This is a genomic window from Mesorhizobium sp. WSM4816 (genome assembly GCF_055811535.1).
This window is the reverse complement of record NZ_JBVVQR010000012.1, coordinates 111,779-159,935: the sequence shown is the minus strand read 5'-3', so window position 1 is coordinate 159,935 and position 48,157 is coordinate 111,779. Positions and strand designations below refer to the sequence as shown.

At 62.9% G+C, this 48,157-nt stretch carries 42 protein-coding genes and 4 pseudogenes (1 of these 46 only partly in view); 27 read left to right on the top strand and 19 right to left on the bottom strand.

The genetic code is table 11. The annotated features are described in order from the left end of the window. Positions 1 to 251 precede the first annotated feature (251 nt). From AC0L3H_RS15835 to AC0L3H_RS15815, 5 genes are all read right to left on the bottom strand, one after another. Positions 252 to 1,058, bottom strand: a complete 807-nt coding sequence (locus AC0L3H_RS15835) for an ABC transporter permease (protein ID WP_473586081.1) — start codon at positions 1,056 to 1,058, stop codon at positions 252 to 254. Continuing rightward, positions 1,058 to 1,891 carry an ABC transporter permease gene (locus tag AC0L3H_RS15830; protein WP_023799168.1) on the bottom strand — a complete coding sequence of 278 codons (834 nt, stop codon included), beginning with the start codon at positions 1,889 to 1,891 and terminating at the stop codon, positions 1,058 to 1,060. The genes AC0L3H_RS15835 and AC0L3H_RS15830 overlap by 1 nt, the downstream gene beginning before the upstream one ends. 24 nt (positions 1,892 to 1,915) lie before the next feature. Continuing rightward, a complete protein-coding gene (locus AC0L3H_RS15825; RefSeq protein ID WP_287238778.1) occupies positions 1,916 to 3,028 on the bottom strand; it encodes an ABC transporter substrate-binding protein in 1,113 nt (370 codons plus the stop codon). A gap of 92 nt (positions 3,029 to 3,120) precedes the next feature. Continuing rightward, entirely contained in the window at positions 3,121 to 4,215 is a 1,095-nt protein-coding gene (locus AC0L3H_RS15820) for an ABC transporter ATP-binding protein (protein WP_473586080.1), read from the bottom strand. 324 nt (positions 4,216 to 4,539) lie between these two features. Then, a complete protein-coding gene (locus tag AC0L3H_RS15815) occupies positions 4,540 to 5,436 on the bottom strand; it encodes a LysR substrate-binding domain-containing protein (RefSeq protein ID WP_473586079.1) in 897 nt (298 codons plus the stop codon). A gap of 76 nt (positions 5,437 to 5,512) precedes the next feature. On the opposite strand from AC0L3H_RS15815, the gene AC0L3H_RS15810 reads away from it, so the two are divergent. Both AC0L3H_RS15810 and AC0L3H_RS15805 read left to right on the top strand, forming a co-directional pair. Then, the gene (locus AC0L3H_RS15810; RefSeq protein WP_473586090.1) at positions 5,513 to 7,108 is read left to right on the top strand and encodes a zinc-binding metallopeptidase family protein; all 1,596 of its coding nucleotides are present in this window, start codon (positions 5,513 to 5,515) and stop codon (positions 7,106 to 7,108) included. Positions 7,109 to 7,131: 23 nt separating this feature from the next. Then, the gene (locus tag AC0L3H_RS15805) at positions 7,132 to 8,064 is read left to right on the top strand and encodes a dimethylarginine dimethylaminohydrolase family protein (protein ID WP_473586078.1); all 933 of its coding nucleotides are present in this window, start codon (positions 7,132 to 7,134) and stop codon (positions 8,062 to 8,064) included. A 78-nt stretch (positions 8,065 to 8,142) separates the two neighbouring features. On the opposite strand, the gene AC0L3H_RS15800 is transcribed toward AC0L3H_RS15805, so the two are convergent. Then, positions 8,143 to 9,150 carry an ornithine cyclodeaminase family protein gene (locus AC0L3H_RS15800; RefSeq protein ID WP_473586077.1) on the bottom strand — a complete coding sequence of 336 codons (1,008 nt, stop codon included), beginning with the start codon at positions 9,148 to 9,150 and terminating at the stop codon, positions 8,143 to 8,145. 161 nt (positions 9,151 to 9,311) lie between these two features. On the opposite strand from AC0L3H_RS15800, the gene AC0L3H_RS15795 reads away from it, so the two are divergent. After that, positions 9,312 to 9,773, top strand: coding sequence for an Lrp/AsnC family transcriptional regulator (locus AC0L3H_RS15795; RefSeq protein ID WP_473586076.1), 462 nt, complete (start codon positions 9,312 to 9,314; stop codon positions 9,771 to 9,773). A gap of 8 nt (positions 9,774 to 9,781) precedes the next feature. Here the strand turns inward: AC0L3H_RS15795 and AC0L3H_RS15790 are convergent. Then, a pseudogene (locus AC0L3H_RS15790) lies at positions 9,782 to 10,529 on the bottom strand (SDR family NAD(P)-dependent oxidoreductase). Between the two features lie 97 nt (positions 10,530 to 10,626). Between AC0L3H_RS15790 and AC0L3H_RS15785 the strand changes: the two are divergent. Both AC0L3H_RS15785 and AC0L3H_RS15780 read left to right on the top strand, forming a co-directional pair. After that, a pseudogene (locus tag AC0L3H_RS15785) lies at positions 10,627 to 11,112 on the top strand (LysR family transcriptional regulator); the annotation flags it as partial. Between the two features lie 70 nt (positions 11,113 to 11,182). After that, positions 11,183 to 11,518 (top strand): LysR substrate-binding domain-containing protein, encoded by a 336-nt coding sequence (locus AC0L3H_RS15780; RefSeq protein ID WP_473586075.1) that lies wholly within the window; start codon positions 11,183 to 11,185, stop codon positions 11,516 to 11,518. Between the two features lie 71 nt (positions 11,519 to 11,589). Here AC0L3H_RS15780 and AC0L3H_RS15775 read toward each other — a convergent pair whose 3' ends face one another. Then, a complete protein-coding gene (locus AC0L3H_RS15775; protein WP_473586089.1) occupies positions 11,590 to 12,021 on the bottom strand; it encodes a VOC family protein in 432 nt (143 codons plus the stop codon). Between the two features lie 202 nt (positions 12,022 to 12,223). Here AC0L3H_RS15775 and AC0L3H_RS15770 point away from each other — a divergent pair, with 202 nt between their 5' ends. The 16 genes from AC0L3H_RS15770 (at position 12,224) to AC0L3H_RS15695 (ending at position 32,236) form a co-directional block, all read left to right on the top strand. Further along, positions 12,224 to 13,426: an MFS transporter gene (locus AC0L3H_RS15770; RefSeq protein WP_473586074.1), complete on the top strand. Its 1,203-nt coding sequence runs from the start codon at positions 12,224 to 12,226 to the stop codon at positions 13,424 to 13,426. Between the two features lie 368 nt (positions 13,427 to 13,794). Further along, positions 13,795 to 14,769, top strand: coding sequence for a UDP-glucuronic acid decarboxylase family protein (locus AC0L3H_RS15765; protein ID WP_473586073.1), 975 nt, complete (start codon positions 13,795 to 13,797; stop codon positions 14,767 to 14,769). After that, complete coding sequence (gene galE / locus AC0L3H_RS15760) at positions 14,766 to 15,740, top strand: UDP-glucose 4-epimerase GalE (RefSeq protein ID WP_473586072.1); 975 nt, start codon at positions 14,766 to 14,768, stop codon at positions 15,738 to 15,740. The genes AC0L3H_RS15765 and galE overlap by 4 nt, the downstream gene beginning before the upstream one ends. Positions 15,741 to 16,371: 631 nt before the next feature. Further along, positions 16,372 to 17,223, top strand: a complete 852-nt coding sequence (locus tag AC0L3H_RS15755; protein WP_473586071.1) for a class I SAM-dependent methyltransferase — start codon at positions 16,372 to 16,374, stop codon at positions 17,221 to 17,223. 48 nt (positions 17,224 to 17,271) lie between these two features. Continuing rightward, complete coding sequence (locus tag AC0L3H_RS15750) at positions 17,272 to 18,504, top strand: radical SAM/SPASM domain-containing protein (protein WP_473586070.1); 1,233 nt, start codon at positions 17,272 to 17,274, stop codon at positions 18,502 to 18,504. Further along, the gene (locus AC0L3H_RS15745) at positions 18,482 to 20,383 is read left to right on the top strand and encodes an ABC transporter ATP-binding protein (protein ID WP_473586069.1); all 1,902 of its coding nucleotides are present in this window, start codon (positions 18,482 to 18,484) and stop codon (positions 20,381 to 20,383) included. The genes AC0L3H_RS15750 and AC0L3H_RS15745 overlap by 23 nt, the downstream gene beginning before the upstream one ends. Further along, positions 20,380 to 21,240 carry a Stf0 family sulfotransferase gene (locus AC0L3H_RS15740; RefSeq protein WP_473586068.1) on the top strand — a complete coding sequence of 287 codons (861 nt, stop codon included), beginning with the start codon at positions 20,380 to 20,382 and terminating at the stop codon, positions 21,238 to 21,240. Before AC0L3H_RS15745 ends, AC0L3H_RS15740 begins: the two co-directional genes overlap by 4 nt. 19 nt (positions 21,241 to 21,259) lie before the next feature. Further along, positions 21,260 to 22,147 carry a DUF6473 family protein gene (locus AC0L3H_RS15735; RefSeq protein WP_473586067.1) on the top strand — a complete coding sequence of 296 codons (888 nt, stop codon included), beginning with the start codon at positions 21,260 to 21,262 and terminating at the stop codon, positions 22,145 to 22,147. Then, complete coding sequence (locus AC0L3H_RS15730; protein ID WP_473586066.1) at positions 22,144 to 24,312, top strand: glycosyltransferase; 2,169 nt, start codon at positions 22,144 to 22,146, stop codon at positions 24,310 to 24,312. The genes AC0L3H_RS15735 and AC0L3H_RS15730 overlap by 4 nt, the downstream gene beginning before the upstream one ends. Positions 24,313 to 24,329: 17 nt before the next feature. Further along, entirely contained in the window at positions 24,330 to 25,286 is a 957-nt protein-coding gene (locus tag AC0L3H_RS15725; protein WP_473586065.1) for a glycosyltransferase family 2 protein, read from the top strand. Next, positions 25,273 to 26,349: a glycosyltransferase family 4 protein gene (locus AC0L3H_RS15720; RefSeq protein WP_473586064.1), complete on the top strand. Its 1,077-nt coding sequence runs from the start codon at positions 25,273 to 25,275 to the stop codon at positions 26,347 to 26,349. The genes AC0L3H_RS15725 and AC0L3H_RS15720 overlap by 14 nt, the downstream gene beginning before the upstream one ends. A 10-nt stretch (positions 26,350 to 26,359) precedes the next feature. Continuing rightward, positions 26,360 to 26,551: a PglZ domain-containing protein gene (locus AC0L3H_RS15715; protein WP_473586063.1), complete on the top strand. Its 192-nt coding sequence runs from the start codon at positions 26,360 to 26,362 to the stop codon at positions 26,549 to 26,551. Positions 26,552 to 27,086: 535 nt separating this feature from the next. Then, positions 27,087 to 28,283, top strand: a complete 1,197-nt coding sequence (locus AC0L3H_RS15710) for an acyltransferase family protein (protein ID WP_473586062.1) — start codon at positions 27,087 to 27,089, stop codon at positions 28,281 to 28,283. A 2-nt stretch (positions 28,284 to 28,285) separates the two neighbouring features. Next, entirely contained in the window at positions 28,286 to 29,389 is a 1,104-nt protein-coding gene (locus tag AC0L3H_RS15705) for a glycosyltransferase family 2 protein (protein WP_473586061.1), read from the top strand. A 46-nt stretch (positions 29,390 to 29,435) separates the two neighbouring features. Next, positions 29,436 to 30,452: a glycosyltransferase family 2 protein gene (locus tag AC0L3H_RS15700; protein WP_473586060.1), complete on the top strand. Its 1,017-nt coding sequence runs from the start codon at positions 29,436 to 29,438 to the stop codon at positions 30,450 to 30,452. Then, positions 30,452 to 32,236, top strand: coding sequence for an ABC transporter ATP-binding protein (locus tag AC0L3H_RS15695; protein ID WP_473586059.1), 1,785 nt, complete (start codon positions 30,452 to 30,454; stop codon positions 32,234 to 32,236). The genes AC0L3H_RS15700 and AC0L3H_RS15695 overlap by 1 nt, the downstream gene beginning before the upstream one ends. A gap of 114 nt (positions 32,237 to 32,350) precedes the next feature. On the opposite strand, the gene ftsH is transcribed toward AC0L3H_RS15695, so the two are convergent. Next, positions 32,351 to 34,264, bottom strand: coding sequence for an ATP-dependent zinc metalloprotease FtsH (gene ftsH, locus AC0L3H_RS15690; protein ID WP_473586058.1), 1,914 nt, complete (start codon positions 34,262 to 34,264; stop codon positions 32,351 to 32,353). A gap of 173 nt (positions 34,265 to 34,437) precedes the next feature. Then, a pseudogene (locus tag AC0L3H_RS15685) lies at positions 34,438 to 35,210 on the bottom strand (Crp/Fnr family transcriptional regulator). Between the two features lie 265 nt (positions 35,211 to 35,475). On the opposite strand from AC0L3H_RS15685, the gene AC0L3H_RS15680 reads away from it, so the two are divergent. The 4 genes and pseudogenes from AC0L3H_RS15680 to AC0L3H_RS15665 all read left to right on the top strand — a co-directional run bounded on the left by AC0L3H_RS15680 (position 35,476) and on the right by AC0L3H_RS15665 (position 38,363). Next, positions 35,476 to 35,787, top strand: a complete 312-nt coding sequence (locus AC0L3H_RS15680; RefSeq protein ID WP_473586057.1) for a circadian clock KaiB family protein — start codon at positions 35,476 to 35,478, stop codon at positions 35,785 to 35,787. A 131-nt stretch (positions 35,788 to 35,918) separates the two neighbouring features. Further along, positions 35,919 to 37,268: a circadian clock protein KaiC gene (kaiC, locus tag AC0L3H_RS15675; protein ID WP_473586056.1), complete on the top strand. Its 1,350-nt coding sequence runs from the start codon at positions 35,919 to 35,921 to the stop codon at positions 37,266 to 37,268. A 12-nt stretch (positions 37,269 to 37,280) separates the two neighbouring features. Next, positions 37,281 to 37,475, top strand: a pseudogene (locus AC0L3H_RS15670) (PAS domain-containing protein); the annotation flags it as partial. A 99-nt stretch (positions 37,476 to 37,574) separates the two neighbouring features. Then, complete coding sequence (locus tag AC0L3H_RS15665; protein WP_473586088.1) at positions 37,575 to 38,363, top strand: two-component system sensor histidine kinase NtrB; 789 nt, start codon at positions 37,575 to 37,577, stop codon at positions 38,361 to 38,363. Between the two features lie 122 nt (positions 38,364 to 38,485). Here AC0L3H_RS15665 and AC0L3H_RS15660 read toward each other — a convergent pair whose 3' ends face one another. From AC0L3H_RS15660 to AC0L3H_RS15620, 9 genes are all read right to left on the bottom strand, one after another. Then, positions 38,486 to 38,851, bottom strand: a complete 366-nt coding sequence (locus AC0L3H_RS15660) for an SPW repeat protein (protein ID WP_473586055.1) — start codon at positions 38,849 to 38,851, stop codon at positions 38,486 to 38,488. A 114-nt stretch (positions 38,852 to 38,965) separates the two neighbouring features. Continuing rightward, entirely contained in the window at positions 38,966 to 39,718 is a 753-nt protein-coding gene (locus AC0L3H_RS15655; RefSeq protein ID WP_473586054.1) for an NADH dehydrogenase ubiquinone Fe-S protein 4, read from the bottom strand. A gap of 67 nt (positions 39,719 to 39,785) precedes the next feature. Beyond that, on the bottom strand, positions 39,786 to 40,286 hold the full coding sequence (locus tag AC0L3H_RS15650; RefSeq protein WP_473586053.1) for an Hsp20/alpha crystallin family protein: 501 nt from the start codon (positions 40,284 to 40,286) through the stop codon (positions 39,786 to 39,788). Between the two features lie 82 nt (positions 40,287 to 40,368). Further along, entirely contained in the window at positions 40,369 to 40,839 is a 471-nt protein-coding gene (locus AC0L3H_RS15645) for an Hsp20 family protein (RefSeq protein ID WP_473586052.1), read from the bottom strand. Positions 40,840 to 41,003: 164 nt separating this feature from the next. Continuing rightward, the gene (locus AC0L3H_RS15640) at positions 41,004 to 41,351 is read right to left on the bottom strand and encodes a hypothetical protein (RefSeq protein ID WP_473586051.1); all 348 of its coding nucleotides are present in this window, start codon (positions 41,349 to 41,351) and stop codon (positions 41,004 to 41,006) included. Positions 41,352 to 41,628: 277 nt separating this feature from the next. Further along, complete coding sequence (locus tag AC0L3H_RS15635) at positions 41,629 to 42,453, bottom strand: ABC transporter permease (protein ID WP_473492792.1); 825 nt, start codon at positions 42,451 to 42,453, stop codon at positions 41,629 to 41,631. A gap of 2 nt (positions 42,454 to 42,455) precedes the next feature. Then, positions 42,456 to 43,736 carry an ABC transporter permease gene (locus AC0L3H_RS15630; RefSeq protein ID WP_473492794.1) on the bottom strand — a complete coding sequence of 427 codons (1,281 nt, stop codon included), beginning with the start codon at positions 43,734 to 43,736 and terminating at the stop codon, positions 42,456 to 42,458. A gap of 5 nt (positions 43,737 to 43,741) precedes the next feature. Then, positions 43,742 to 44,791, bottom strand: coding sequence for an ABC transporter substrate-binding protein (locus AC0L3H_RS15625; RefSeq protein ID WP_473586050.1), 1,050 nt, complete (start codon positions 44,789 to 44,791; stop codon positions 43,742 to 43,744). Between the two features lie 5 nt (positions 44,792 to 44,796). Beyond that, on the bottom strand, positions 44,797 to 45,978 hold the full coding sequence (locus AC0L3H_RS15620; RefSeq protein ID WP_473586049.1) for an ABC transporter ATP-binding protein: 1,182 nt from the start codon (positions 45,976 to 45,978) through the stop codon (positions 44,797 to 44,799). Positions 45,979 to 46,289: 311 nt separating this feature from the next. On the opposite strand from AC0L3H_RS15620, the gene AC0L3H_RS15615 reads away from it, so the two are divergent. Both AC0L3H_RS15615 and AC0L3H_RS15610 read left to right on the top strand, forming a co-directional pair. Next, entirely contained in the window at positions 46,290 to 47,678 is a 1,389-nt protein-coding gene (locus AC0L3H_RS15615; protein WP_473586048.1) for an aminotransferase-like domain-containing protein, read from the top strand. A gap of 42 nt (positions 47,679 to 47,720) precedes the next feature. Continuing rightward, positions 47,721 to 48,157 carry the beginning of an NAD(P)/FAD-dependent oxidoreductase gene (locus tag AC0L3H_RS15610; protein ID WP_473586047.1) on the top strand. The gene runs 838 nt beyond the window's last position, so 437 of the gene's 1,275 nt are visible here — the first part of the coding sequence; the start codon lies at positions 47,721 to 47,723; its stop codon lies beyond the right edge, outside the window.

The window sequence follows — 48,157 nt, the reverse complement described above, 5'->3', positions numbered from 1 at the left end:
CAATGTCGCCTGATTGCGTTTCAAAAAACGCCCCATGCGCCATCTGCGCCAAACTTCGGCCCCCGTGCAAAGCCCTCACTTGGGGGGAGATTGGCCGTCATCTCCGCTTTCGCCAATCACTACCGCCGAAGGAGGGAGCCGTCGCCGGAGCTGCCGATCTCCCCCCAAGTGGGGGAGATGGCCGGCAGGCCAGAGGGGGCGCTGTCCCGCCAACTATCGAGGAGCGGGATATGCGCTCCGCTTCGGTCGCCCTACTGCCCCACGCGCAGCCTGACCACGGCACTGCGCGCCGCCAGCACCAGCACCGTGATGATGATCAGGATCACCGAGAGGGCGGCGATCGCCGGGTCGATGTTGTCGCGCAGGCCCATCCACATCAGCCTGGGTAGCGTGATGGCGTTGACCGAGGTGATGAACAGGGTGACGCCGATCTCTTCCCAGGACAGCACGAAGGACAGCAGGGCGGCAGTGACGATGCCGAATTTGATGTTGGGCATGATGATGCGGGTGGCGCGCTCCCACACGGTGGCGCCGAGGCCGCGCGCGGCAAGGTCGATGCGCCGGTCGAGCTGGCTGAGCGACACCAGGATCAGCACCGTTGCGAAGGGCACCGTCATCACCGCATGCGCCATGGCGACACCGAGCCAGGTGTCGTAGCCGAAGAACGAAGAGACGCCGGAGATCGAGGTCAGCAGGAAGTAGAGCGTGATCGCCGAGACCACCGGCGGCACCACCATCGGCAGCAGTACGAAGCCGACCAGCGCGGCGGTGAAGCGCGGCTGGAACATCCACACACCGAGGCTGAAGCACAGCGCCAGCACGGTGGAAAAGGCGCTGCTGACGACGCCGATCCTGATCGAGAGCAGGATCGAATTGATCCAGCGCGGATCCTCGATCAGCGCCCGGTAGTGGCGCAGCGACAATTCGCCGGACGGCATCGCCAGCATGCGGGTCGGCGTCAGCGACACCGGGATGACGGCGAGCAGCGGCAACAGCAGGAACAGCGCCACCAGTGCAGCGAGGATCAGCGAGACGGGGCCGGGGCGGTAGGTCGGCATCAGATCAGCTGCTTCGGTCTGACATAGCGGAACAGCAGCGCCATCAGAGTACCGACGAACAGCACCAGCACGACGCTGATCGCCGCCCCCAGCCCCCAATCCGGGCTCTGGAAGATGCGCAGATAGATCAGCTCGGCGACCATCACGCTGCGGCCGCCGCCAAGGATCGCCGGCGTCACGAAGAAGCCCAGCGAAAAGACGAAGACGATGAGCGCCGAGCCGATGATGCCGGAGCGGGTCATCGGCACGAACACCGACCAGAAGGTGCGCATGCGGCTGGAGCCGAGCCCGCGCGCCGCCAGCAGCACGCGGTCGTCGAGGCTGCGCATCGAAGACGCCAGCGGAAACACGGCGAAGGGAATGAGGAAATGCGTCATGCCCACGATGACCCCGAATTCGTTGCGCACCAGCGTCAGCGGTTCCGAGATGAAGCCGATCGCCTGCAGCCAGGTGTTGAACAGGCCGCGATTGGAAAGCAGCGCCACCCAGCCGAAGGCGCGCGTCAGCACCGAGATCCAGAACGGCACCAGGATGCAGAACTCGGCGATCACCCGCTGCGCCGGCGTGCCGCGCACCCACACCACGGTGATGGCGTAGGCGGCAGCAACCGAAACGATCGTGACGATCGCAGCGATGCGCAGCGTGCGGACAAACACCGACTGCACCAGCGGGTCGCTAAGCAGTGTGCCATATTGCCCGAGCCCCGGCTCGGGCAGGGTGAAGCTCCAATTGACGACGCCGAAGAATGGCCAGGCATAGGCGGCGCCAAGGAACAGCAGAAGCGGCGCCATCAGCAGCGCCGCGCCCATCCTGTCGGAGAGATATGCTTTCATCTCGGCCCCGGTTATCCCGGTCTATCAGGCGGAGATGATCTTCGTGTATTCGTCGAGTGCGGCCCCGTAGTTCTTGGCGTACCACTCCATGTCGAGCGGGATCTGCTTCTTCATGTTTTCGGGGTCGACCGGGTTGATGCGCTTCTTGTCGGCGGGGATCAGCGCGTCGGTGGCCGGATTGGCCGGGCCCTGGCCGAGCTTGTCGAACATGATCAGCTGCTTCTCCGGATCCTGGGCGCTGGCAATGAACTTCATCGCCGCGTCCTTGCCGCCGGGATTGCCCTTGAGCACGGCGAGCGCGCCGGGCGAGATCAGGCCCTGGTCCCAGATGAATTTGATCTTGCCGCCGGAATCCTGCTCGATCAGCGAGGCTCGCGTCGACCAGACGATGGCCATCGAGGCCTCGCCGTCGAGCAGCACGCTCTGGCTTTCGGCGCCGCCACCCCAATAGGCAACGACATTCTCCTTGAAGGCGGCGATCTTGTCATGCGCGCGCTTGAGATCGAGCGGGTAGAGCGAGGCCGGCGCGATGCCGTCGGCGAGCAGTGCCGCTTCCCAACTCGACACGCCCCATTTGTAGAGCGAGCGCTTGCCGGGGAATTTCGTCACGTCGAAGAAGTCGGCCATACCGGTCGGTGCCTGGCTGCCGAATTTCTCGGAATCATAGGCGATGACATAGGAGAAGAAATAGGTCGAGGCGGCGTGCTCCCAGCCGAAGCCAGGCCGCATCTTGTTCTTGTCGACGATCGAATAGTCGATCGGCTCGAGCATGCCCTGCGCGCCGAGCGTGATCGCCGAGAACGGGTCGACGTCGACCAGGTCCCAGGTCGGGGCGCCGCTCTTGAACTGTGCGGCGATCGCACCCTCGGTCGGACCGGAGCCGTCCATCTTGACGGTGATGCCGGTCTCCTTGGTGAACGCCTGGCCATAGGCCGCGTCATAGGCGGTGATGGCGTCGCCGCCCCAGTTGACCAGCACCAGTTCCTTGGCTTGCGCGAAGGCGCCGGTCGAGCGCAGCAGCATCGGCGTGCCGGCCAGCACGAGCGCAGCCAGCTGCGTGAACTGCCGGCGCGAGATCTCGCCGCGCACCGCCCTGGCGGACAGTGTCTCGATGGCGTGTTTCCTGGTGTCGCTCATCTCTGAATTGTTTGTCATGTCAGTTCCCCTTTTTTGTCGTTGATATTTCCCGAAAGCCAGCCTGGCGAATTTCAGCTTCGCCACGCCGATCGTCATTGTCCTCCGGCCGGAAGGAGGAAACCTTTTTCCGCAGGCCATGTCAGCCATACGGAATTGCCCTTGCTGAGTGCCGAAGCGGCGACCTCGTTCGGCACCGAGACCGTCACCTTGGCACCTTGGCGCGTCGTGAGATCGAGCCGCGTCGCAGCGCCGAGATAGGTCGAGGCGACCGCAGTCGCGGCGATGCCGTTCTCGCCGGCTGTCGCTTCGGGGGCGATCGACATGTATTCGGGCCGGATCGCCAGGATGGCGTTGCTGCCGACGGCGCTTGCATTGCCGCGCAGAGTGATGGTGCGGTCTTCGCACAGGCCGGTGGCGCCGTTGTCGGCGTTGCGCACGCCCTTCAGCGGCAGCATGTTGATCTCGCCGAGAAACTCGGCGACGAAGCGGTTGGCCGGCCGGTCGTAGACCTCGTCAGGCGCCCCGACCTGCAGCAACTCGCCGTGGTTGAAGATGGCGACGCGCGACGATAGCGCCAGCGCCTCGCTCTGATCATGGGTGACGAAGACGAAGGTGGTGCCGGTTTCCTGGTGCAGCCGCTTCATCTCGGCCTGCATCTGGCCGCGCAGGCCCTTGTCGAGCGCCGAGAACGGCTCATCGAGCAAAAGCACACCCGGCTCGAACACCAAGGCGCGGGCCAGCGCCACGCGCTGCTGCTGGCCGCCGGACAATTGCGACGGCAGTTTCTTCTCGTGGCCCTTCAGCCCGACGCGATCGACCATCTCACCGACGCGACGCTTGATCTCGGCCGCCGACTTCTTGCGCACCTTGAGCGGGAAGGCGATGTTGGCCTCGACGCTCATATGCGGGAACAGGGCATAGCCCTGGAACACCATGCCGGCAGCGCGCTGCTCGGCCGGCCGCTCGGTGATATCGACGCCGTCGCTGTAAAGGCGGCCGTCGGTCGGCTGCACGAAACCGGCAAGGATCATCAAGAAGGTGGTCTTGCCCGAACCCGACGGCCCGAGCAGGGTCAGGAACTCACCGCGGCCGATATCGAGCGTCAGATCGTCCAGTGCACGGAACGAGCCGAAGCTCTTGCCGATCCCGATTGCCTTGATCTCTGCGGCACGGCCGGGTTGCTGCATCCTGCCTTGTCCTCAATGTGATTGAAATCGTAGGCAGGCCCGCGGCTCACCGCAACCGAATAGTTTTCGCTTGATCGGCAAATTTGATTCATCTGTTGTTCACATGGGAGATGCGAGCGGGACGCTCGAGCTGCCAATCTCCCCCGTGTGGGGGAGATGTCCGGCAGGACAAAGGGGGGCGCTGTCCCGGCAGCCTATCAACTATTTGGAGCGGTCCATCGCTGGTTTCAGAGTTGCTGGAAAAGCTAGCGTTCCTTCGCGCCCCCCTCTGCCCTGCCGGGCATCTCCCCCACGAGGGGGGAGATTGGCGCTTCATCGTCCCGCTCAATACGGATGGATTCTATTCTCCGACAGTTTCGACCTCAGCCACCTCCCGAACGCCTCCAGCACCGGATGCGCCGCCTTGGCATGCTCGGAAACGAGAAAATACGAGCGTGGCGAACTGATTGCGATGTCGAAGGGGCGCACCAGCCGGCCTTCGCTCAGCGCCCGGCGGCTGGTCAGTTCGTCGCCCATGGCGATGCCCTGGCCGGCGATGGCGGCCGAAAAGACCAGGTTCATGTCGGAAAAGAAGATGCCGCCCTCGGTGTCGGGATTCTCGACCTTCGACAGCGCCAGCCAGCGCGCCCAGTCCTCGGTATCGCCGAGATGCAGGAGATTGGCGCGCAGCACGTCGGCCGGCCTGGAAAACCCGCCGATCTTGTTGAGCAGCGTCGGGCTGCACAGCGGCGTGAACGAGATCTCGCACAACAGCTCGACCGCGCGGTTCGGCCAGTTGCCGACGCCGAAGGCGATGAAGGCGTCGGCCTCGGCATTGCTGACGTCGTCCAGCCGCCGCGGCGTCAGGATGCGCAGCGCGACATCGGGGTACATTTGCCGGAATTCGCCTATGTGCGTGCACAGGAACAGCGAGGCGAAGCCCGGCGTGCAGCTGACGCTGAACGAGCCGCCGACGCCGGTGCCGGCATGACGCGTTACCGCATCGCCGAGCACCGTCAGCGCTTTGCGCACGTCGCTGGCGTAACGCTGGCCGCGCGGTGTCAGCGCCACGCCCTTGCCGATGCGCTCGAGCAGATCGAAGCCGAGATCGCGCTCGAGCAGCCGCAATTGATGACTGACCGCGCTGCGGGTCAGATGCAGTTCGTCGGCGGCGCGCCAGACGCTGCCGTGGCGGGCGAAACTGTCGAGGGCGCGCAGCGCCTGCGTCGATGGAATTCTCAAGAGGTGAACCGAATTTGCATGAGCCGGGAAAACATATCACTTTTTGGCGAGGCGCTTCACTGCTTTCTTCTCGTCCATGGAGGAACCGGTGACGAACTCGGCCCAAGCGACCGCGCTTGCCTGTCTGGATGACATCCAGCCGTCGCTGTCGGAATGGACGCGGACGATCTTCGATTTCGGCGAGACCGCCTGGCGCGAATACCAGTCGGCCGCCTGGTGTGTGGAACGTCTGAAGCACGAAGGCTTTTCTGTGGAGGAAGGCTCTGGCGGCATGCCCACCGCCTTCTGCGCCCATTGGACCAACGGCGCCGGGCCGACGATCGGCATGTATGCCGAGTATGACGCGGTGCCCGGCAATTGCCAGGATGCGGCGACCGTGAGACGTCCGCGTCCGGGTCTAGGCGCTGAGGCCGGCGGCCACACCGATCCGCATTCCGGCCTCGGCATTGCCAGCCTGGGCGGGCTTTTGGCGACCAAAGCGGCGATGCAGCGCCACGGCATATCAGGCACGCTGCGGTTCACCGGCGAGCCGGCGGAGAAGGTGCGGGGATCGAAGCCGATTCATGCGGCGAAGGGCTATTATGACGGGCTGGCCGGCATGATCTCCTTCCATCCCTTCTACATGCTGCCGCTCTGCAACACGGCGCGCTGGGACACGCATTGCGGCGCTGCCTATGCGATGATCTACCGCTTTGTGTGCGACGAACCCGAAAATTGGGTTCGCGCAAGCGATGGTGCACCGATTCCGCAGGCGCATTCGGCGGTCAGGGCACCCGGCGCCAACGACGCGCTCATGATGATGTACATGGCGTCCAAGGCGCTGCGCGATTCCATGCTGCCGCATCAGGGCGGCTGGTCGATCAGCGAGGCGATCCTGACGGCGGGGCAGGCGACCGCCGATAATTTGCCGGCGGGGCTGGCCGAGATCCAGTACATGATCCGCGTGCCGACCTTGGCGATGGCCGAGCAGGTGACCGCCGTGCTCGACCGCAATGCGGAAGCCGCCGCGAAAATGAGCGGCTGCCGCCATGAGCGCCACTGGGTGTCCAAATCGCGGCCGGGGCTCGCCAATCACGCAATGTCAGGCATCGCCTATAAGGCGCTGTCGACGGTCGGGCCGCCGCGCTGGGACGAGGCGGCCAAGGCGATCGCCCGCGAAATCCAGGTCAATGCCGGCGGCGCGGCGACTGACGAGCCGTTCATCGCCGAGCTGGAGCAGCTGCTTGCGCCTGAGGAGGCGGAGGCGTTGCTGCGCCGCGACCTGCCGCCGTCGCAGCTCAATTCGACCTCGGATGATTACACCGACATGTCGTGGCACACGCCGACGGCGCGGTTCTACGTCGCCCGCCCGGCGCTGCGTTCGCAGATCGGCCATGCCTATCCGTCCTGGGCGATGAACGCGCTGGGCGGCATTTCCGCCACCATCGATCCGATGGTTGCCTGCGCGTCGAAGACGATTGCGCTGGCAGCCCTTCACCTGCTGGAAGACAAGGCGGCCCGCGATGCGGCGATGGACGAATTCGTCGCCCGCACCGGCGGCGGCATTGGCGGCAGCAACTGGCTGGCGCCGCTCTGCGACTATGACCCGCCGATCCATTTCCGCTGGCCGGAATATGTCACCACCCCGCGCGGACGGGACTGGTGGATACCAAGCAACCCGCAAGCCGCGTGATCACTCGAAGCCAGGAGAATGCCATGACCGTTCACGACCGCATCGTAGCAGAGCCGTTCTCACTGCAGCGCCGCAATCCGGCCGGCGGCACCAAGCCATTGACCGCCTGGGGCTTTGCCAACGAGACCGATGTCCTGACCGACGTGCTGCTCGGTTCGCCGAATTTCCTGCGCCATCTCTCGACCAGCTCGCTGTCGCGCAAGCATCTGCGCGAGGCGCCGTGCAACGTCCAGATCGCGCAGGCGCAGCACAAGGACCTGGTTGCCGCTTATGAGCATTTCGGCGTCAACATTTACTGGCACGAGCCGACGTCGGAGCTGCCGATGCAGGTCTATTCGCGCGATTCCAGCGTCATGACGCCGTATGGCGCCATCATCACCGCGATGTCCCAATGGTGGCGGCGCGGCGAGAACTATGCGGCGATCCGCACCTATGAGAAGCTTGGCATCCCGATCTACGACATGGTCACCGCGGGCACTTTCGAAGGCGGCGACTTCAACGTCATCGAGGACGGCGTGGTGCTGATCGGCTGCGGCGGCGCCCGCACGCAGGAGGAGGGCGCGCGCCAGGTCCAAGCCTGGTTCGACAAGGAGGGCTGGGAGACCCGCATTGCCTTCATCGACGAATATTATGTCCATATCGACCTGATGGTGGTGCCGATCGCCGAGAAGCTCACCGCCGTCTGCCTCGCCTGCACGGAGCCTGGCGTCGTCGACTGGCTGAAGGGCAAGGGCCACGAGATCATCGACGTGCCGTTCCAGGACACGATGGCGCTCGGCTGCAACTTCATGTCGTTGGGCAAGGACCGGGTGATTGCGCCGACGTCGAGCCAGACGCTGATCGGCCAGCTCAAGGCGCGCGGCTTCGAAGTAGCGGCGGTCGACATGAGCGAAATCTCGAAGACCGGCGGCGGTATTCACTGCATGGCGCAGGCGCTGAAGCGTGTGCCGGCCTGAGGGACCGCCCTTTAGCCCGGCCGCTTCCGCGAAAGCGCCATTGTCAGCAACGTCGATCCCGCCTGGCTCGCGGCACGCCTACAGCACGATGAGCTTTCCCTTGCGCAGACGCTTGGCGCAACGATAGGCGAGATCGGCGGCGACCATGTCTTCCATGGCAATGCCCATCGCTTTGTAGGTGGTGATCTGTTGATCCGAAACACGGCCCGGCGCGCGGTCGAGCAGCATGGCGCCAAGCTCAGTGCCGAAATCCGGGTCGAAGCCGGCAAGCTCGCAAGAACCGACCGGGGTCGGTTCGAACGCATCCCTGGTCTCGACAAAAAGACTGGATTTGCCAATGAGCTCGATCGGCATTTCACCGCCGGGTGGTGCCACCCCGACCGACGAGACGTGCGTGCCCGGCCGAACCCAGTCTGCCTCGATCACCGGCTCGTAGGAATGCGTCGCCAGGCACACCACGTCGGAACTGCGCACTGCCGCCTCGAGGTCGGCGAGCGCCACCACCGACGGATGCAGCCGGGCAAGCGCTGCCGCATCGTCGAAGCTCTTCGAAGCGACCCGGATTTCGGCAAAGTCGCGCACCAGCGGCAACAGATGCAGGTGCTGGTTGGCCTGCACGCCGGCGCCGACCACTGTCGCTATCCTGGCGTCCCGGCGCGCGAGCGCGCGCACCGACAGCACGGCGGAGCCGGAGGTTCGCACCGCGGTTATGAAGGTGCCGTCCATGATGCAGACCGGCAGGCCGGACAGCCGATCGAATAGGCTGATGGTTGCGAGGTGGCTGGGCAGGTTCTTGGCCAAATTGCCTTCGAAGACGTTGACGACCTTGACGGTCAGGTTCATGCCCTCCATCCAGGCCGGCATGGCGAGGCTGTAGCCGGCCCCTGGGATGTTGAGCTGTGGTCGGGGTGGATTGACGACCTTGCCTTGTGACAGCGCCTTGAAGCCGTCTTCCAGAACATCGAGAAGCTGGCTGAGATCGATGCACGCCATGACGTCGACTTCGCTCAGCACCAGGATCTCGGTCGCTCCCTTGCTGATTTCCGCCGCACTCCTGCCGGCTGGGCTGAACGCTTCCTTGGTCATCTTGCACTCCTTTTGTTTGTCGAAATCGGCTCACCACGTTTGCTTTGAGTGGGTGAGGGAAGGGCAGGCTATTGCGAGGTTTTATGTGATGAAATACGTTGATTCTGACATCTCTGCGTGAAATCAGCACACAAATCCCTGAGATAGAGTGGATTGTGAAAATGGACGACCTCGACCAGATAGACCGCAGCCTGCTCCGGCTGCTGCAGGAAGACGGGCGCCGGACGACGCTTGATCTTGCCGGGCGTGTCGGGCTGTCGCCGACCGGAGCCAGCCAGCGGGTGAAGCGCCTGTTCCGCGACGGGTTCATCACCGCGGTCAGGGCGGTGCTCGATCCGCGCAAGGTCGGCCGGGGAACGCTGGTGTTCATCGAGGTCCGGCTTGACCACACGGCGCCGCATGTCTTTGATCGCTTCGCCGAAGCCGTGGCGAAAGCTCCGGAGGTTCTGGAGTGCCATATGGTGGTTGGCGGTTTCGATTATCTGGTCAAGGCGCGGATCGCTGATATGGCGGTGTTCCAGGATTTCCTGCAGCGGGTCATCCTGCCTCTGCCCGGCGTGCGCGAAACGCACACTTTCGCCTCCATCGCCGACGTCAAGCCGAACGCCCTCTTGCCGCTGTGATCAGATGCCTACCGCCAGCCCCCCGAGGCAGTAATGCGTTCGCCAGTCAGCCAGGCCGCCTCGTCAGAGGCGAGGAACACTGCGATGCGGGCGATGTCGTCGGGCTGGCCGAAGCGGCCGAGCGGGGTCATGGCGATGACCTGCTTCTCGAACTCGCTGCCGACGATACCGATGCGTTGGAGGCCTTCGGTGTCGACGCCACCCGGAGCGATGGCGTTGACGCGGATGTTGCGGGCGCCAAGCTCCCGCGACATTGACAGCGTGATCGAATCCACCGCGCCCTTGGTGGCGGCGTAGACCAGCGAGTTCGGCTGCGGGTTAACGCTGGCGACCGAGCTGATGTTGATGACGCTGCCGCCGCCGGCGCCGAAATGGTTCACCGCTTCCCGGATGGTCAGGATGGTGCCCAGCACATTGGTGTCGAACTCACGGTGGAATTCGGCCTCAGTCACCGCTTCCAGCGGCTCGAATGCGAAGACGCCGGCGTTGTTAACCAGGATGTCCACCGCGCCGAACGACGATTTGGCGGCCTCGAACAGGCGGCGCACGTCGGCCGCTTGCGACACGTCGCCGTGGACGGCAACGGCCCGGCCGCCTGCGTCCTTGATCTCGGCAACGACGCGGTCCGCACCTTCCCGGGACAATGCAGTCGACGACCACCGCGGCACCGGCCGCCGCAAGACCCTTGGCGATGCCGGCGCCGATACCCTTGGAGGCGCCGGTGACGATGGCGACCTTACCGTTCAGCTTGCTCATCAAATCTCTCCTTTGTCGATGATGAGCGGTACTTAATAGTGATCGGATAGCGTATTAGGATTACCTCGATCGGTTCTTTCGTGCCTGGAATTCTTGAATGACCACCATCCTCGAAAAGACCGCCGGTCTCGTCGCCTTCGTGCGCACGGTCGATGCCGGCTCGTTCCATGCCGCCAGCCGGCTGGTCGGCTCCAGCCCGTCGGCGGTGTCGAAGAGCGTGGCGCGGCTCGAGCGGCGCCTGGGCGTGCGGCTGATCCAGCGCTCGACGCGCCGGCTGGCACTGACCAGCGAAGGCCTCGCCTATTACGAGCGAGTCGCGCCTTTGCTGAGAGCGCTCGATGATGCCGAGGACATCGTCCAGATGGCCGATACGGCACGCGGCCTGCTGCGCGTCACGGCATCCGTCGAACTTGGGCGCGGCCTGATCGCCGCATGGGCGCAAGCGTTCCTGGCTCAACACGACGAGGTGAAGCTCGAGCTCAGCGTCACCGACCGCCACGCCGACCTGATCCGCGAAGGCTATGACGTTGCGGTGCGCATGGGGGCGCTCTCGGACACCCGGCTCATCGCGCGCAAGATCGCCAATCTGCCGATCGTGCTGGTGGCATCGCCGACCTACGTCGAACGGCGCGGCCGGCCGGCCTCGATCGGATTTGCAGAGCCACGACTTCGTCCGTTACCAGATGGCCGGCCGACCTTATCCCGTCACATTGGCCGACGGCACGGTAATCGTGCCGAATGGGCGGCTCGATACCGACGACGGCGGCGCCATCCGGCAAGCGGCGCTTGCCGGAGCCGGCATCGCGCATCTGATGCAGTTTGCCGTGCAGGACGATCTCGACGCCAGCCGTCTGGTCCGCATTCTGCCGGCGGTGGCGATGCCGACCATGCCGGTGCACATTGTCCATGCGTATGGGCGACAGCTACCGGTCCGCGCCCGGCTGTTCGCCGACTTCCTGGCGAGCCAGATGGCGGCGCCGACGCGATAGGGCGGGCGGGATGGCACACGCAGTCGATCCGACGCCGTCGCAAGCAAGATCTTGCCCGGGTCACCCGGTCATCAGAACGTAATCTGCACCGAAGCCACGCTGCGGTTGGCCGGCCCGTGAAAGACGGCCTCGATGTTGTTGCCGTCGGGATCGAGCAGGAAGGCGGCATAGTAGCCGGGATGGTAGTGCTGCCGCTCGCCGGGTGCGCCATTGTCCGTGCCGCCGGCATCGAGGCCGGCCTTGTAGAAGGCGTCGACCATCGCGCGGTCCTTTGCCTGGAAGGCAAAGTGGTGGCGCCCCGTCAGTTGCCCGCTGGCCGCAGGGCTGTCGATGCTGGAGACGAACAGCTCGTCGGCCCAGAAATAATCCTCGGCGCTGCCGCCGATCGGAATATCGAGCACCTTGAAAACCGCCTCGTAGAAGCGGCGGCTGGCCTTGAGATCCCTGACCACCAGCTGGACGTGGTCGATGAGACGGCCGCGATGAAGTTCCATGCCTGACAGCTCCTGATCGCCAGGTTGGAAATCTAGCTCAGGACGGTACACGGTCAATGCAATGGAGCAATTGAATGGCGCGATTTCCTGACTGGATAAAAAATGCAACCGGATTGTAGGATTCGAAATGTCGCCGTCGTCCTTCGGACGCAAGCGGTGAGACGAAGTTGAAAGAAGTCGCGCCGTGTCCAAACGATCTCGGGAGAAAAATATGCGCATTTCCTATCGGTGGGTCATCGTCGCGGCTGGCGCCCTGATGACCTGCGTCGCCCTCGGGGCGATGTTCTCGCTGGCGATCTTCCTCGAACCGATGGCGCTCGACACGGATTGGTCGCGCGCCGGCATATCGAGCGCGATGACGCTGAACTTCCTGGTGATGGGTCTCGGCGGTTTCGCCTGGGGCGCCATTTACGATCGCTACGGCGCTCGCATTGTCGTGATGACAGGGGCGGTGCTGCTCGGGCTGGCGCTGGTGCTGGCCAGCCGCACCGGCTCGCTGCTTGTCTTCCAGATCACCTATGGCGTGCTCGTCGGCCTCGCGGCAAGCGCCTTCTTCGCGCCGATGATCGCGCTGACCGCCGCTTGGTTCGACACCAATCGCAGCTTGGCCGTTTCCCTGGTCTCGGCGGGCATGGGCGTGGCGCCGATGACGATCTCGCCCTTCGCGCAATGGCTGATCACGGCCTATGACTGGCGCACCGCCATGTTCGTCATCGGCGTCGCGGCATGGGCGCTGCTGGTGCCGGCCGCCTTGCTGGTGCGCCAGCCGCCCAAGCCTGCCGCTGAAGACGCCGCCGCCGATATTGCCGCCAACGATACCGGCATGTCGGTTCCACAGGCGCTGCGCTCGCCGCAATTCATCGTCTTGGCACTGACCTTCTTTGCCTGCTGCGCGGCGCATTCCGGACCGATCTTTCACATGGTCAGCTATGCCATGCTGTGCGGCATAGCGCCGATGGCGGCGGTCAGCATCTACAGCATCGAGGGCCTGGCGGGCTTAGGCGGCAGGCTTCTATACGGCGTGCTTGCCGACCGGCTGGGGGTCAAGCCGGTGCTGATTACCGGTCTGGCGATACAGTCCGTGGTCATCGGAGCCTATCTTGCGGTCAGCGAGCTTGGTCAATTCTACACGCTCGCCGTCATCTTCGGCGCCACCTATGGCGGCGTGATGCCGCTCTATGCGGTGCTGGCGCGCGAATATTTCGGCCAGCGCATCCTCGGCACGGTGTTTGGTGCCGTCACCATGCTGTCCAGCATCGGCATGGCCTTCGGCCCGCTCGCCGGCGGCATGGTGTTCGATGCCTATGCCAGCTATTCCTGGCTGTTCATCGGCTCGGCCCTTGTCGGGCTCGGCGCGGTGGCGGTGGCGATCGCCTTCCCGCGGCTGCCGCGCAGGGAGTTGCAACCGGCGTAGCGGAGAGAGGACGCAGGGGGTCGAAAGTGGACATCGCCTATGTCAGCTTTTGACCCCCAGTCGCGAGGTGTTCATCGGCAGCGATAGGAGCCGGGTCAAGACTGTGCAGGACCCATCTCCTTTTATTATGATCATGATGCAACGCAGCGCATTCACGTCCAAATGTCGATTGCCGGTAGGCTGAGGTTCGGACGAAAACCGTCAAAGAATGGCAAAAGGGGCTTTTTCATGGATCGTGCGCCGCGCACTCACGCGACTATTTCAGGTCCGTTAACATTTTGTGTTTTCGGCGCAGCTTTTTTTTCCTATCCTCGCCCTAGGGCTTTGCGCATTCGATCGCGTGAAGAACTGGCGTGAGGATCCCAAACATGCAGCAGGCTAAGCGAGTCTTGGTGACAGGGGGCGCAGGTTTTCTGGGATCGTTCCTATGCGAGCGGTTGCTTGCTGAAGGCCACGAGGTTGTATGCGTCGACAATTTCTTCACAGGAAGTCGGAGAAACGTCTCGCATTTGCTCGACAACAGATCCTTTGAGATCATTCGCCACGACGTGACATTTCCGCTCTACGTAGAAGTTGATGAAATATACAACCTTGCTTGCCCGGCAAGCCCGGTTCACTATCAGTTCGATCCGGTCCAGACGACAAAGACCAACGTCCATGGGGCGATCAATATGCTGGGGCTCGCCAAGCGGGTTCGCGCAAAGATCCTTCAGGCGTCCACGTCTGAAGTCTACGGCGATCCCGAGATTCACCCGCAGACCGAGGACTATTGGGGCAGGGTAAACCCGATAGGTCCCCGTTCCTGTTACGACGAAGGCAAGCGGTGTGCCGAAACCCTGTTTTTCGACTATTGGCGGCAGAACAGGTTGCGGATCAAGGTAGCGCGCATCTTCAACACTTACGGTCCGAGGATGCGTCCGGACGACGGCCGCGTCATTTCCAACTTCATCATGCAGGCACTGCAAAACAAGCCGATAACTGTGTACGGCACCGGCGAGCAGACACGCTCATTTTGCTACGTCGACGATCTCATCGACGGTCTGGTTCGCCTGATGAACACGGCCGACGATGTTACCGGCCCGATCAATCTCGGCAACCCGGTCGAATTCACGATGCTCGAACTCGCCAATCTCGTGATCGAACTTACCGGAAGCCGATCCGAGATCAGGTTTTTACCTTTGCCCGTCGATGACCCAAGGCAGCGACAGCCTGATATCGGGTGTGCCTTGCGCGAGCTCAATTGGAAGCCAAGAATCGCATTGCGCGACGGTCTCGTCACGACCATTGCCTATTTCGATGACTTGGTCTCATCGGGATCCGCTCGGTCCGCTGCAGCCGAATGAAAACAGTCTTGGTCACTGGCGGGGCGGGCTATATCGGCTCACACTGTTGCAAGGCATTCGCCGAATCCGGTTGGTCGGTCATTGCGTATGACAACCTCTCGCGTGGCTGGCGCGATGCGGTCAAATGGGGACCGCTGGTCGAGGGCGATGTTTGCGACGGTGCAGCGGTGGCAGCAGCGCTGCACCAGTATCGGCCGGATGTGGTGGCGCATTTCGCCGCTTACGCCTATGTCGGCGAGTCCGTCGAGCGCCCGGAACTCTATTACCGAAATAACAGTTTTGGGACGCTGGTCTTGCTCGAGGAAATGCTGAAGATCGGCGTCGACAAGCTGATCTTGTCGAGCACCTGCGCGTCTTACGGCGTTCCGATTCGTTCTCCGATTGATGAAACGCATCCGCAGTCGCCCATCAATCCCTATGGATGGTCGAAATTCATCGTAGAACGAATGGTGGACAATCTTTCGGACGCCCATGGCCTCAACGCGGTTGTGCTCCGGTATTTCAACGCGGCCGGATGTGATCCGGACGGCGAGATCGGAGAGCGGCATGAACCGGAAACGCATGTCATTCCGCTCGCTATGGAGGCGGCGGTCAGGTCAGGCCGGATTTTTACCATTAATGGCACCGACTTCGACACAAGGGACGGAACCGCGGTGCGGGACTATATCCACGTCACCGATCTCGCCCGTGCGCACGTTCTGGCAGGGGAGAAGCTTCTGCGCGATCCGGGAGTCCACGTCTACAATCTCGGCACCGGAACCGGGACGACGGTGAACGAGTTGGTCGATGCGGTGAGCCGGGTTTCGGGAACGCGCCTTCCCGTGGCCTACGGTCCACGCAGGGCAGGTGACCCGCCTGCGCTTGTAGCCGCGGCCGGCAAGGCGGCCCGGGAACTCGGCTGGACGCCTGAGCAATCCGGAATCGACCGGATCGTCGAAACGGCGCTGGCCTGGTATCGCCGCCAGTTGTGAGGATTTTCTTGCGGAAGAGCCCTACCGCATGGTCAACAAGCAATCGCGAGCGGCGGCGACTGCGGCAAGCCGAGAAATTTTCCTCTATCCGCTTTCGTGCCGCCCGACCCAAGCTTTCCCGCAGTGCGACCGGCATGCCTTCGATGCGGGACGTGGTGACGTAGGCATCCGCCGCCGAAAGCCAGTGCCGGATTAGCGACCGGTCCGTAGTAAAATCGGAAAGCCATCTCACATTCGGCAGTCCGGCTCGCTCAAGAGCCTGGCAAATATACAGGCGAGATCGTCAACCTCACTTGGCCGTCTGGCCAGTAGTCGATCACCCAATCATCAATATAGCGGGCTGTCAGCGCGTCCTCGGCTAATCTCGCGGTTGTTCCTTGCACATCGCCATCCTTCCCGAACGCCGAGAGAGAATGGACGCGATGCCGCGCTAAACATAGCGCAACCGGCCCAAGGAGCGTAAAATGTAACGAGTCGATATCACCCAAAAGAGGTTGCCGTTCACGAATTGTTAATTGGAGCGCCAGCGGGTTGCAAACATTCGTCCCCTCAGATTACATTGCGGGATCAGTTGGGTTTAGTAAAAGGCTGCTTCGCAAAGCAAGTTTAGACGAGTTGCTGCAACTCTTTGATGTTCTACGAGGATCTGCACCTTCAATCAAGGTTTGCGGCCGGATGGCGAACCTCCGCCTCTATTCTCGGCGGCGGGCGCTTGATTGCCACCGAACGGCTACGCATTTGCTTAAGTCGGGCGGAAGACAATACGGTCGTAGGAGGACTGGACCCTCAGATGGAAGCTGCGATCGAGACCCTCCTATCGGACCGGCCGAGCTTCCACGCGTGGCCTGACGGGCGACCGGCCAACTGGTCGGTTGCGCCTGCCGTGCTGCGCTTCCTGGTCGAGCAGCTCGAGCCGGGGATGTCGACGTTGGAGACCGGAGCGGGCCAGACCACGGCCGCGTTCGTCATCGCCGGCACACACCATGTTGCTGTGACGCCCGATGCAGCACAGGCAGAAAGAATAGAAAAATATCTTGACGGACTTGGGATCGAACGCGACCTCAAATTCGTATTGGAGAGCTCGGATACCGCGTTGCCGGCGGGGAGGGGCATTCCCGATCGTTTGGATTTCGTCTTCATAGACGGAGCACACCGGTTTCCCTTTCCGATACTGGATTGGTATTATACCCAGGAGAGGGTTCCGGTCGGGGGTATGCTGGCGATCGACGACTTCATCATGCCGTCGGTGCGCATACTCTACGACTTCTTGCTGAGCGAAGACGATTGGGAGCTTGTTCAGGCGTTTCAGGTGACGGCGTTCTTTCGGCGGGTCGGGGCTAGGGAGAATCTCTGGGACTGGGCCGATCAAAAGATCAACAAACCACACCTCGATATGGTCAAAAAAAAAGCTGAGCGGGAGCGAAGATTGCAGAAGCAATCATTCCCGTTTATCACTTGGTTGCGATCTCGCGAGAAAGACTAGCAGGGTCATTTCTGAGACCCGCCTTCCTCGAAGATTGGTGGAGGCATCATGCTGGATAACCTTTTTCACAAGGCGGCTACCCTGATCGCCCCTGCTGATTTGGTGCCGCAGCGGGGTCGCATGCTGGATAACCTTTTTCGCAAGGCGGCTAGCCTGATCGCCCCTGCCGGTTTGGTGCCGCAGCGGGGTCGCCCGAAAAATTCCGAGAGGCTGTTCTGCTCGCAGCCGTTCAAGCGCTTCGAGGTGCTCGGCGGGGGAGGCGAACGCGGCGACGTGTTCTTCTGCTGCCAGAGCTGGATCACACGCTCCATCGGCAACATGGCGGAAAAGCCGGTCGAGGAAGTCTGGAACAGCAAGGATGCCCAGGCGATACGGCGCTCGATCCTCGACAACTCGTTCCGATACTGCAAGACGCAGGCCTGCCCCTACCTGCAGCGCATCGATGGCCCCGTCCAGCGCATCGAGAACGTGACTGATCCGGAGCTGCTCGAGGTGATCTTGGAAGAGAAGGTGGTCCTTCCCTACGGGCCTAGCGACATCATTTGCTGCTTCGACCAGTCCTGCAATCTCTCGTGCCCCACCTGCCGCAATCAGATCATCATGGAGAATGATCACGCGGTTGCTATCGTGAACATCCAGGAGCGGCTCGAGACGCAAGCGCTCGCCGACGCGCGGCTCCTCTACATCACCGGATCCGGGGACCCCTTCGGCAGCCCCTTCTTCCGGCAGTGGCTGCAGACGATGGACCGCGCCCGGATGCCGAAGCTCGAGCGGATCCATCTTCACACGAACGGTCTGCTCTGGACGAAGCGCATCTGGGAGTCGATCCCGGCATCGACGCGGGAGCTGGTGCGTGGCGCTACGATTTCCATCGATGCGGCCAGGCCGGAGACCTACAAGGTCAACAGGCGAGGCGGCGATTTCAAGATTTTGCTGAACCGTTTGGAAATGATCGGGGGACTACGTGTGAACGGTCCGCTGGATCACCTCGAGTTCCACATGACCGTCCAAAGCAACAATTATCGCGAGATGCCGGATTTCCTCGCGCTCGGAAGGCGCTTCCATGCCGACCGGGTGAGCTTTCATCGCCTCCTGGATTGGGGGACCTTCACGACCGAGGAGTTCGCCGCCCGTGCGGTCCATTCCCCGGCCCATCCCGAGCACGAAGACTTCCTCGACATACTGACCGATCCGAGACTGGACGCGCCGGAGGTCTATTTGTCGAACCTGTCGGATCTCGCGCGTGAGGCGGCGCCGCGTGGCCGCAGCCATGTCGCATGACGTGTCGCAAGGACGGTCCGTTCGTGTGACATCGCTGTCGCCCGGGATACCCGGCACCCAGCGCGAGATCCGCAGTGTCCGGCATCTAGCGAACATGGCCGAGGGGCATTTCTGGTTCCTGCCGATCATGGCCGTGCTGGCCGTGCTGTCGTCGCTTTTCGAGGGCATCAGCCTTGCCCTTATCATTCCCCTGATCGAGGCCCTGCAGGGGGGGGGCGGGGTCCAGTCGAAGGGTCCCGCCATCGACCTCGTCCTATGGGTCCTGAGTTTCGTGCCGGTATCTTCGCCGCTCATCGCGGCGCTGGTCGCTATTATCGGGGCACTGATCCTGAAGAACGCCATCAGCTACCTCAACATGGCGGTCCTCTGCGTCTTCTACGGCCGGCTCAGTCATGCGCTCCGCATCGGCGTATTCCGGTCGATCCTGAATCGCCCCCTTGCCGAACTCGAGCGCGAGCGGGTTGGACGGTTCCTGAACGTCCTCACGACCGAGACGTGGCGCGCCACGGACGCGATCAACAGCCTGTTCACAATCGTCACCAGCACTTCCACGATAGTCGTCTTCCTGACCCTGCTCTTCCTCCTGTCCTGGCAACTCTCAGCCGTCGCTCTCGCCTGTACGGCCCTGATCCCGCCCCTGGTCCATCTTATCAACATGCGCGTGAAGCGGATGAGCCGCGTGGCCCTGGCCGCGAACGAGGCGCTGGCTCAACAGACCTGGTCGTCACTGAACGCGCTACGCACGATCCACATCTGCGGTCGTTCCGCGGCCGAAGTCCTCCGGTTCCAAAAGAGCTCGGATCTGGTGCGCCGCCGCTTTCTCAGGATGGCGCTGATCTCGGCCGGCACGGCCCCGGTCACCGAAGTTCTCGTATCGGCGGCGATCGCCGTGATCGCCGTTCTCGTCAGCAATACCGGCGTCGGGCTGGCCACGCTGGTCGGGTTCCTGGCGATCCTCCTGCGCCTGCAGCCCAGGATCCTCGCCCTCGTTTCCGCGCAGGCCAATCTCCTTAGCCACCATGGGTCGGTGGTCGCCGTGGGTGAAGCGCTCGCGGCGAGCCGAGCGCCCTCCACACCTGACGGCGGGACGCCATTCACCACGTTGCGGGACGGCATTCAGGTGAGGGACCTCACGCTGCAGTATCCCGGGACAAGCCGTCCAGTTCTCTCCGACGTGTCCCTCACAGTCAAGCGGGGCACGATGGTGGCGATCGTCGGGCCCTCCGGATCGGGGAAATCTACGCTCCTCGACGTGCTTCTTGGATTCCAGCGCCCGACCCGGGGCGACGTCCTGGTCGACGCGACACCGCTGTCGAAAATCGACCTGAAGAGCTGGCGGTCGCGAATCGCTGTCGTGGACCAGGATCCCTACGTCTTCGACGACACGATCGGCGCGAACATCCGGTTCGGCGCAGACGGGGTTTCGGACGCCGCCGTCATCAAGGCGGCGCGCCTCGCCCGCGCCGACGAGTTCATCAGGCAGCTCCCTTCGGGCTACGACACGGTCGTCGGCGAACGGGGGACGCAGATCTCCGGCGGCCAGCGCCAGCGGATCGCGCTCGCCCGCGCGCTGGTCCGCGACCCCGAGATCCTGCTGCTGGACGAGGCCACCAATGCCCTCGACAGACGCACGGAAGACGAACTGCAGGTTTTCCTGAAGTCCTTTGCCCGCTCCCGGACTGTGATCTTCGTCTCCCACAGGATCGAACCCGTCCTCCATGCGGACCTGGTGGTCATGCTGGAGGACGGGCGCGTGGTGGAGAGGGGAACGCCAGGCTTGCTTATCGAGAGCGCCGGGCCGTTCGCCAGCCTCTTCGCCGCGCAGCGCAGCGAGACGGTCCCGGAGGATATCCGGGGCGACCGGGAGGGGGCGGCATGAAGTGGCTTCGGCCTGCCGGGCTGCCGCAGCCGGCCCAGGACTGGCTGGACAGGGCCCTCCTCGATCTGCGGTCGATCGGTGGTCATCGCGACTATACGAAATTCGTCATCGTCGGCATCGCCCGGACGGGCTCCACGATGCTTCTGGAGCTCCTCAACAGCAACAGTCAGGTCCTCGCATTCGGCGAATTGTTCCGGACCCCCGAGGCGATCGGATGGGACATCCGCCCCTTCGGCGGATCCTACGATAGACGCTTTCTGTCCCGATACCGAACCGACCCGCAGGCCTTCATCGACGACGTCGTCTTCGGCCCCCGGCCGCGCGTCGTCCGTGCGGTCGGCTTCAAGCTGTTCTACTACCACGCGCAGGAAGCCCCGTTCTCTGACGTATGGAAGCTGATTGTCGGCGACGGGAACATCAGGATCATTCACCTGATGCGCAGGAACATTCTCGCGCAGTTCGTTTCGCTGAGATTGGCGCACAAAACTCAGGTGTGGTCGGCGACCAGGAAAACAGCCGGGACGGTCGACCCTATCCGGCTGGATTCGGAGGAATGCCGGAAACACTTCGAGCAGGTCCGGCGCCACGAGCGGGAATGCGACGCGCTGTTTAGGGATCATCAAAAGCTCAACATCTACTATGAAGACTTGGTGCGGGCGCAAGAGGCGGAGATGGAGCGGACCTTGGATTTCCTCGAGGTCCGCGCCGAACCCGGGTCGAGCACCAGGCTGGTGAGGCAGAGAACCGTCCCGCTTTCGGAGGCGATCACCAACTTCTCGGAGCTCCGCGCGGCGTTTCGGAATTCCGAATGGGGCGCGTTCTGCGAAGTCGACCCCGACGGGAACAAGATCATTTAGTGAGAGGACGCTCTGGGAAATGGCGGCGGAATACCAGGAGCCGGACTGGCGAGTCATCGACTACCAGACCTTTTGCCTCGATGAACGCCTCGTCGACCCGTCGACCCACCGCCCGCTCTGCATCCGGGGGCCGCGACCGGACGAACTGCGCAGAGGGGAATACGCGGTGTTCCTGGGAGCGGCGCAGACGTTCGGCCGGTTCTGTCAGAAGCCCTATCCCACACTGCTGGGCGAGCGGCTCGGGCTGCCAATCCTAAACATCAGCCACGGGGGAGCAGGGGCCCTGTATTTCTGCCTGATGAAGGACGTGCTGGCGAAATACCTCAACGAGGCCTGCTTCGTCGTCGTTCAGGCGATGTCCGTACGATCGGAGAGCAATTCGCTGTTCGAGAGCCAAGGGGTCGGACACTACCGCCGCCGCAGCGACGGGGTATTGATCGGCTGCGACGAAGCCTACGCAGACCTCCTGAAGACGCACTCGAAGTGGTACGTCAGGCGCATCGTTCAGGAGACACGGTCCAGCTGGTGTCACAGCTATGAAACCCTGTTCTCGCTTATAAAAGTTCCGAAGATACTGTTCTGGTTTTCCGAAAGAGAACCGGCTTACCGAGACGATTACCGCAACGTGCAACGGTTGTTCTCGAGTTACCCGCAACTGGTCAACGCCGATATGGTCGCGACCATCAGACGCATGTGCGACGACTACGTCGCATGCGTCGGACCGCGGGGCCTGCCGCAGACTCTGTTCGACCGGTTCAGCGGCGAGAGGATAGTGATCTCGGACCCTTGGACGTCCGCTCCCTGGCCGGAGAACTGGTATTACCCGAGCCCCGAGATGCACGAGGACGCAGCCGCCGCTCTCGAACCAGTGTGCCGGCGGATTATCCGGTCGGGGCGCGCGGCATGAAGCACCTGATCGTGAGCCGGGAATTTCCCCCCGCCGCCTACGCGCCTGGTGGAATCGGCACCTATGTCGCGAATATATCAAGACTGCTGGCCGAGCGCGGAGAGGTCGTCCATGTGATCGGCGAACGCTGGTCCGGGGCGCCTGCCCAGACGGAGGTCCGGTGCGACGGGCGGCTGGTCATCCACCGGATCGGCGAAGACGACCTCCCGGCGGGCGTACGGGACCCGGACCGGCGCGGGCGGGAACTCAACGGTCTGAAGAACAGCGATTTTCCATACCAGTGGTTCGCCTGGCATGCAGCCCTGCTTGCGGAGCAACTGATCGACGACGAAGGAATCGACGTAGTCGAGGGACAGGAATGGGAGGCACCCCTCTACTATCTCATGCTGCGCCGCGCGCTCGGAATGGGGTCGAAGAAGGCGCCTCCCTGCATCGTCCATCTGCACTCCGCGACGCAATTCATCCAGTACTACAATGGCGTGCCGTCCACGCCCTGCAACACGCTGATGAAGCGCATGGAGGAGTACTGCGTCCGTGCCGCGGACGGCCTCCTCTGTCCGAGCCGGACCTATGCCGACCAGTGCGCCCGAGCCTTCGATGTCCCGCGGGACGCGATCGAGGTCATTCCGCTTCCGGTCGGATCAGTCGAGCCTCTTCCGCGGGAGCCCGCGGTCTGGACGTCGGGCTCGATCTGCTTCGTCGGGCGGCTTGAGCCTCGCAAGGGGATCGTCGAATGGGTCCAGGCGGCCGCAAGGGTGGCCCGCGAGGATCGTGACGTGCGCTTCGACTTTGTCGGCGCAGACACGTTCAATCTCCAGGCGACGCTCACGAGGCGTCTCGATCGCGCCGAACAGACTCGATTCCGGTTCCACGGGTCGAAGCCCCGGGAGGAGCTCAAGCGCCATCTGGCCGCGGCGCGATCGGCGGTCGTTCCATCCCGGTGGGAAAACTTCCCGAACGTGTGCGTGGAGGCGATGGGGGCGGGGCTGCCCGTGATCGCCACGCGGTTCGGCGGGATGGTCGAAATGATCGAGGACGGCCGCAGCGGCTGGCTTGCCCGCGACACCGGGGTGACGGGGATGGTCGACTCGCTGGCCGAGGCTCTTCGGCGGTGCCTCGCGACACCGCCGGAAACCAAAGCCTCGATGGGACTGGCTGCTGCCGCGTCGGTCCGCGAACTTTGCGACAATGCTGCGACGGTCGAGCGTCATGTACGATTCCGGTCTGATGTGGCGGCTCGGGGCGCACGAAAGTCGTGTGCCCTCGCACGTTCGCCGCTGCTTCCCGTGACGGCTCGATCGCTTGCCGCGGAAGCGCGACCTGGGGGCCGGGCAGGAATCGTGGTCCGGACGTCCCATCTCATGGCGGCGCGAGACGTCGTTGCGTCGCTCGCCGCCCAGACGGCGATGGCGAGCGTGATCGTCCTCGTATGCACGGACGGATCCGGCCCGGCGAACAGCAGCCCGGATCACATCGAGGTCCTCGTCCTCGACAGGCCCAACCTCGACGGCGCATCGGCCTGGAATGCCGGATTCGAGGCAATCTGCGGGATCGGCGACCTAGGCTTCTGTCTGTTCCTCGACAACCACGACCGATTGGAGCCGCGCTGTCTCGAAAGGATCCGCTCGGCCTTCGAGGCCCGGCCGGACGCGGCCATCCTCTCCGTCTGGACGTTGCAAGCGGGCAAGCGTGAGCAACTCCGCGCACCCCCGTGCGCCGAACCCGCCTATCAGCTCATCGGACCCGACCTGACCCCCGCCACCGCCTTTCGTGCCGGGGCTCTCGGTTCGGACCCGCCGTTCCGAACCGGAATGCCGAGGGGATACGATCTCTGGGATCTGGCCAACCGGCTGCTGCTGGACGGCTGGTCGGCGGCGACCCTGCCGGAAGCTCTCCATGAACGCACGGTCCAGGACACCGACCTCGCCTGGCCGGGCGCGTCGGCTCTCCGGGCGATCCGTTCCGAACTCCTGTCGCGTTTTGCTGGACCGACCACCGCGATCGCCCTGGATATCATAGACAACCACGTGCCCTTGCCCTTGGCCGCGCCGTTCGGTTACGATCCGACGGCACTGCCGCGGTGGCAGAGGCGGCTCATGACCGTGCGGGACCCGGGGAAGGCGGTCCGCCGGATCCTATCCCGGGCACACCGGCTCACGAGGTAGCCTGTCGAGGTTCGAACTTGGATACTGCGGTTCGCGCACCCGAAACCGGCTGGATTTCCGTGGTGATCTGCACCCGGAACCGGGCCGATCTCCTCCGGAAGGCGATCGCCAGCGTCGTCCGGCAGGATTTCCCGCGGTCCCTCTACGAGATCGTGGTGGTGGACAACGGGTCCACTGACCATACCCGCGAGGTGGTGTCGGAGTTCGAAGTCGACGACCGCGTCGTCTACATCCGCGAAGAACGGACCGGGCTCTGTGTCGCCCGCAACACCGGCTGGCGATCCTGCCGCGGGTCCTACGTCGCCTACTTTGACGACGATGCCATAGCCCAGCCGGGATGGCTTCTGGCCATCGGCGATGCGGTCGAGAGATGCGGACCGAACATGGGCGCGGCCGGCGGTCGGGTCGATCCGATGTGGGAGGGCGCTCGCCCAGAATGGCTGTCAGACGGGATCGCTGGTTCGCTCACCATCGTCGACTGGGGGCCGCGCGAGATGGTGATTCCCGACCTCGCGAGAGCGTGGCTTGTCGGCGCGAACATGGTCGTCCCGAGGGCGCTGCTCGAAAGCGTGGGAGGGTTCGACCCCCGTCTCGACCGCTATGGAAACAACCTCCTTTCGAGCGGCGACGTCTTTCTTCAGAAAAAGATCGCGGAGCGCGGCTACAGCGTCGTCTACGTGCCGAAGATCGCGATTTCGCACCTGGTGCCACTCTATCGTCTAGACCAGGCATGGTTTCGGAGCCGCTTCTACTGGCAGGGGATCTCGGACGCGATGATGTACACGATCGAGCGTGCACCGAGCCGGCGTCAGCGGTACCGCGCCGCCCTCGGCCGGGCCGTGCGTCTCATGCGTTCGCCGCGGCGCCTGCGGTCCCTCGTGCTTCCGACGACGGATCCCGACACGTTTGCCCTGAAGTGCTTCGCGCTTATTGACGTCGGCTTTATCCGGGGACTTCTCGGTGTCCGGCGCTGAACTCCCCATCCGGATCCGCTTCGAGCACACGCTCTATCCGCACTGGGGCCGATGGGCAGGATACGTCCAAGTTGCACAGCATTTCGACCGGGCGGCCTTCGCCGTGGGGCTGCACGGAACCCCGGACGACGATTCGGACGTTCCCGCCTGGCTTTCCCCGCTGAGGCCCGTCCTGAAGAGATGGTGCCGCCGGTCGGGGATGCGCTGGTACAAGGTGAGCGACCTGACCGCCGAAGCGAGGATCTTCGGCGAGTGCATCCGAGGCTCCTGGGACATCGTGCACTTGCTGGACGGAGAGCATTCCGGGCGGTACCTGCCCGGTCTCCTGAAGCTCGGGGGACGGTCGTCCCTGCCGGTCATCGCGACCTTCCACCAGCCGCCCGAGGTCGCCGAGGCGATTCTCGACGGCGAGCTGCTCCGACGGCTGGACCACTTGATCATGGTCTCACCGACCCAGGCGGAGTTCTTCGGCCGGTTCGTTCCCGCCGAACGCCTGCACCTGGTGCTGCACGGCATCGACACCTCCTTCTTTGCTCCGGGCGACAGGACACGGGCGAATGCTCGGCTGAAATGCTTGACCGTTGGGAACTGGCTCCGGGACTGGGATACCGTGAGGGCCGTCGCGACCGCCCTGCCCGAGATCGACTTCGAGGTCGTCACGGGCGCGAACCTCGGCCTCATGTCAGCGAACGTGACGATCCGCTCGGGTCTGGACGACGATCTATTGGCCTCCCTCTATCGATCCGCGGACGTCCTCTTCCTGCCTCTCCTGGGTGCAACGGCGAACAACGCGCTTCTGGAGGGCATCGCAAGCGGCCTGCCCGTCGTTTCCTCGGACATCGCAGCGGTCCGAGCATACCTGCCCGGCACCGAGGCCATCCTGGTCTCACATGCCGACGACTTCGTCGCGGCCCTGCGCCTGCTGCAGGCGGACGAGGGCCTCCGGTCGGCAATGGCGGCGCAGGCACGGGTCCGCGCGGAGGAGTTGTCGTGGCCCAGGATCGCAAAGCTGCATCAGGCCATCTACGAGCGGGCGCTAGGGCGCCTGGCTCCTATCCAATGAGGCGTGAGAATTGCGTCGTGATCTCCGTGCCATGCGATACGAGGTCGGGAAAGAGCTGCTCGGACGCATCCGAAACCTCCACCGCTACGACGCCGAGATCGAACCGGCGCTGGCGTCCCTTCCGAGTTACACGCAGCTCGGCATGGCGTCACTGTTGCCGAACAAGGAAATCCGGATCGCCAGAGGCTTCCATCGCCCATGATGGGAGTTTGTGCTCTGCGAGCTCAGGTCTGGCAGGACCCGAGTTTCTCATCCCAATTTGCGTTGGATCATGCTGCAATGCAGCACGGTAGCGCCAATCATAAAGTGTGAATAAGTCCGAGCTTCGGTCAAGAACTGTCAAAAAATAGCCAGGTTCAGGCGGTTCTCGCGCATTTCGCAAGCCGCGCCTCACGCGTCTATTTCAGCCACGTTAACATTTTGTGTTGCGGCGCAGCATTTTTTTCCTATCGTCGCCCCGAGGCATTCGATGGCGTGAAAAGACTCTCCTTGGTAATTCTCCCTGGAGGCTTGGAGAAGCGTGGTGTTGAGGCAATCTGCAATCTGGTGGACCCATTGGCGGGGGATGGCGCAGAGCCATTTGGTCGCTCCGCCCGAACCTCCGCAGCCCGCGCGAGACGCAGCGCTTTGAGCGAAAACGATCAGCCGCATTGCGCAGGCGCCGCTGTCCGCAGAGTGATCTGCGGCGACCCGCGGCAACGATGTCATCGGAGACATCCAACTGGCGGAAGCCGCCGATGAGACGCGACACGCAATTGGACGCGCTGAGGGCCATCGCCGTGACGATGGTGATGTATTCGCATTTCTTTGCGGCGGGAGGGTCTTCCTTCTGGGGCCACATCGGCGTGCGACTGTTCTTCGTGCTGAGTGGCTTTCTGATCACGCGGCTTCTTCTGGACGCGCGCGCGGCCGCTGAATTCGAAACCGCACCCGCACTCAAATCCTTCTACATCAGGCGGGCGCTGCGTATATTCCCTCCCTACTTTGCCGTGTTGGCTTTCGTTTGGCTGGTCGACCTGGAGCAGTCGAGGGGATCGCTGGTCTGGCATGCGCTTTATCTGTCGAATTTCTGGTTCGCCCTGCGCAACGAATGGACGCCTTGGGTCCTCGCCCATCTTTGGAGCCTGAGCATTGAGGAGCAGTTCTATATCGTCTGGCCATTGATCGTTTTGCTGGCGCCGCTCCGGCGTCTTCAGTCGATCTGTATCGGCATCATCCTGCTGTCGTTGTCGTATCGCTTTTATTGGCCGATCACCGGAAGTCCCGACCTCGCGCGCGACCTGCTTCCGCCAGCATCAATGGACGCGCTGGCGTCAGGTGCGCTGCTTGCAGTCTACCGAACCAGAACCGCTGTCTTGCCTCAGTGGCTGCGATTTGGCTGGCCGGCGCTCGCGGCCGCCTTTTTCGTCCTGCAGTGGTTTGCTCCGACGCCGGCAAATTCCGTGCAGGAATGGGGCCGCTGGCTGCTCTTGGAAGTTCTGCCTCTCGTGCCGCTGGTCGTGGTCGTTGCGAGCTGTTCCTCCGGCATTGACGGTTATCGGGGGAAGTTTCTCAACCTGCCACCGCTGCTGGCGCTTGGCCGCGTCAGCTACGGCGTTTATCTCTACCATCCCATCGTCCTGTCGCTCGCGGTCATGTCCCAGCCCTGGATCCCGCTCAACGTCTCTGAGCAAGGGCCGGGGCGATTCCTGGTTGCAGGAGCGGCGACCATCATTGTGGCTTCGGTCTCATGGCTGCTTTTCGAAAAGCCGCTCAACAGCCTCAAGCGCTACTTCCCCTATGTTGCTCCAGGAGTTGGCGCCGTCATTCTGGCAGGTGTCAAAACGGATGACGCCGGGTGGCTTGGAAGGACAACAGGAGCTTATTTCGGCGGCCCGCTCGATGGCCGCAAAGCATCCCTGGCACGCGACCTCCCGCGAACGGATCGGAGCTGACCATGGCTGCTCCCTTGGTGTCCGTTCTGCTGCCGATCTATAATGCCGGACCTTATCTGGCTGCCGCGCTCGCCAGCATCCTGCGGCAGGATTACGATCGCCTGGAGATCATCGCGATCGATGACGGATCGACGGATAATTCCCTGCAGATCCTGCAGAATTTCCGCAAATCTGACAACCGCATCTCCATCGTCTCACGCGAAAACCGGGGCCTCATCGCAACCCTGAATGAAGGGCTGGCGGTGGCTCGCGGTGATCTGGTCGCCAGGATGGACGCCGACGATATCGCCTATCCCTGGCGCCTGTCGCGTCAGGTCGCACTCTTCAACCGGCGGCCCGACCTCGCCCTGTGCGGCGCAGGTGTCGATTTCCTGCTTGGCAACCGCATCGTCAAAGGCCTGCCTGATCCAGCTCTTCAGGAAAATATCCTGGGAATATTGTCAATGTTCTTCACGATATTCATGCATCCGACAGTAGTTTTTAATAAGAACGCCATAAAGGACGGCGATCTATATTACGACGAGAGCTATACCCATGCCGAAGATTTCGATCTCTTCAGACGGCTTACCGACCGTTACCCGGCGGCTATGATCCCCGAAAACCTGATCGCCTATCGTATCCATGGCGACAGCGTGACGAACCGGCACAAGCGGGAGATGCGAAGGACGCATTTGAAGATCGTGGCCGAAACCCTTGAGCGGGAAGGCCTCGCGCCAAACGCGCGGGACCTCCGCGACATCGGTGATACTGCCTCAATGGACACGGTCCGCCGTGCCGCCGATTGGATGCTTGCGCTGCAGGAGAGGATTTCCGGACTGCCGGCGGAAACGAGGCCGAGCTATGAGGCCGGCACGCTGAACCTGTTTTATTTCCTCTACCAACTCATAGGCGATGAGATGCAACCGCTGTTGACGCATGAGTTCCTGACGCGAACTGCCAAATGGGACCGCATTCGGCGTCGCGAGCGGTACGCATTGCGTGCCGGCGCCTACGCGCCACGGTTCAGTCTCGTCTCGATTTCGGCGACCAGGCAGGTAGACGCCTTGTCGCGGTACTTGCAATCCGTGCCGGCCGCGGCGGTTCTGCCTTCCCTTGGGTCGAGCTAGAATGACAGTCAAATCCCACCAGCCTCTGCAGCACGGTCGCTCGAGTATGCTTGCGCCCATTTCGGCCGATCCCCGGCCGCAGCACGGCCCCGCACCGGAGGTCAGCTTCATCGTCTGCACGCGCAACCGCGTTGCGGTGCTCGAGCCTTGCATCAAGTCGATCCAAGCCGCGTGCCGTGCCCATCCTGCCTTCGCGGCCGAACTCGTGGTTGTCGACAACGGCTCGACCGACCGCACGGCAGAACGCCTGGCCAGCATCGCCGAACTGTCGGACATCCCATTGACCGCTGTTTGCGAGCCACGACGCGGATTGGCGGCGGCCCGCAACGCCGGTCTGGCGCGCGCACGGGGCCGTGTGCTGGTCTTCGTCGATGATGATTGCCAAGTCCATGGCGACTACCTCAGTGATTTGCAGCGACATTATGGGAGCGGGGAACGGGTCGTCCGGGGAGGCCGCGTCGAGATCGGCGATGCCAGGGATTTGCCGTTCACGATCAAGCGATCGCTGGTCCGCGAGCGGCTTACATCGGATGTTCATCCCGGCGGCTTTGTGCTCGGCTGCAACATGACGATGCACCGCGATGCTGCTGCCCGTATCGGCCTTTTCGACGAGCGGTTCGGCGCAGGCGGCCCGCTGCGCTCCGCGGAAGATACTGACTATCTGGTGCGAGCGGTGCTGCTCGGAATTCCAGTCGAATATGTGCCCGACATGACGATTTTCCACCATCACGGCCGGCGAGATCACAAGGCCATCGAAAAGCTCCACCGCGACTACTGCCTGGGCAATGGCGGGCTGTGCCTGAAACATGTTCGCCATGCGCCTTGGCTGCTTCGCCATTTCTACTGGGCCGTGCGATCGGCTTTCCGGGAATTGGTGAAGGGGCCTCGGTTCGATTGCGAACTCAAGCTGTCGCACTGGCCGATCGTCGTCATGAATCTGCTCGGCGCGGCCAAGTTCGCGGTTCTTTCGTTGGCGAGACGGCCAGAGGCGCCGCAAGTGCGGCAGGATCAACAAGCACAGGATCAACAGGCAAATGCCGAGGCGAGGGTGAATACGCCATAATGCGACTGGTACCGCCGAGCCTGCCGATGCTGCGCCGCGCGCTTGGACGGAAGCAACTGCGGCTGCTTCCTGCCGTGGTGATGCTGGGTCTTGCCAGCGCGGCCCTTGAAGGCTTCGGCATAGGGCTGATCATCCCCTTGCTGGGCATCATCATGGGGCAGGGGGATCAAACCGGAATGGCCGGCTTTTCTGCCGTCTTCCAGCATTTCGGATCTAACCTGAGCGAGCGCGACCGGCTGATCGTCATTTCGGTCGCCATTCTCGGCTCGATCGTCCTGAAGAACGTCTTCGCCTTCGCAAACACGCTGCTGACGACCTTCATCTATGGCAAGGCCAGCCATTCGATCCGCAGCGCACTGTCGGAGCAGTTGCTACGGGTCGGTTATCCATTCTTCCTGCAGCAAAGTCCCGGACGGCTGCTCAACATCATCTCCAACGAATCCTGGCGGGCATCGGATGCGATCCAGATCATGCTGACGGCCATCGTCAGCGCATCTGCCGCAATCATTCTGCTGGCTTTTCTGCTCCTGCTTTCATGGCAGATGACACTGTTGGTCACGCTGGGGTTGGTCGTCGTTCAGATCGCGCACGCCGTGCTGTCAGCCAATTTGAAGGCGCCGAGCCGCAGCGTCGCCTCGCGCAACAGCGATCTTGCATCGCAGATGCTCCACCTCGTGCATGCCGGGCGTCTGATCCGTATTTTCGGACAGGAGAGCCGCGAGAAGGCGACATTCGATCAGGCGTCGGACGCGGTTCGCCGGGCAGCTTTCGTCCTGCTTACGCGTCAGGGCGCGTTGCCGCCGCTGACCGAGGTTCTCCACGCGATGCTGTTTCTGGCGGTGGTGATCGGCGCCTGGTTCGTGGGCGTGAGTTTCCCGCTGATCGTCGCGTTCGTCATCCTGCTCTACAGGCTGCAGCCGTATATGCGGGCCTTGCAAATGGCCTGGAGCCAGTTGCAAGGCTTGAGTGGGTCGCTTGAAGAGGTGGTCTGGATGCTGGACCCGACCGACAAGCCCGAACCTCCGCGAGGACACCGACCGTTCCAGGGCTTGGCGGAACGGATCAAGTTCGATGACGTGACCTTTACCTATTCCGGCAAGGACCAGCGTGCCGTGGTGCTGCATTCGGCGGCATTCGAGATCCGCAGCGGCCGCTCGACGGCGCTCATCGGCCGCTCAGGCGCAGGCAAGACGACGATCGTCAATCTCCTGTGCCGCTTCGTCGAGCCTGATGCCGGTAGAATTCTCGTCGATGGATCACCCCTCGACCAGATCGATCCCAGCCACTGGCGAAGGCATATCGCACTCGCCAGCCAGGATTTGGAACTGGTGGATGGCACCATTTTTGAGAACATAATCTACGGGCAGGAGGCAGCCTCGGCCGGCGACGCCCAGCGTGCTGCACAGCTGGCCGAAGCGCATGAATTCATTGAACATCTGCCGCAAGGCTACCAGACGGTCGTCGGCTACCGGGGCGTCAATCTTTCAGCCGGACAGCGGCAGCGGATCGCACTGGCGAGAGCATTGGTGCGCGATCCCGATATCCTCATCCTGGACGAAGCCACCAATGCGGTGGACGGACTGTCGGAAGCGGCGATCGTCGAGACCTTGAAGTCGAGGGCAGGCCGCCGCACGACCATAGTGATCAGTCATCATCACAGCACCATCTCATTCTGCGACGACGTGGTGATCCTCAGCGGCGGTCGCGTGAAAAAGCAGGCGCCTTTCGCCGCTCTGGCGACGCTCAGCATGGATGAGCTTTACCAGCATGACTCAATGGATTGATGAGGGATTGCGATTCTGCTTGCCGCGGTCGCCTTCCCGCCGCAGGCAGTATCTCTCACGTCGGGCTGCGGCTTTCGGCAGTCGACCCCGGACCAGGTCGGGACAGGAAGGCCGTCACTCGGCCCGGCGCGAAAAATTTGTCGCCGCAGCCTTGCCTCGTCGTATCGGTCGCTTCCCCGATTGCGGTTCGGATGCCGCCGTGCGATCCGCTGCCGCGGCGTTTCCGACGAGCGATGCGAGTTCGGCCTCGCTGAGCGTCTCGATCTCGAGCAGCTTGCGCGCCGTCTTTTCCAGCAGGTCCCGTCGCTCGGTGAGGAGCCCGACGGTTCGCGAAAAAGCTGTGTCGACGATGCCGCGAACCTCCTCGTCGATAGCCTCGGCGGTGGCCTCGCCGTAATCGTGCTCGCGCGGACCGCCGGCAAGTGGGTTGGGGCTCAGGAAGGAGCGCTGGTCCTTTTCCAGCGCCACATGGCCGAGCTTTTCCGACATGCCGTAACGCGTCACCATGGCGCGGGCGATATCGGTCACTTTGGCCAGGTCGTCGGCGGCCCCCGTGGACAGATGCCCGAACACGATCCACTCGGCCGCCCTGCCGCCGAGCAGCACTGCCATCTTGTTCTCCAGTTCCTCGCGGGTCATGAGGAAGCGGTCCTCGGTCGGCCGCTGGATCGTGTAGCCCAAGGCGCCGACGCCGCGCGGGATGATCGATACCTTGTGCACGGGGTCGACGCCGGGCAGCGCCATGGCTACCAACGCATGGCCCATTTCGTGATAGGCGACGACCTCGCGTTCCCTCGGGTTCAACAGCCGGTTGCGCTTCTCGAGCCCTGCCACGATGCGCTCGACCGCATTGTTGAAATCGTCCATCGTGACGACATCCGCCCTCCGGCGCGTGGCGAGCAGGGTTGCCTCATTGACCAGGTTGGCGAGGTCGGCGCCGGTAAAGCCCGGCGTCAGGGCGGCAACTTTTTCGGCATCGACATCCGCTGCCAGCTTGGCCTTCTTCATGTGGACTTTAAGGATCTGGACGCGACCTTGCTTGTCCGGGCGATCGACCAGCACCTGCCGATCGAAACGGCCGGCGCGAAGAAGTGCCGGGTCAAGGATTTCCGGGCGGTTCGTCGCGGCGAGCAGCACGACGCCGATTTTCGGGTCGAAACCGTCGAGCTCGACCAGGAGTTGATTGAGCGTCTGCTCCTTTTCGTCGTGTCCGCCCATCATCGGGCCTGCACCGCGGGCGCGGCCCAGCGCGTCGAGCTCGTCGATGAAGATGATCGCCGGGGCCTTGGCGCGTGCCTGCTCGAACAGGTCGCGCACACGGGCGGCGCCGACGCCGACGAACATCTCGACGAATTCCGAGCCCGAGATCGAGAAGAACGGAACTTTTGCCTCGCCGGCAACGGCTTTCGCGAGCAGTGTCTTGCCGGTGCCGGGCGGTCCGACCAGCAGCACGCCCTTGGGCATGCGCCCTCCAAGACGGCCGTATTCCTGCGGGCTTTTCAGGAAATCCACGATTTCCTGCAACTCGGCCTTGGCCTCATCGACGCCCGCCACGTCGTCGAAGCCGACGCCGGTATTGGCCTCGACATAGACCCTGGCCTTGCTCCTGCCGATTTGCATCAAACCGCCCATGCCACCCGCCATTCGTCTCATCAGCAGCATCCACAAGCCAAAGAAGACGAGGATCGGGACGACCCAGGAGAGCAGGTCGCTCAGGAAGGTGCTTTCGATCTGGCCAGTGACGGTGACGCCGTGTTCCTGCAGCTGCCGCGCGAGGTTAGGCTCGACGCGCGTGGTAATGAACAGCGGCTTGCCGTCCTGCGGCTCCTTGAAGCGGCCCTGGATGAAGCGATCGGAAACCTGCACGTCGGCGATCTTGCCGTCGCGCAGCAGGGTCTCAAAATGGCTGTAGGGGATCTGCGCGATATTCTGCGTGGCGGTGTAGACATATTGAAAGATCATCAGCCCGATGAAGGCGGCGATCCAGTACCAGACATTGAACTGCGTCTTCCTGTTGCTCATGTCCATGGCGTGTCCTCCAGCGTCATATCGATGTTAGCGTCATACCGATGTAGGTCGCCGAACCGCCACGGCATCCATATCCATGTAGCCGAGGCACAAAAAAGCCGGTCCGGGGACATCCGGCCGGCCAGTTGAGAACGGATAGCCCGGCCTGCCGTTCCCGGAGACGGGTCTGACGGTCATTCTCGCATGCCAGGTTGTAGATCAGTAAATCCGTCATGCGGGTGCTCCGCCGGATAGACGCCCTTCAGCACGTCATTGAAATGGTGGCTGACGGCTGCGTTGCACTCGCAAGCCAGCGATCGCAGCCTGTCGGCCTTGCGAATGGAAATCTGGCCGCGCCGCGTCTCAATGACCCCGCGCTGCCTCAGGTCGCGGATGACGCGGCTCAAATAGCTGCGACCGACCCCGAGCATGACGGCAAGCTGTTCCTGGGTCACCGTCATGGCGTCGACTCCCGTCCGCTCGACCGCAGCCAGCAGCCATCTCGCGGTGCGTTGTTCGATTGAATGCGCAGCACCGCACGCGACCGATTGGAATACCTGTGCCATCAGGCAATCCGCATAACGAGCGAACAGGTGGCGCAACGTCAAAGAGGCTGATTTCGCGTCTTCGAGGTGGTTCAGATCGATTCGGAAGAAAAACCTCCCAACTGGACTTCCGCCCGCGTATAGGCCGGTAGCCTGCCTTGGCTGACGATGCCGCCGACAGCGCCTTCTCGCCCAACGAGCGCCGTCTCGATCGCTCGCCCATCATTCAAGACGACGAGATAAGAGACCAAGCTCGATCCGCGAGGGAAATAGGCGTAACGAACGGTATCGCCGGGTTCATGCAGCAAGGTCCCGGTTAGCGCCGACCAGTGTTCGAGGCTCGGCTGCAATATCTTCCAGTCGTCGGTTCTGAGTGCCCGGAGCAGGTTGTTTCCGATCGGCTCCCCTTGCTGATGTTTCATCGCGCCGCCCCTTCTTCAAAAATTCTGGCCCCTCATAACGCGGAGCAGGCGGAAATGTTCACTAGTGCGCAGACGCGCCGATCACGGCTATCTACAAACGACGCATAGGCGCTGATCCAGGCCTCACCGAGCGCGAGCCGTGGCGCATCGGCTCCAGGCAAGACCGGCCGGTCGCCAGGGAAGACAGGAATGCCGGCGAACTGGATTCGTGGCGTGGCGCCTTCAGCACGCCGATCTGCAATGTTCGTGCAGCCAGGCGTGAGATATGAGCCACAACAACCTGTCCGACCCTCGCGCCGCGCTCCGCCTCTACATTGCCGGAGATACGCCCGCCGCCCGACGAGCCTTGGAAAGCCGGCTGAAGATCCAGGCGTTGGCCGGCGGAATTGAAATCGAGACCGTCGACATTCTCGCGCATCCCGAAGCGGCAGAACAGGCCGGCATATTGGCGACGCCGACGCTTTCCGATGAAACGGCGAGCCCGCCGCGCCGCTTGGTCGGCGATATCAGCAACATCGATCAGGTTCTCGATTATTTCGGTTATCGCAACAAGGATGGTGGCCATGACCACAGCTGATGTGACCCTCGTCGATCCCGTGCTCGACCGCGTCAAGACGGGCATCGAAGCGTTCGACGACCTTGTGATGGGAGGGCTGCCACGGCGGGCGCACCACCATTGTCGGGGGCACGCCGGGCAGTGGCAAGACAGTGTTCGCGACCCAGTTTCTGGCCCACGGTATCACCGGTCTCGACGAACCGGGCATCTTCGTCACCTTTGAGGAATCACCGGCCGATATCGAGGTCAACATGGCCAGTTTCGGCTGGGATATTCGCCGCTGGCGCGAAACCAACAAGCTCGTCTTCGTCGACGCCAGCCCGCGCGACCACGACCAGATGATTGTCGGCAAGTTCGATCTGGCCGGCCTGTTGACGCGTATATTGCACGCGGCGCGGAACGCCGCCGCGCGGCGCGTCGTGCTGGACTCGATTACCCAGCTCTTTGATCATTTCGTCGGAGAGCAGACGTCGGTACGGCGGGAACTCATGCGCATCGCGACGGCGCTCAAGAAGGAAGGGCTGACGGTGCTGATGACTGCCGAGCGCAACAGCGAATATGGCGAAATTTCCCGCCACCGGATCGAGGAGTTCGTCGCCGACAATGTCGTGATACTGCGCAATGCGCTCGATCGCGAGCGGCGCAGGCGGACCATCGAGGTTCTCAAGATGCGCGGCAGCCGCCATGTCGAAGGGGAGGTGCCGATCACGCTGGTCGTCGAGCAAGGCATAGTCGCAGTGCCCTTGTCCTCCTTGCGCCTCGAGCAGCAATCCAGCACGAAACGGGTGACGAGCGGCAATTCAGAACTCGACCGGATGTGCGGCGGCGGTTTCTTCCGCGACAGCGTCACTCTTGTCAGCGGCGCGACAGGCACTGGAAAGACCCTGCTGGTAACCAATTTTCTTGCTGGCGGTGTCGCGGCTGGTGAGCGTGCGTTGCTGGTCGACTACGAAGAGAGCCGCGGTCAGCTGTTTCGCAATGCGCGCGGATGGGGCGTCGATTTCAGGGCCATGGAGTCCGACGGCCGGCTGAAGATCGTCTGCATCTACCCGGAGGCGCAGAACTTGCCGGATCATCTGTTGATGATCCGCGAACTCGTCGAGGAATTTAAACCGGACAGGATCGCGATCGACAGCCTGTCCGCCTTGGAACGGATCGCGCCGGAAACCGGCTTCCGCGAATTCCTGATCAGTCTCACCTCTTTTATCAAGAAACGCGAGATCGCTGGTCTTTGCACTGCCACCGACAAGTCGCTTGTCGGTGGCCAAAGCGCCAGTGAACAACATATCTCGACCCTCACAGACTCGATCATCCTGTTGCGCTACATTCAGGAGAGGCATCTCATGAACCGCGGGATCATGGTGCTGAAAATGCGCGGCAGCGAGCATGACAAGCAGATACGGCGCTTCACGATCGACGGCACCGGCATGCATCTCGGTGAGCCCTTCGATGGCGCACCCGACGTGTTCCGGGATCCCGCCGCAGGTTCTTCAGCAGCGTGAGGAGCACGGGGCATGGGCCAGAGCACCGCCGAAATGCTCGAACTAGTCAACGAGCCACCGCTGACGGGCATCAGTCACCTGAACTTTCGACGTCTGATCGAAAACACGGCCGACGGGATACTCGTCGTCGACCTGTCGGGCGCAGTACTTTACGCGAATCCAGCGGCTGCACGGATCTTCGGCCATTCGCCTGACGATCTCATCCGAGTTCCACTCGGCCTGCCGGTCGTTTCCGGCGAAACCGCCGACATTACCATCCACCGGCCGCGTCGGCCGCCGGCCGATGTGGAGATGCGGACAGTGGAGGTGAGCTGGGACGCAAAGCCGGCGCTGCTTGCCAGCCTTCGTGACGTCTCCCAGCAGCGCGCGCAGGAAGAGCGCCGGCGGCAATCGCAGAAGCTCGAAGCGATCGGTCGCCTTGCAGCCGGGATTGTCCACGACATCAACAATCTGATTGCCGTCTTCGAATCGGGACTGCGGCTGCTGCAGAGGCAGTTGCGCGACGATCCCGCCAGTCCGAAAACGGCGATGCTGATCGAAGAGTTGCTCAAACGAACGCAAAACGGCGGCGCGCTGACGCAGCAACTCCTCGCCTTCTCCCGCGGACAGTCGCTGTATCCGGAGACAGTCGATCTAAACGCCCGAATTGAGTCGCTCACGATGCTCCTGGAGCGGACGCTTGGCAGCGGAATTACGATCAGGCGCGATCTGGATCCCGCACTCGGTCCGGTTCTCGTCGACGCCAATCAGCTTGACGTCGCAATTCTCAATTTGGCGGTGAATGCCAAGGACGCCATGGCCGGCAAGGGCACGTTTTCGATCGTGACCAGCAATGCTCCCGAAGAGCTCGAAGATGTGCGTTCTGTAGCCGCGTCGTTTGTCCGCGTGACGGTTCATGACACGGGCTGCGGCATGAGCAAGGACATTCTGGCCCAGGTATTCGAGCCCTTCTTCACTACCAAGGGGGAGGGAACGGGACTTGGGCTGAGCCAGGTTTACGGTTTCATGAAGCAGTCCGGGGGACATATACGGATCGAGAGCGCCGTCGGCGAGGGAACAAGCGTTCACCTGTTTCTTCCACGCCGCCAAGAATAACGAGCCACGAGCGCCGCGGCCTGCCGCGAATGTCAACGCCAACCAGGTCGGCAAAAAGCGAGCGGACTTCAATCATCAGGCAAAAGAGCGGGCCCGAATCCGGGCCCGCGAAAAGACTGTGATCAGGCCGTCGAGAGCGGGCGATTGCCGAAGAACCAGAGGCTTCCGGCAGCGAGTGCCACGACGACGATACCGACGATCACATGCGCCCACATGGCCGCCGCCAGGCCGGAGAAGCCGAGAGCCCAAGGCGAAACTAGCGTCCACAGCCCGACCACCAGGTTTGCCCATTCCTCATAGGCATGGAACGCAACCAGCGCACCGACCGCGATCAGAGCGATCACCGCACCGGCGATCCAGGCGTTCCATGCCGCATAGGTCTCAGCCTCATAGCCGAGATACCAGGGCGAGAGCACGAGCGCGATGCCGGCGATCGCGTTGAGGACGTCGATCACCGGACGACTTTCAGTTTTCAGCGATTTCAGCATTGTTCATTCTCCCTTGGTTTCATGTCAGTGCACCGCCCTCTGACCGAAGGCGGGTGCGGCGGCCAAGGATTGCCCTTCGCCACCGCGAAGCGTTCTTCGTCTGCCGGCGCCATCTCACATTTCCTTTTGCTTTTGTTGGGGAATGGAGACGGCGAGGTTTGCTGCAGCAATCCCGCGCTCCAGCGCGAGCAGTGCCAGCTCTACTTCGTCGCGCCGCGCCGGGCGATGGTTCTCCGGCATGCCTTCGCCGGTCGCCAGATCAACCAGATATTCGTTCCATGCCCAGTTGCGCAGGATGGAGCGTTTCTCTTCGACATTCAGAAGCGGGTCGGCGATGACGTCCATGGGCGACGCATAGAGCGCCTCCGGCTCTGCCAGCGCCGACCGATAATGCGAGGCCTGCGACACAGCACCGTAGCTGCCTTGCAGCCAAGCCAGCTGAAGCCGATTCCAGACGACATCTGCACCGGCCTGCAGCCCTTTCTCAGCATCTGACGATGCGCAGTCGGGCGTTGCGGCCGCCGAATTACCCTGGACGACATAGGCAAGGCCTTGGCGTTCGGCGTAGTCGATGGCCGCCTGAAGCGTCGGAAAATCAAGCTCGACCTGGGTCAGCGTGTCTGCGCCTGCGGTGTAGCCCATCAGCGGTTCGACGACCGGCGCAGTACGGCGCTCGAACACCAGCCGCCAGCCCTTCGGCCGCGCACGGCCCGAGGTCGTGACTGAGCGGCAAGGCTTGTAGATCCGCGCAACCGCGTCGCGCGGGAACTCGGATCTGCCGAACCAAGGCGCTCTCCTGCTGATGTCGTTTGCCGGTTCGAGATTTTCTACAACTCGTGTGACTTCACTTTCTTGCCTCTGCATCATCCATCCCTCCCATTTTGGCGAAGGATGCACCGGAGGCAGCGTCTGCCGCCTCCGACGGTTCCATGCGTCAGTGGTTGATCGGAATGCGCTTCACCTTCGACTGCGCGTTCGGGTTCTTCGGCAGCGTCAGTGTCAAGACGCCATTGGCAAACGACGCTTTGACGTTGTCGTCTTCGACCTCGTAGCCGAGGGGGATGCGCCGCTCGAAGCGACCATAGAAGCGCTCGGAGTAATCCTTGTCGTCGGTTTCCGACCGCTTTTCGCCACGCAGGGTCAGCACGTCGTCGTCGAGCAGGACTTCGATGTCCTTCTCTTCCATGCCGGGGACCTCGGCGATAACACGAAGTTCGTTATCCGATTCCGTAATCTCCAGCTTCGGCCAGCCGCCGTTGAACGGCGAGAGCCGTCCCAGCGAAGGAAAGCGCGTGGAAAACGTCCGCGAAACGTCGTCGAACAACCTGTCCACCTCGCGATGAAGCGAAAGGAACGGGTTCTGGTCGGCGCCGCGATAGACGCTCGGGGCCTGGCTTTCGTTGCGGCCCCACGGAATGAGATCACGCATATTCATTGTCATTTCCTCCATGATCAGCAGACATGCCTGTGGAAGGCACCGACGAGCCGGTGCCTTGCCCTTTCAGATGTGCGATGCATCACGCCGCGTTTTTTTCGCCTTCGATCTGCTTCGGCTTCGCCTTTGCCGCGCTGCCGCCGATATCGATCCGGCGCGGTTTCATCTCTTCAGGAATCTCGCGCTTGAGATCGACGGTGAGCAGCCCGTTCTCGAGGCTGGCGCCGGCTACCTTGACATGGTCGGCCAGTTCGAACCGGCGCTCGAAGGCGCGACCGGCAATACCGCGGTAGAGATACTCGCCATTGTCTTCACCGGGCTGCGATCCGCTCACAACCAGCATATTGGGCTGGTGAGTGATCGTCAGTTCATCCTGCGAGAACCCGGCCACCGCCATTGTGATGCGGTAGTCATCCTCACCAACTTTGGCGATGTCGTAAGGCGGCCAGTTGTCGATCGTGCTGACGCGGCTCGCATTCTCGAGCATGTTGAAAATGCGGTCGAAGCCGACGCTTGACCGGAACAGGGGGGTAAAATCGAGGTTCGTCCTCATAGCCACATCCTCCTTTGAGCAACATGGATACAGGATGGCGCCAAGAGCCTTGACGCCTCCTGGACTTGCGCCGGCCCCATGCGGCGACCGGCGATTACTGATTTAGAACAGTGTGTTGCGCCTTCAAGAGGCACATAGGAAAATTTTCGGAGAGACGCAGCCCGTCAGAGCTGGTCGACCGTGGCTGCGAAGCCGGTCAGCGTTGAGCCGTCAGCCTTGCGGCCACTGCCGATGTGGCGGGATAGCTCGTCCAAATGGCGCAACGCCTCCATGATCGCGTCGAAAGTGACTGGTGCGGTTGCGCCCGGCGGCATACGCAGTGCGGGCACCGATTCTACCGCACAGGCATCCGACGCCCAGGATGAAAGGATGGCACGCTTTTCCTGAAGGTCCAGCGTCATATCTGCGAGCACGTCCTGCGGCCGCTCGAAGTGCCGCGCCGGGTGGAGCAGACGGTCGAGAAAACGATCAGGGGTTTCAGGCGCATTCGGGGGAACAGCAACTCCTTCCATCGATGGTCCTCCGCTTCAAACATTCTCCTTCGTTGACGTTCTTCGGTGGCTCGCGAGAGTTTCGCCTGACCAAAATTTTGGACGCCTTGGCCGAAATTTCAAGGCCCCAACGGCTGGATGCGCCGGCGCTTTCTGCGCGCTCGTCCCGCGTGGAATACTCGATCACGCCGCTCGGCATTGGCCGAGGGTCATTTCGGCTTGGGATATGGAAATCGCAACGTAAAGCGGCCTGATGCAGGAGGACCTATAGCGGCTCGGGCCGACCGCCGCGCGAAGGCTAATCAATACGCGGTCGCTGCTTGCCACGGCGGGCCAGAACATTGGCGACGACCAGCAGCACGATCGACAGTGCCATCATCAGCGTCGCGGCGGCGGTGATTGCGGGGGAGAGCTTCTCGCGCAGGCCGATGAACATCTCGAGCGGCATCGTGCGCTGATTGGCGCTGGCCAGAAACTGCGCCACGACGACCTCGTCGAACGAGGTGACGAACGCAAAGGCCGCCCCTGACAGCACGCCGGGCAGGATCAGCGGCAGCATCACCCTGAAGAACGATGTGATGGGTCTTGCGCCGGAGATGGCGGCGGCGCGCATCAGATTGCGGTCGAAGCCGGAGAGGCTCGCCCCCACCGTGACGACGACGAAGGGGCTGGCGAGTGCGGTATGCGCCAGGATGATCCCGGCATAGGTGCTGGCGAGGCCGACGCGCGCATAGAACAGATACGAGCCGACGGCGGTGATCACCACCGGCACGATCAACGGCGACAGCAGCAGCGGCATGACGATGCGGCGGCCGGGAAATTTTTCGTCGGAAAGTGCGATCGCCGTCAACGTGCCGAGTATCGTTGCGATCAGCGTCGTCCCGAACGCAACGATCAGGCTGTTGCCGATGGCTGCCTGCCAGCGCTGGGTTCCGAGCACGACCTCGTACCAGCGCGTCGAAATTCCCTCCAGCGGAAAGATGAAGAAGGCGCCGCTGTTGAACGACAAGGGAACGGGAATGAGGATCGGCACGAGGAGGAACAGGATCACCATGCCGCACCACAGCCAGAGCAGGGTGGTGCGGATTCTTTCGCCGGTCGTTGGATAGGCAGATAGCAACATGGCTATACCAGCTTGAGGCGGTCGAGGCCGAGGATGCGGGCGAAGATGCCGAACAGCGCCAGGGTGAAGACGAGCAGGATGAAGCTGAGCGCCGCCGCCATCTCCCAATTCAGTTCGACATTGACATAGCTGGCGATGAAATTGCTGATCAGCTGGTCGCTGGCGCCGCCGATCAGCGCCGGCGTGATGTAATAGCCGAGGCAAAGGATGAAGGTGAGCAGGCAACCGGCCATGACGCCCGGAAAGACCTGTGGAAGATAGACGCGGCGAAAGGCGGTGAACGGTTTTGCGCCGAGCGAATAGGCAGCCTTCATCTGCGAGGGCTGGATGGTGCGCATGACGCTGTAGATCGGCAGCAGCGTGAACGGCAGCTGGATGTGGGTCATGGCGATGATCAGGCCGATGCGGCTGTACATCAAATCGAGCCGGTCGTCGGCGACGCCGAGCCACAGCAGCAGATCGTTGACCAGGCCGAATTTCTGCAGCAGCACCGTCCAGGCCGCGGTTCGCACCAGGATCGACGTCCAGAACGGCAGCAGCACCGCGACGATGAGAATGGCGGCGAGGCCCTTGGGCACGCTGGCGATGAGATAGGCGAGGGGGAAGCCCAGGACCAGCGTGGCCAGCGTTACCGCTGCGGCGACCAAAAATGTGCGCATGAACACCTGCACGAAGATCGCCTGTTCGGGTGGCACTCTTTCGATGCCGCCATCGGCATTCCAGCGCAGGTCAAGCGCGCTCAGCAGATAGAACGACGTCACGCTATGGGTGCCGCTCTCGATGACCGGCCATGTGCCCGGCGCCGACCAGAACGGCACCGCTTTCATCACATCCAGCGGCGGCCTGTCGGCAGCCTCGAGTCGACGCACCGTCTTGAGCACCTGGCTGCGCGCACCGGGCAGGCGGGCGTTGAGGCTCTTGGCGAGTTCGTAGGCGGTGCCCTTGGCCTGATTGCTGCGGAGATCGGCGGCAAGGGCCAGGAACGCAGCATCGTCGGGCAGTCCGGTGCCGTTCCAGCCGCGCAATGCCTGGCTGGTCTGCGGCAGTGCGTTGGCAATCGTCGGATCATAGACGGCGCGCGACAGCAACAGGACGATCGGGATGCCGAAGCTCAGAGCCAGCAGCACGAGCAAAGGTGCTGCCAACGTCAGCGATCGCAGGCGGTCACCGAGATCGGCGCGGCGAAGTGCTGCCGCAACCGACTTTGCTGCGCCGGAATCGGCGGCCGACCAGTCGCGGCTTGCCCGTGGCCGGTCCAGTTTCGTGGGCTCGAGCGCCGACATTTTCCCTACTGCGCGAGCCAGGCGTTGAAGCGCTTGACCAGATCCTCGCCATAGTCGCCCCAGAATTCGGTATCGGCGACCAGGTAAGCGCTCATGTGGTCGGGTGCGTTCGGCAATTTCGGCAGGGCGTCCGGCGCGACGAAGGAGGCCGCATCGTTGCGCACCGGCCCGTAGGTGATGTAGCTGGCGAGCTTGGCGTTGATTTCCGGCTGGCTGATATAGGCAAGGTATTTGTAGGCCAGATCCGGGTTCTTGGCGCCTTTCGGAATGGCGATCATATCATATTCGAGGATCTGGTTGTTCCAGACGATCTTGAACGGCGCCCCGTCCTTGTCGATGGCGTTCTGGATACGGCCGTTCCAGGCGGTGGTCATCACCACTTCCTTGGATGCGAGGAGCTGCGGCGGCTGTGCGCCGGCATCCCACCAGACGATGTCCTGCTTGATGGTGTCGAGCTTCTTGAAAGCGCGGTTGACGCCTTCGGGGGTTGCCAGCACCTCGTAGACATCGGCCGCCGCGACCCCGTCGGCCATCAGTGCCCATTCGAGGTTCTGTGCCGGAAACTTGCGCATCGCGCGCTTGCCCGGAAACTTCGTCGTGTCGAAGATGTCGAGGACCGAGGTTGGCGCCTCCTTCAGCACGTTGGGGTCATAGGCAAGGACATCGCCATAGGCGTCGAGACCGACGCCGCAGTCGAGCGCCGAACCTTCGATGAACTTTTCACGCGGGGCGATCCTGGAATAGTCGAGCCGCTCGAGAATGCCGGCGTCGCAACCCTGCAGCACGGTCGCGGTCTCGACCGTCACCAGATCGATCGGCACGTTGCCGGTATCGACCATCGCTTTGACCTTGCCAAGATCGCCAAGATATTCCTGCTCGACGATCTTGATCCCGGTTTCCTTGCTGAACGGCTCGAACCATGCCTTGCGCTGGGCATCCTGCCAGGCGCCGCCGCTGGCCATGATCGAAAGCTCTTCTGCGAAAGCGGCATTTCCCATGGTGATGAATGCTGTGGCTGCCGCGAAGGCGAACAGCCGGGCTTTTGTGATTTTCATTGTTCTTATTCCCCTGTTTTCGAGATGGAACCGCCCGTTCCGGCATCGGCCGGAAAGGCGCGGCAGTCGGTCGACGCGCAGGAAACCGTGACCGGCTCCCCGTTGCCCATGGTCGCTTCGGGGCCGACCTTGACGGTCAGCACCTGGCCGCTGTCCAGCCTGGCCAGAAGACGCTGGTGGTCGCCGAGATAGATGCGGCCTTCGACCGTGGCGGCTAACGCATTTGCACCGTTCGAAGCGGACGCGAGCTTCAACCGTTCCGGGCGGATGGCGACATGGCAGGCCGCGCCTTCGGCGACGCCGATGGCCAGCGCGGCGACCGAACCGCCGCCGTGCAGCGCGACGCGGCACTCCTTGCCGGAGACGCGCTCGACCTTGCCTTCCAGCGTGTTGTTCTCGCCGATGAAGCTGGCGACGAACGAGCTCTCCGGCGTGTTGTAGAGATCGTCAGGCGAACCGAGCTGGGCAATCCGGCCATTGTTGAACACGGCAACGCGGTCCGACATGGTCAGCGCCTCGCTCTGGTCGTGCGTGACATAGACGATGGTGACGCCGAGCATGGTGTGCAGCTGCTTGATCTCGATCTGCATGTGCTCGCGCAGCTTCTTGTCGAGCGCGCCGAGCGGCTCGTCCATCAGCACCAGGCTTGGCTCGAACACCAGCGCGCGGGCGAGCGCGACGCGCTGCTGCTGGCCGCCGGAAAGCTGCGCCGGCCGCCGGTCGCCGAATTGCCGCAGCCGCACCATGTCGAGCGCGCGGCCGACGCGGGATGCCACGTCCGCTCTGGTGGTCTTGCGGACCGAGAGCGGGAAGGCGACGTTCTCCTCGACGCTCATGTGCGGAAACAGCGCGTAGTTCTGGAATACCATGCCGATGTTGCGTTCGTAGGGCGGCAGCCTGTCGACCGACCGGCCTTCAAGCGTGATGACGCCGCTGGTCGGCCGTTCGAAGCCGGCAAGCATGTTGAGCGTCGTCGTCTTGCCCGAACCTGAGGGGCCGAGAAGAGTGAGGAACTCGCCGCGCGCCACGCTGAGGTTCAGCCGTGTCACCGCGAACGTGCGGCCGTCATAGGATTTCTCGACATCGACGAACTCGACAAATCCCCGGCCGTCATGGGGGCCGCTGGCATTGGCCCCCGGTGCCGGACCCGCGCTGTCGCGTGACAGGCCTGTCGCTTCGGCGATCACGGACGGAATTCCGTTGAGCGCCGGCAATGGCCGCTTGTCGAAACGAAATGGTGCTTACCGTCCATGTGCCGGTCTCGCTTGACGCTGGCCGCGCAAGGCGGCAAACCAAACTTGTATGCTCACACAATCAATCGCCAAAGAATCATAGATGCAGACAAGTTTGCCCGTCAAGCGGCTTTCTTCGGTGTTGTGTGAGATTTTCAGCCCGGATTTTGGAGTCAAGCACCGGACAAGCGCTATTGTCCGGAGCATTGTCTTATGCTAGATGCGCCGGTAGCCAGAGCCTCAACACACCGAAACCGCCAATCCGCATGCTTCAGGACCTGCAACTCGCCTCGGAGGAAGGCCCAGTCTACCGGCGCCTTGCCGACGCTATTGCCGAACGGATTACCGCCGGCACGCTTGCGGTTGGAGACCGGCTGCCGCCGCAGCGCGAGATTGCCCGCGCGCTTGGCATCAACGTCACCACGGTGACGCGGGCGCTGTCGACGCTGCAGCAGCGCGGCCTGCTCGAAGCGCGGCCCGGACGCGGCACCACGGTGGCTGCTCGCAATGTCGGCGAAGGACCCGGTTTCGTGTCGGCGCCAAGCGACGACAGCGGCGTCATCGACCTTTCCGTCAATCGGCCGGCAACCTCGGCCTATCTCGATGCCATGGCCCTCCTGCTGCCGCGCCTGGCCAAGGACCGGCACTACGCTACGCTTCAGGACTATCACCCGCCCGAGGGGCCGCTGTGGGCGAGGGCGGCGATCGCCGAGTGGATGCAGCCGGTCGCCGGCGCCGGCGATCCCGGCCGGGTGGTGCTGGCGGCGGGCGCCCAGCATGGGCTGGATTGCGTGCTTGGCGCGGTGACCAGGCAGGGCGAGGTCGTGCTCGCCGACGAAGTGACCTATCAGGGCATCAATGCACTGTGCCGGGTGCATGGGCTCGATCTCAGAGGCATCGCCATGGACCGTGGCGGCATGCGGGCCGACGCGTTCGAGGCGGCCTGCGTGCAGTTGCGCCCGCGCGCGGTCTTCCTGGTGCCGACCCTGCACAACCCGACCACCATCACGCTGGGCGAGGAGCGCCGGCACGAGCTGGTGACTGCCGCCCGCCGCCATAACGTTCTTATCATCGAGGATGACGTCTATCGGCCGCTGGCGGACAATCCGCCGCCGTCGCTTGCCAGCCTCGAGCCCGAATTGACGGTTCACATCGGCGCCTTGTCGAAATGCCTTGCCCCGGGACTGCGCCTCGGTTTTGTGATCGCGCCACGCGCCATAGCCGGCCAGGTCGCTGCGGCTTTGCGCATAAACTGCTGGAGCATCAGCCCTCTGACCGCGCTGATCGGCGCACGGCTGATAGAAGAGGGCTCGGCGGCGCGTATCATCGAAGCCCAGAAGCAGGAGCTTCGCCAGCGCCAGGCCATCCTCACCGAAATCCTCGGCCGCTACGATGTCCAGAGCCACGCCACCTCGACGCATGCCTGGCTGCGCCTGCCGGAGCCGTGGCGCGGCGCGGGTTTCGCTCGCACCTGCCTGGAACGTGGCGTTGCCGTTCTTCCCGGCGATGCCTTCGCCGTCGGGCGCGAGCCGGTGCAGCACGGAGTGCGCATCAATGTCGGCGCCGCGCGCTCGCTCGACGATCTGCGCACCGCGCTGAACACCATGGCCGAACTGCTCGCGGCCGGGCATCTGCAACTGCCTGGCTTCGTCTAGACCATGATCCCGAAAAATGGGGGCCGGTTTTCGGAAAAGATCATGGTCAAACAAGAAGATACGGTCGTGGCAGCAGCGGAAACCGTTGAAATCGCCATTGTCGGCGCTGGCGTTATCGGGCTGGCGACGGCGCTCCGCCTTGCCGCCGAGGGCCGCGAAGTCTTGCTTGTCGACCCCAATGAGCCGGGCTCGGGCGCTTCGTTCGGCAATGCCGGAACGATCGCCGAATATGCCTGTATGCCGGTCGGCAATCCGGCCGTTCTGCGCGCGCTGCCAAAACTGCTGCTCGATCCAAACAGCCCTTTTTCGCTGCGCTGGCCGGCTCTGTTCCAGTTGGCGCCGTGGCTGGTCAGTTTTGTCAGAGAGTCGCTTCCGGCGGCCACTCGTGCCAATGCACTGGCGCTCGCCGGGCTTCTGGCTGAGGCCCTGCCGGCCTGGGAGGAGATGGCGAAAGAGGCCGATATGGCCGACCTGCTGCG

Bases quoted from the DNA above. Each gene is read 5' to 3' on its own strand.
- ftsH (WP_473586058.1), bottom strand. From the start codon at position 34,264: ATGGACATGAGCAACAGGAAGACGCAGTTCAATGTCTGGTACTGGATC.
- AC0L3H_RS15820 (WP_473586080.1), bottom strand. From the start codon at position 4,215: ATGCAGCAACCCGGCCGTGCCGCAGAGATCAAGGCAATCGGGATCGGC.
- AC0L3H_RS15635 (WP_473492792.1), bottom strand. From the start codon at position 42,453: ATGTTGCTATCTGCCTATCCAACGACCGGCGAAAGAATCCGCACCACC.
- AC0L3H_RS15640 (WP_473586051.1), bottom strand. From the start codon at position 41,351: ATGGAAGGAGTTGCTGTTCCCCCGAATGCGCCTGAAACCCCTGATCGT.
- AC0L3H_RS15765 (WP_473586073.1), top strand. From the start codon at position 13,795: ATGCAGCAGGCTAAGCGAGTCTTGGTGACAGGGGGCGCAGGTTTTCTG.
- AC0L3H_RS15825 (WP_287238778.1), bottom strand. From the start codon at position 3,028: ATGAGCGACACCAGGAAACACGCCATCGAGACACTGTCCGCCAGGGCG.
- AC0L3H_RS15660 (WP_473586055.1), bottom strand. From the start codon at position 38,851: ATGCTGAAATCGCTGAAAACTGAAAGTCGTCCGGTGATCGACGTCCTC.
- AC0L3H_RS15770 (WP_473586074.1), top strand. From the start codon at position 12,224: ATGCGCATTTCCTATCGGTGGGTCATCGTCGCGGCTGGCGCCCTGATG.
- AC0L3H_RS15750 (WP_473586070.1), top strand. From the start codon at position 17,272: ATGCTGGATAACCTTTTTCACAAGGCGGCTACCCTGATCGCCCCTGCT.
- AC0L3H_RS15795 (WP_473586076.1), top strand. From the start codon at position 9,312: ATGGACGACCTCGACCAGATAGACCGCAGCCTGCTCCGGCTGCTGCAG.
- AC0L3H_RS15625 (WP_473586050.1), bottom strand. From the start codon at position 44,791: ATGAAAATCACAAAAGCCCGGCTGTTCGCCTTCGCGGCAGCCACAGCA.
- AC0L3H_RS15810 (WP_473586090.1), top strand. From the start codon at position 5,513: ATGGAGGAACCGGTGACGAACTCGGCCCAAGCGACCGCGCTTGCCTGT.
- AC0L3H_RS15710 (WP_473586062.1), top strand. From the start codon at position 27,087: ATGAGACGCGACACGCAATTGGACGCGCTGAGGGCCATCGCCGTGACG.
- AC0L3H_RS15650 (WP_473586053.1), bottom strand. From the start codon at position 40,286: ATGAATATGCGTGATCTCATTCCGTGGGGCCGCAACGAAAGCCAGGCC.
- AC0L3H_RS15700 (WP_473586060.1), top strand. From the start codon at position 29,436: ATGCTTGCGCCCATTTCGGCCGATCCCCGGCCGCAGCACGGCCCCGCA.
- AC0L3H_RS15630 (WP_473492794.1), bottom strand. From the start codon at position 43,736: ATGTCGGCGCTCGAGCCCACGAAACTGGACCGGCCACGGGCAAGCCGC.
- AC0L3H_RS15830 (WP_023799168.1), bottom strand. From the start codon at position 1,891: ATGAAAGCATATCTCTCCGACAGGATGGGCGCGGCGCTGCTGATGGCG.
- AC0L3H_RS15705 (WP_473586061.1), top strand. From the start codon at position 28,286: ATGGCTGCTCCCTTGGTGTCCGTTCTGCTGCCGATCTATAATGCCGGA.
- AC0L3H_RS15730 (WP_473586066.1), top strand. From the start codon at position 22,144: ATGAAGCACCTGATCGTGAGCCGGGAATTTCCCCCCGCCGCCTACGCG.
- AC0L3H_RS15645 (WP_473586052.1), bottom strand. From the start codon at position 40,839: ATGAGGACGAACCTCGATTTTACCCCCCTGTTCCGGTCAAGCGTCGGC.
- galE (WP_473586072.1), top strand. From the start codon at position 14,766: ATGAAAACAGTCTTGGTCACTGGCGGGGCGGGCTATATCGGCTCACAC.
- AC0L3H_RS15735 (WP_473586067.1), top strand. From the start codon at position 21,260: ATGGCGGCGGAATACCAGGAGCCGGACTGGCGAGTCATCGACTACCAG.
- AC0L3H_RS15805 (WP_473586078.1), top strand. From the start codon at position 7,132: ATGACCGTTCACGACCGCATCGTAGCAGAGCCGTTCTCACTGCAGCGC.
- AC0L3H_RS15800 (WP_473586077.1), bottom strand. From the start codon at position 9,150: ATGACCAAGGAAGCGTTCAGCCCAGCCGGCAGGAGTGCGGCGGAAATC.
- AC0L3H_RS15615 (WP_473586048.1), top strand. From the start codon at position 46,290: ATGCTTCAGGACCTGCAACTCGCCTCGGAGGAAGGCCCAGTCTACCGG.
- AC0L3H_RS15655 (WP_473586054.1), bottom strand. From the start codon at position 39,718: ATGATGCAGAGGCAAGAAAGTGAAGTCACACGAGTTGTAGAAAATCTC.
- AC0L3H_RS15835 (WP_473586081.1), bottom strand. From the start codon at position 1,058: ATGCCGACCTACCGCCCCGGCCCCGTCTCGCTGATCCTCGCTGCACTG.
- AC0L3H_RS15695 (WP_473586059.1), top strand. From the start codon at position 30,452: ATGCGACTGGTACCGCCGAGCCTGCCGATGCTGCGCCGCGCGCTTGGA.
- AC0L3H_RS15680 (WP_473586057.1), top strand. From the start codon at position 35,476: ATGAGCCACAACAACCTGTCCGACCCTCGCGCCGCGCTCCGCCTCTAC.
- AC0L3H_RS15740 (WP_473586068.1), top strand. From the start codon at position 20,380: ATGAAGTGGCTTCGGCCTGCCGGGCTGCCGCAGCCGGCCCAGGACTGG.
- AC0L3H_RS15755 (WP_473586071.1), top strand. From the start codon at position 16,372: ATGTTCTACGAGGATCTGCACCTTCAATCAAGGTTTGCGGCCGGATGG.